This window comes from Paenibacillus thiaminolyticus (assembly GCF_007066085.1).
Classification (GTDB): Bacteria; Bacillota; Bacilli; order Paenibacillales; family Paenibacillaceae; genus Paenibacillus_B; species Paenibacillus_B thiaminolyticus.
Map to the genome: position 1 here is coordinate 1,557,131 of NZ_CP041405.1, position 57,123 is coordinate 1,614,253.

The following is a 57,123-nucleotide window of genomic DNA, read 5'->3' on the forward strand; positions in this document are numbered from 1 at the left end:
CATGATGAACAACAACCACAGCCCGATCTGAACGACAATCAGCCAGCCCGACAGCCCTTGATAGGAGGACCCCAGCGGCTGAAGCGGGCGCGGCGGTTCGCCGGGAGACCCGGCGGGAGGATTTGCGTTCATTCCATTCCTTCCTTTCGTTCTTGAATAGAGGTTGGACCGGCAATTCAGCCTTGTCTAGTCCAATCCGTATTGCTTCATTTTATAGTAGAGCGCGCCGCGGGATATCCGCAGCATTCGGGCCGCCTTGGCCTTGTTCCCGTTCGTTCGCTCAAGCGTCTCGGCGATGCGGGCGCGCTCCCATTCCCCGGAATGGACGCTGAGGGGAAGATCCGGCTCGGTTAATTCATTCAAGGTGGTCAAGCGGGCATATTCCGGCAGCTGGGCGGACGTCACCGCGCCGGATCCGGCCGCGGCCGGCGCGGCGTATTCCATCGCGTTCCTCAGCTGCGACAGATTGCCCGGCCAATCGCAGGCAAATACCGCCGCCAGCGCGTCAGGCGCGAGCTCCGGAGCGGTGATGCCTGCTTTGGCGGCCGCCTGGTGCAGGAAGACCCGGCACAGCTCCGGCAGGTCCTGCTTCCGCTCGCGCAGCGGCGGAACCGTATAGAGCTGGAAGGCGTACCGCAAGGAAGGCAGCAGGCGGTCCGGCTCCTCTGCGGCGGCTTCGGGGCCGACAGAGCCGCAGATTCGGCACTGCAGCGGGACGGATGCCGTGCCGCCCAGCCGCTCGAAGCGGGACAGGCGCAGCATGGCCGCCAGCTTCTCCTGCATCGACGGAGGAAGCGCGTCGATATCTCTCAGATAGAGCGTGCCGTCGGCAGCCAGATCCAGCTTCCCTGGCCGCTCTTCTCCTCCCTGATAGCCGAATAATTCGGCTTCCAGCATCCCTTCCGGAACGGTGCTGCAGCTGACCATCACGAACCGCCCGGAACGGCCGGCGCTCCGATGAAGCCATTCGGCCATCGAAGTGCGGCCGACTCCCCCCTCGCCTGCGAGCAGTAGCGGCTGTCCGATGGAAAATGCGGTCTGCAGCCGCTGAAGCAAGGCGGAAGGGAAGACGGCCGGCAGCAGCGGCTGGCCTGCCGGATGATGATACATCTCCGCGCTCAATTTCACATAGGACGATACATCCCGCTCGATAGACAAGGCGCCGATCGGCTTCCCCGCCTGATCCGTGATCGGGGCCGCGCTGATCATGACATGCATCCCCGGCCGCGGCTCATGATAGACCTGGTGGACCGCGCTGCCGCTGTCCATCACCTGAAAGAGCATAATCGATTCTCTCTGAAAAAAATCTCCTATTTTACGACCGATTATATCGGCGCCGTTGATTCCGTAGGTCTCTTCCGCCACCCGATTCCAGTACAGTACCGTTCCCTCGTTGTCAATGACGGTAACGGCGTCATTCATCGCGCCGAGCAGGACGCTCAGCACGGCTTCCATTACTCCTGACTGACTCATCGTTCATCTCCATGCAATCAATTTTATTAGATTATGGCAAAACCTCAATCAGATTGCAATGAAAAAGCATTCATTCCCAAGCTTCCGTTCGGCCTAATTTCCAATCCATTCAAAAGAATGTGTTTACATTTCCAATCTTTTGTGATTATATTTAATCATAAATAGAATATGTGTCTGTTTTTTGAACACTTTTTTCGTCAGAAGAAGGGAAGAGTCGCGGATGGAAAGCTTAATGAGAAATGGTCTATTATTTCTGTCGAAGAATCGCATGGCCAACCGCGCCGCGAAGAAGTACGGACTGCGCTTCGGCGCCCGCCGCTTCGTCGCCGGAGAGCAGATTGCAGATGCCGTCGCAGCCGTCCGGGAACTGAATGAAGCCGGCATCGTGGCGACCTTGGATCATCTGGGCGAATTCATTCTTACCGAGGAAGAGGCCCAGGAATCAACCCAGTTCTGCATACGCACGCTGCAGGAGATAGAGAAGAGCGGCGTCCGCTCGAATCTCTCACTAAAGATGACCCAGCTCGGACTGGATCTGTCCCGCGAGCTGTGCATGCGCAACATGAGGGCCATCCTGGACACTGCCGCCGCCTGCGGCAATTTCGTCCGCATCGACATGGAGGATTATGCGCACAACGAAGCCTCCCTCGATATTTACAGCGAGCTGCGTGAGGAATACGGCGATACGGTCGGCCTCGTCATTCAAGCCTATCTGTACAAGAGCGCTGACGATATTGACAACCTGCACCGGTTCCGGCCAAATCTGCGGCTCGTGAAGGGCGCCTACAAGGAATCGCCCGACGTCGCTTACCCGAGTAAGGAAGACGTGGACCGCAACTTCATTCACATCATCGAACAACACCTCAGAAATGGCGACTATGCCGCCATTGCCACCCATGACGATAAAATCATCAAGCATGTCAAGCAATTCGTAACCGAGCACAATATCCCGCGCAGCCAGTTCGAATTCCAGATGCTCTACGGCATTCGCACCCAGGCGCAGCGCGATCTGGCCAGAGAAGGCTATACGATGCGAATCTATGTCCCGTTCGGCAATGATTGGTACGGTTACTTCATGCGCCGCCTGGCAGAACGGCCGGCGAACGTCGGATTTGTGCTGAAATCTCTTTTCAAGTCGTAGGAGTTATATCATTTCATATTCATATATTAGGAGGCGTTATTATGACGATGGTGGATTACCGCAATGAGCCGTTTACCGATTTCAAGCAGGAGCATAACCGCCAAGCGATGCTCACCGCGCTGGAGCGCGTCCGCGCCCAATTGGGGCGCACCTGCCCGCTCAAGATCAACGGTCAGGAGATCGCAACCGACAGACGCTCCGCTTCCATAAATCCCGGGCAACTGAAGCAGGTCATCGGTTATGTCGCCCAGGCCGATGCCAATCTGGCCCATCAAGCGATTGCCGCTGCGGATGCCGCCTTCCGGGATTGGCAGCATGTCGATCCCGAAGTCCGGGCGGGGTACCTGTTCAAGGCGGCGGCCATTATCCGCCGGCGCAAATTCGAATTCTCCGCCTGGCTCGTCTATGAAGTCGGGAAGAACTGGGCCGAAGCGGATGCCGATGTCGCCGAAGCAATTGACTTCCTTGAATTCTATGGCCGGGAAATGATCCGGCTCGCGGGACCGCAGCCGTTGACTCCACTGCCTGGCGAAGACAACCGGCTGACGTATATTCCGCTCGGCGTCGGCGTCGTCATCCCGCCATGGAACTTCCCGTTCGCCATCATGGCCGGCATGACCTGCGCCGCCCTCGTCGCCGGGAACACGGTCGTGCTCAAGCCGGCATCGACTTCGCCGATCATCGCCGCGCGATTCGTCGAGCTGATGGAAGAAGCCGGACTGCCGGCCGGTGTCCTCAACTTCGTACCCGGCTCGGGCAGCGAGATCGGCGACCTGCTCGTCGATCATCCGCGCACCCGCTTCGTCTCGTTCACGGGCTCCCGTGATGTCGGCCTGCGGATTAACGAGCGGATCGCGCGTCCGGCGGCAGGACAGATCTGGATGAAGCGTCTCATCGCCGAGATGGGCGGCAAGGACGGCATCGTCGTGGACAACAGCGCCGATCCGGCCGAGGCGGCAGATGCGATTGTCGCGTCCGCCTTCGGGTTCCAGGGGCAGAAATGCTCCGCAGGCTCCCGCGCCATCATTCATCAGGATATCTATGAAGAAGTGCTCGGCCATATCATCGAGAAGACGAAGCAGTTGACTGTCGGCCTGCCGGAAGAGAACTATCCCATCGGACCGGTAATCGATGAGAACGCCTACAACAAAATTCGGGAGTATATGGCGATCGGCTTGTCGGAAGGACGCCTCGTGGCCGGAGGAGAAATCGCCGAGGGCGACGGCTATTACTTGCAGCCGACCGTATTCGCGGATGTAATGCCGGAAGCCCGCATCATGCTCGAGGAAATATTCGGCCCGGTGCTTGCCGTGTGCAAGGCGGATGATTTCAAGCAGGCGATCGATATTTTCAACAATACCGAATACGGGCTGACCGGCTCGGTATTCAGCCGGAACCGCGAGCATCTGGAGTATGCTCGCCGCCATATGCACTGCGGCAATCTGTACTTCAACCGCAAATGCACCGGCGCGCTCGTCGGGGTGCACCCGTTCGGAGGCTTCAATATGTCGGGCACCGACTCCAAGGCGGGCGGACGAGATTATTTACTCTTGTTCACGCAAGCGAAGCTCGTATCGGAGAAATGGTAAAATGAACAACGGCTTTTCCGCCTCTGCGGAAAAGCCGTTGCTTTGCGTTGGCATAGGCAGTTGGTATATAGCCAATTGGAAAATAATTCAATGGAAGTGGAGCATCCGTACGGCCATTATCCGTCAGTTCCCTTGCTGATCCGGGTTCCCGCCTTGCCTTCCAAGGCGAGATCGGCATTGCGAAGCGACGCGATAATGGCCGTTCCCCCGCTTTCGGCAAAATCGAGGGCGGCATTCATTTTGGGTTCCATGCTGCCTTTGCCGAATTGTCCCGCGGACAAATAGCGGCTCGCGTCCTCGATAGAAACCGCGCCAAGGGCTTGCTGCTCCGGTTCGCCGAAGTTAATGTACACCTGTTCCACATCGGTTAGCATAATGAACGTATCCGCGCCGATCTCCTTGGCGAGCAGGCTGCCGGTACGATCCTTATCAATTACCGCATCCACGCCTTTCAGCGTCCCGTCCGCTGCCCGTACAACCGGTATGCCTCCCCCGCCCGCCGCGATAACGATGTGGTTCGCATCAAGCAATTGCCGCATAACCTGACTTCCGATAATGCTGCGCGGAGAAGGAGAGGGAACGACACGGCGCCAGCCGCGGTTGGAATCCTCCTTCACGCTCCATCCCTTCTCTGCAGCGAGCCGTTCGGCTTCTTCCTTATTGTAGAACGAACCGATAGGCTTACTAGGCCGCCCGAAGGCATCGTCGTTCGGGGACACCTCCACGGATGTCACAAGACAAATGACCTGCCGCTCGATCCCCTGCCTCGTTAATTCGTTCAGTAACGATTGTTGGATCATATAGCCGATAAAGCCCTGGCTCTCGGCGCTGCATACATGCAGCGGCAGCATAGGGACTGAATCCTTGGCCATTTCGTTCTGCAGCAAAATATGCCCTACTTGCGGACCGTTGCCGTGAGTAAGTATAACGCGATAACCTTTGTTGACGATATTCGAAATGATAGTGCAGCACATCCGGATATTTTGCAGTTGGGTCTCGTAAGTCGCGGTTTGATTAGCCTGCAAAATCGCATTGCCGCCGAGCGCAATCAGCACGGTCTTCATCAAGGCGATACCTCCTTTTCTAGTTCGACAATCATGCAGTATATGCCCAGAGCGGTATCGATCCCCGACGTGCGGCCCGTGCCGGTTAGCGACCACACGGCTCTGGCCACATCGGTTGGCATCTGGCAGCAGAGTGCATTCAGCACCTCCAGAATGCGGCTTCCGAATTGTCCGCTCACAGCGTAATGAAGATACTCCAGGCTAACATCGGTCGTCAGATCTTGATGCTGCGCCAAGCGCTCATCCAGCTTGGACAGAACGAGCGCAGATACTTGGCCGGTATACACCCCGGCGCCTGCAGCCCCAATCAGAAAGTCGTCGCCTGCCGGCGTCAGCCCCGAACCGTAACCGATTAGGGACCGGACGGCCTGCCACTGGAGAGACGGATCGCAGCAGCCAAGGGATGTCCGGCAGGCAATCAATGCCCGCCCCAATTCAGTCTGATCGGTTTCTTTGCGCAAAATGTCCATGACCTGAGCGGCGCTCATGCCAAATCCCGTGATCCCGGAATACATGCGAAGCAAGGCAGTGAACCGCCGGAAATTGGCGGACAGTATTCCGGAGTTGGCCGGAGAGCCCCTCAGCATGCTGCAGAACACCGAGGCGTTGTCCAGACGCACTGCGGCATTCCGTTCGCCTAGCCATAATGCGCCTGGGCGGAACTCCACAACCATCCTGTCGCCGGGACGAATCCGGCAAGCGATTCGCTCGAAGGATTCGCGGTCAACATGAACGGCAAAGGGCAAATAACCATTCTGAGCGGTACCTATAAATAAAAGCCGCCGTCCTATTCGAATGTTCATTCCGTTCCGAAAGCTGCTATGTACCGTTCCGCAGCCGCTCTCCCGGACAAGCCCAGGGATATTCGAACTATATGCCTCCCCTTGGACGACGAGCATAGGTCAGTCTGTAATGTCCATAGCTTCGGCCAGAGCGATCAGCGCCTTCTCGAAGCAGGCGAGCGGCGCGTTGACCGTGCCAGCCCCAACCTGACCGATCCCTGCTTCCTTATGGGCGATGCCCGTATTTATGACCGGCGTGATCCCCGTCTCAATCACTTTGCGGATGTCGATGCCCAGGCAGATCCCTTGGAAATTCCATGTTGGGACAGTGAGATTACTGTTCCGGTCGAAGCAGATTTCCGCCATTTCGTTGCTGATTGCCAATGCATCATCGAATCCGCCCGCGCCGACGAAGCGGGTGACCCCCGGTGCGGCAATCATAGCCATGGCGCCGACCCCGAACGTCTCCGTGATGGCGCTATCCCCGATATCCGGGTTGGCATCCTCTTGCGAATAGCCGGTAAAGAACAATCCTTGCGGCGTATTGACCGGGGCGGTAAACCATTGATCGCCCAGTCCGCTCACCCGAATGCCGAAATCTTTGCCGTTGCGGGTCATGGCGGTGACAATCGTGCCGGCTTGAATGGTGCGCGCGCCATCCATAACGGCCTTGCAGGACGCCATCATCACATTGAGAAAGAATTGGTCGGTATCCGCCAAAAATTTGATAATGGTTCTTTTATCCGTCTCGGGCACATCGGTCGCCAATAAGAGCGGCGCCAGTTCTTTGAGCAGCAGAAGCGAAGCAGCAATGTTGCGCTGATGAAATTCGTCGCCCATCGTAATCGCCTTGGCGACGAGCACATTCAGATTGATGCCTCCGTCTGAAGCTTTCAAAGCTTGTGACATGCCGGGACCGAGGACATCGCGAATCCAGCGGAGACGGCTGATCACCTCTTCACTATAGGCGCCGAAGCGCAGCACCTTGCCGATCCCTTCGTTCAGGTTGCAGTAGGCGCGGTTGCCTTCCGTGCGATTCTCTACCACGAGGACAGGCATATTGGCCGATGTAATTCCGCCCATCGGGCCGACAGCGTTGACGTGGTGACAAGGGACGAATCGGATTTCCCCGCCTTCCAGCATTTTCTTGGCTTCATCTTCTGTCGCTGCCCAACCTTCGAATAGCAGCGCCCCGATGCAGGAACCCTTCATCGGTCCGGTCATATCCGGCCAATCAATGGGCGGACCGGCATGTAGCAGCGTACGGCCGTTCAATTCCTCGATAACGTCTTTGGCGGGAACAACGTCGATCAGGAACGGCTGTGCGCTGGCTATTTTCTCGACTACCGCCCGGTTGGCTTCGTCAATCGTATTGTACATAGTACGTTCTCCTTACTTATCGTTATTTTAATTTAGACAAAATATTGGCTAGCTTTTTATTGCCTCCCGCAACCGGACGCCAGTCGAATTGAACAACTTTCCCTTCATACCGATGGATCGTGTCCGCAAAGCTTGCCAGACCGAGATTGATCACGCGCGGCTTGCCGGATAACAGCTTGGCCGTCGCTTCCGGCACCTCAGGCGCGTTGGCCGAACCATGCGGAGTGACCGCAGGCGCACCGGAATAGGCGGGGGGCACCGATTTGCCGACGAGATGCAGCGCCTTCTTGACAGCCTGTACGTTGCTATCCCCGACCATTATGCCGGCCTCTTCAAGCTTTCGTCTCTGCTCCCCATAATTTTGCGGATCTTGATCCGTCCCGCAGACGGAGCACACGAAGTATACGGTTCTGCCTTCCCCGGAGGCGTGAGTGAGTGCGTTCCGAATGGAAGGAATCAGTTCCCCGGCCATATCTTCATGGGAACCGTAACCTAATACGACGTCGAACAAAATAACCGCCGTTTCAGGATCTTTTGCCATCTTGTCGATCAATTCCTTGCGAGTAGACGGATCGATCATGGGATGCGGACGGCCTTTCGTGTAGATATCGTCACCCAAGTCAATAATCTCATGTCCTTGATCTTTGAAAATATAGCCGTCCTCATGCTTCAGTGAAGCCGGTATGCCGAACGCCTCCCGTACGAGCATGGCGGCTTCTGTCGCCAGCGTGCCTCCAGAATACAAGCCTTTAATATAGGACTGTCCGGACTGTAATGCATGGCCCCCTTCCGCGCCGGTCCCTTGTGTGCCGGGGGATGCGGTCGTGCTCCCATAGGCGAGCTGAACGGCCATTACCGCCGTGTCCTCCAAAGTGTAAGCATAATGAACGTTGCCTTCCGGCTCCAACGGCTTCTCTCCCGTGAAGATGGCAACGGACGGCTTGGACAGAGAATGCAGGAACGCCGTCACTTTTTTCTTGACCTCAGGGGCAGGAGGCTTCGAAATCACGACGATCAACTCGGTAGCCGCATCAGCCTCCAACGCAGCAATGCCGTCCAACATCGTCAAGGCGCCGATCGACTCGCTCAGGTCGCGGCCGCCCGTGCCGATGGCATGGCTAACCCCGCCGCCCAAGCGGTCGATAATGGTGGATACCTCCTGAATGCCCGTTCCGGATGCGCCGACGATACCGATGTTCCCCTTGCTGATTACATTCGCGAAGGCGATCGGAACTCCGGCCAATATCCCTGTCCCGCAGTCGGGTCCCATTACGAGCAACCCTTTCTCTTTCGCTTTCCGTTTCAGTGCCAGCTCATCCGCCTCGGACACGTTGTCGCTAAAAATAAAAACGTGTAGCCCTTTGTCCAACGCTTTATGCGCCTCGTCCGCGACATATTCGCCCGGAATAGACAAAAGCGCGAGATTGGCATCAGACAGCAATTGCATGGCCCGGTCCCACGTGCGGACTTTGTCATAATTGTTTTTAGCGCCTGCCAGCGCTTGATTTTTCAGAAAAGAATCGATTTCCTTCAACACTTCCGTCACTTTCTCCGTCTGCTCTGTATCGATTACGATACAGATATCATTGGGCTTGGCCCGCTCCAGCTCCGGTGTATACAAGCCGGTATTCCGGAATATATCCAGGTTGGCGGGGGTGCCCATCATGACCGAGATCCGGTTGATGCCTTCCATGGCAGATAGCTTGTTCGTAAGGAGCATTAAGCTGACGGAATCCTGATACACGTTTTCTTTAATAATGGTTTTAAGCACGACAATCTCCCTTTCCTGATCTTGACCCGGATCGTTAGGCCGTTCTCGTTCTTGGTTTTTCTTTGGTAAAAATCATCGCAGCCAGACCGATAAACAGCAGAACCATGGCCAGGAAAAAACCGGACCGCATGCTGCCGGTGGTATCCACCAAATACCCCGTAATGTAAGGAGCGAGAATGGAGGAGCTCATTCCGATAAAATTGTAGAGACCGAACGCGGTGCTGTACGCTTCCTTAGGTGCGTTGTCCGCTACAAAGGCAACGAGCACGGGGTCCAGCGCCAGCTTCCCGGTTAGACCGTAGACGATTAAGGCGAACATCATCGCTGCGTCGCTTTGTGTGTACACAACCAGATAGATGGACAGGGCAGCAATTGGCACCAAAATATAAACCAGGGGTTTCCGTCTTCCGAACTTGTCTGATAAATACCCGAAGAAAAGAGCTCCGGGAATAGACGCCCATGGAACGAGCGAAGAGATGAAGCCGACATCGCTGCCCTGATAGCCTCGCTCGGTCTGCAAATACTGCGGGAGCCAGGTGAGAATCGCGAAAAATCCGTAGAGCGAGCAGAATACCATGATGAACGTGAGCGAAAGGTTGCGGTTCTTGAACAACGAAAACATGGATGTTTTTCGCGTCTCGCCCTTGTTCGTGTCCGCTCCCCGAGCTTCCACATTAAACTTCCGAGGCTTCTCCTTAATCACGAACCAAATCAAGAGGGCGGTGATGATCGTCGGAATGGCCATAATGTAGAACGGGATTCTCCAGTTCAAACCCTTCTCCAGCGTTAACGTGCTGGCTGTAATATAGCCAAGCGAAATGCCGATTGCCTGCCCGCTGTTAATGACCGCCGTTCCAATCGTACGCACTTTTTCGGGAATCGCTTCGGACGACAACGCGTATTGCGGACCGTAATACGTCCCTTCGCCCACCCCGGTGATGATTCGGGCAAGGAGAAGCATGAAGAAGGTACTGGCGATCCCGGTAAAAGCGGTAGCGAGGCCGAACAGAATATACCCGGGGACAAGAACGTTCTTGCGTCCCAGCCGGTCGCCAAGCGTTCCCGCCGGAATCTGCAGAATCGCGTAGGCGAGAAAAAACACACTGTTGATCAAACCGAGTTGCGCGTTATTGATACCGAATTCCTGCGCCAAAATCGGCATAACCGGATTGAGAATGGTACGGTCGGCATACATAAATACCCAGCCGAGCGTAAATACGAGAATAACCTTCCAATAGTAAGGCATTCCAGCCTTTGGAGCCGACTTGAACGGTTTCTCCAATGTTTCTTCCATTTGGCAGTTCCCTCATTTCGTGGAGTCAGTAACGATATCATTTGCAGATACGGGAACGTTATTCTTCCATTGCAGCTCTTTACGGGACTCTCAATCCGAATATTTGAACGAAGCCGGCGCTATGCTCAGTGCTATGAGATGAATTAATCAATGAATATAAAAACAGCCCGGAACCGACGGCAATAACAATTGCCGCAAGTTCCGGGCTATATTTGGATGTTGTGCTGCAAGCTGGAGCGAAGAGACGAATGTGCTACGCTTCTTCCGGCAGCATCCGCGATGCCGCTTCCAGCAGCTCCTCGAACAGGTCGTCATCTTCCTCCAGCCTGTCGTCCAACGCCAAGATCTCTTCCTCGCTGCCGGAATCGCCGGCGAAGCTTAGACTGTAATCCCATTCCTTGCCCTTCTTGCTGAACAAGGTCACCTCATAGGCGGACTGGAATCCTTCCAGTTGGAACGTCACATGCCCCAGGTAGGATCCGTCCGCATCCTTCCTCATATCTGCCCGCACAATCGTTACGTTCATATCTCTCTCCCCTTTGTCGTATCTTTCTCTTCGCGCTCCCGCACGCTGACTGCGCCGCTGGCGTGCCCGATGATCAGCTTGTCCGCCATACCGAGGAACAACCCGTGATCGACGACGCCGGTAATCCGCTTCAGCCGAAGCTGCAGCTCTTCCGGCTGCTCGATGCGTCCGAATGCGCAATCCGCGATGAAGTTGCCGTTGTCCGTCACGAACGGGCGCCCTTCCTTCTCACGAAGAACGGGACGGCAGCCGAGCCGGCCGATCTGGCTCATCGTCAGCTCCGCTCCGAACGGGACGATCTCGACCGGAAGCGGGAAGCAGCCGAGCCTATCGACGCACTTGCTGTCGTCCACGATGAGAATCAGCTTCCGGCTCGCGGCCGCAACCAGCTTCTCGCGCAGCAGCGCGCCGCCCCCTCCCTTGATCGCATTCAATCGGCCATCGACTTCGTCCGCCCCGTCAATGGTCACGTCAAGGCCGATCAGCCTGTCCAGCAGCGGAATGCCGCATTCCCGCGCCAACCGTTCCGTCGCCTCCGAGGTGGCTACCGCTTGGATGCGCAGCCCTTCCGACACCCGGGCGCCGATCGCGCGAATCGCCCAGTAGGCCGTGCTGCCGGTGCCGAGTCCCACGCTCATCCCCTCCCGGATGAACTTCACCGCCTCTTCGGCAGCCGATCGCTTCGCTTCCATGGCTTTCCGCTCCTTCCTGTCCGCTGCGCCCTTGCCGCGCTTGCGGCCGGCACAGCCCGCTGCAGATTGTACTCTCTTCATTATAGAACGAATTCATCCTCGAATGCTATTCCACGGCCGCCGCGCTCGGCAGACGGGGAGAGAAGGATGGAGAACAAGTTTCCCTTTTTACCCCAGATAGAATGAATCATCATACATTTTTCCCCATTTTATCCATTAATGAATCAATTCTATTCCTTCCGCCCATCTTTTCGCGAAGAAAACGGGATCTCTACGTAAATACTCCGTTCCAGAAGGCTTGCTTTGAAGTATGAGGTATCATATTCTTGAATAGGATAGTGGTAGAGCAGAAATATTCATAGCATACATTAAAGGAGCCATACGTTGGATGCAGATGTTGAGAGATTTTTTCAAAGGACCGGGCGCGAGAAGGATAGTAACCCTTCTCTTTCTTATTGTCCTGCTATTATCGGTGAGAAGCATTCTTAATCTTATTTTGCTCACTTTCATTTTAACCTTCCTGATCGACCGGCTTCACACCTTTATCTATTCGCGTCTTCGGAAGTATGTCCGCATCGATTTCCGCGTGACCGTTATTCTTCTCTATGCGGCGCTGTTATCTATTCTCGGGGCGGGAACCTATAACTTTTTGCCCAAGGTGATCGCCCAGATCAACCAATTGGTCAAAATAATTATCAAGTTCTATAATGAATCGGTTATCTACAATGACTCGGTTGTTTACGACAATCCATTGATGCGGTACATTATGGAGTCGCTGCAGAAGATCGATTTGGCCAGCTACCTGGATCAGGGCTTCGGTTTCCTCGTCAAGTCGATTACCGACATCAGCCAATGGGGCACCCATCTCGTTATCGCGCTCGTGCTGAGTTTATTCTTCAATCTGGACAAAAAGCGAGTTCATGCGTTCACCAACAAATTCAGAGATAGCAAGGTCGGTCCGTTCTATAACGAATTGGAGTACTTCGGCAGAAAGTTCCTCTTCTCCTTCGGGAAAGTCATTGAAGCGCAATTCCTGATCGCGCTCGTCAATAGCATTCTGTCCACGCTGGCCTTGTGGGCTATGGGCTTCCCGTCATTGTTCGGATTGGCTATTATGATCTTCGTGCTCGGTCTCATCCCGGTTATGGGCGTTATCATCTCGCTGATTCCGCTCTCCGCGATCGCCTTCAGCGTCGGCGGGCTGAGCAAGGTGGTCATGGTCATCATCATGATCATCGTCGTTCATGCCATTGAATCGTATATTTTGAATCCGAAGCTCATGTCCTCGAAGGTGCATCTGCCGATATTCTATACCTTTGCTATCCTTATCGTATCCGAGCATTTCATGGGTGTATGGGGGCTGCTTCTCGGCATTCCGATCTTCATGTTCCTGCTGGATCTGCTGGAGGTCAACGTGTTCTCCAAGCAGCCGAAGGGGAAGGCGGAGCAGGATCAGGAGAAGACGAAGGCATGAATAACCGGTCCCCGGTCAGACACGCTCTGTCCGGGGATCAGGACGGTAAGTCGAATCTGGTAAATATCCATGCGCTATTTTAAATCCCAATAAATACAAGTAGAATTGTAAAAATTACTGTTCCAGCTTTAATTTGTAAACCTCCAATTTCTTTTGGGTCACTAGGCATGTGAAATGCAGATATATCATCAGATTTACTCCTTTTATTAGATAAACTCTCTTATAATTACTTCGCTCCCATGTTACTAAGTCCTGTTTAAATTTACATATGTGGGCAAGCGATCGCGAAAAAAACTGTTATCTGTGAAAAATCCCCTGGCCGCTTAAATCGTCAGGGGATTTATCCATACAGACTATGGAACGCCTCATGTCAGGCCACCGCCAGCTTGCTCCGGCACGCATCCCGGTCTCTGAACCGGCTTAATACGGACGCCTCCGCAGACAACCGGCCTACCGGAATGTATAGCCGCGATTCCGCATACGAATTGCCCCTGCGCCGGAACTCATAGACGACATTCCGGCCGCTCGGCAGGACGGCTTCCGGCAAGGTCAGCCCTTCCTGCTTCCCGTCCAACTCCTTTTGCTTTCCTCCCAGCCTCGCGCCATCCGCTTCGAATACCCAATAAATTCCTCCCTGGTACGAATGGAACGTGAGTTGCTTCGCTTGTTCCAGGCAGCGCATTGAATGCGCATAAGGTATACCTGCAAAAAAGAGGCCGTTCATCCCGAGGCCAATGCTGTACCTATGCGCATCCGGCGGAAGCAGACCGGAACCGTGCAGGAAGGGCAAGGTCCGGCATACCCGCCGCATCTCTTCCAGCGTCTCGCAGTATTCCCCTACCAGCATAAATGAAGGCAATCGGACGATACGACTAAACAGCATATAAATCCCCCTTCAGATTCAACATAGCCGGGCCAGCCATTTAAGAAAGCGCGGCGGCTAAATTAGTGATAAAGACCTACAAATTCAAGGAGTTAACAATCCTTTTTTTACTATATCGGAATATTTGATCAATACTTTAAGATTATTTATAAAATTCCAATTATAGGTATTATAAGCCATTTAGCAAAATGACACTCCACTACTGAAGAATCAACTCGGAACAGAATTGGTCATCTTCACCGTTCGCCTTGAGCGGGCAGGGTTTTGCCGAAGCGGGATAATTTTTGCAGAATGAGGGATAATTTTCTGTATATGACCGTAATCAAGAAATGGTTGTGACAAGGAGCTGTATGAACATGAAGCAACTCATCCGTATCGGGCTCGCCCTCGCGCTGCTGGTTCAGATTCACGCCTGGCCGGCGGCCGCAGACGGACCTGCCTTTCATTTTGGATTCAAGAAAAGCGTGAACGGCCAACTGCCGTCCATTAACGAGGAAGGGTTCAAGGATATCGTCGATAAGCACGGGGCGGTCTTCCTTGGGGATACGAGCAAAAAAGTGCTGTATCTCACCTTCGACAATGGCTATGAGAACGGGTATACCCCACGCATTCTGGATACGCTGAAGGAAAAGAAAGTGCCGGCCGCTTTCTTCGTAACGGGTCATTATGTGAAGAGCCAGCCGGAGCTGCTGAAGCGGATGGTCAATGAAGGGCATATCATCGGGAACCATTCCTGGAGCCACCCGGATATGACGACGGTGTCCAACGAACAAATCCGGGAGGAATTAGATAAAGTAAAGTCTGAAGTTACCCGCGTCACCGGCCAAAAGGAAATGGCGTACTTGCGGCCTCCGCGCGGCATTTTCAGTGACCGGACGCTGAAGGTGACCCGCGACATGGGCTACACGAACGTCTTCTGGTCGCTTGCTTACATGGACTGGGATGTGAACGCTCAGAGAGGGGCGCGCCACGCCTATGACAAAGTAACGAGCCAGCTTCACCCGGGAGCGGTCATTCTGCTGCACTCGATCTCGAAGGACAATGCGGAGGCGCTTGGTTCGATCATCGATGCGGCCAAGCAGCAGGGCTACGAATTCCTCGGGCTGGATCGGCTTCAGCGCCAGCCGGCCCCAGCCCCGGCACCGGCACCGGCACCAGGGCCACAGCCAAAGCCGGGAACATAGGAACGGACCAACGAAGGCCGATGCGCTGCCGGTTTCACGGGGCAGGCATCGGTTTTTCTATGCGGCAAGCCGTCTGCGACGCAGGGTCCGGCACGCCGCGCCTTCTCCTTCCAGCGCTCGCATTCTTGATTGGCGGCCTCGTCCAATTTTTGATAAGGTAAGGGTGTAGTTCATGATTGCTCTTATCCTTACAACAGGGAAGGAATGGTGACGATGATTAGAGTAGCGATGGTCAGCTTCTGGCACGTGCATGCCAATGATTATGCCAGCCAGGCGGAAGAGCATCCGGATACGGAGATTGTGGCCGTGTGGGACGAGATTCCCAAACGTGGCCGGAAGGAAGCAGAGGCGCGCGGTATCCCGTTCTATGAATCGCTGGACGAGCTGCTGAAGCAAGACGGCATCGACGCCGTCATCGTGGACACGCCGACCAATCTGCATCGCGATGTGATGGTGAAGGCGGCAGCCGCAGGCAAGCATATTTTCACGGAAAAGGTCGTGGCGGCGACACTCCATGAAGCCAATGAAATCGTGGACGCAGCGAAGAAGGCCGGCATCGTCCTGACCGTCTCGCTCCCGCGGCTGAATGACGGCTACACCGAGGCGATTCAACAAGTGCTGACAGAGGGGCTGCTCGGGAAGCTGACGCTCGTTCGAGTCCGCCTGTCCCATAACGGAGCGCTTGCCGGCTGGCTGCCGGAGCATTTTTTCGATGCCGAGCAATGTCAAGGCGGAGCGCTGATTGATCTGGGCTGCCATCCGATGTATTTGACGCGGCTGCTCCTGGGCGAGCCGGAGCGGGTCAGCGCCCACTATGGCTATGTCACCGGCAAGGACGTCGAAGATAATGCCGTCGCCGTGCTTCAATATGATAACGGCGCCCTCGGGCTCGTGGAAGCAGGCTTCGTGAACAGCTGCTCCCCGTTCACTATCGAGCTGCAAGGCACCGATGGAACGCTGCTGTACGGCACGCCGGAGAGCCGGCTGCTCGTGCGCAGCAGCCGCTTGGAAGCACAGGGCGGCAGCGGCTGGGTCGAACGCGGCATACCAGCCAACCGGCCAAGCGCCTTCCATCAATGGGTGAGCCATATTCAGCAAGGGACGACCGCCGATGCCAACATACATATGGCCCTCGAGCTGACGCGGTTGATGGAAGCAGCCAATCTGTCGGTCCGGCATAGCCGGCCGATCCGTCTGGACGAGCTTCAGCCCTAATCCGGCATTGTCATTTATCTATAATCATCTTATTCACCCACGAGGAGGAGAGACGCATGTTGGTCGTTACGAATACGATACGCATTAAGGCAGGTCACGGCAAGCAGGTCGCCGCACGGTTCGCAGAGGCGAAGGGCGTACAGCAAATGCCCGGGTTCATCCGTCTGGAAGTATGGCTGGGCGAAGGCAAGGAAGGCGAAGAAGAACTGAAGGTGTGCACCGTATGGGAGAATGAAGAGGCGTTCCGCGGCTGGACCTCCAGCGACGCCTTCCGCGAATCTCACCGCGGCGGCAGCGAAGCGAAGGAGTATATGCTGGGCGCTTCGTTGAATAAATATGAGATGGTCGTCAGCCATAACGCCTGACGGCGATGTATAATCTGCAATGACGACAGGGCAGCGCGCTTCCGGGCGCCTGCCCTGTTGTGCTTCCCGCCGCTCCGCCGGAGGGCGTCCATCCGCATATATGAGGCTGCTGCCGGATACACATAAGTAGCCGCATATCAGCGAGGAGGTGGACGGATGTCCGTCAAGAAGAGATATGCCCTCTATGCTTCGGCGCTGCTCGCGTCCCTGCTGCTCGCCGCCGTCGGCTACGCTTGGAAAAGCGCCGCCGTATTCGAGCCGGTGACCCGCGCGGAGCTGGGGACTGTCCAGGCGCAGATCGGGCTGGCGGCGAACCCGGCGGCGGTCCTGCAGCGGAATGAGCTGCGGGTTACGCTTCAGGCTGCGGATGGAGCGCCTGTCCGCGATGCCCGGATCGCGGTTGAACTCGTCATGCCCGATATGCTCTGCGGCACGTTCCAAGTGAAGCTGGAGCAGACAGGGCCGGGCCTCTACACGGGCGAAGCGGTTCCGCTCATGCCGGGAACCTGGCAGGCCGAAGCATCGTTCGAGCTGGATGGCGGGACGTTCACGGCCGTACACCGGTTCGAGGCGGTGCGCTAGGCTCAGCCCTTGCCGCGGCGGCTCGGCCATCGTCCGTTCGGTTCCGGATCGCCGAGCCTCCTCCCGCTTACCACAGCCACGGATGGAGCGCCGGAATCCAGCCGTTCGCGGACAGCCCGCGCATAATGCACAGGACGCCGATCACGGCGGCCACGATCTGCCCAGCCTTCACGAGCCGGGCGCGAATAGAGCGCTTGATCGCGGCTGCGAACAAGCCTACGGCCAGCAGGGACGGGAAGGTCGCGAGGCCGAAGACGGCCATAATCATTCCGCCTCCGGGGGCGCTGCCGCTGGCCGCCGCATTGATCTGCATCGCGTAGGTCAAGCCGCACGGGATGAAGCCGAACAGCAGCCCGCTCGCCAGTACGGCCCGGAGATCCCCGCTTCCCCGCAGCCGCTCCATCCAGCGGCGGACGAGCGGAATCCGGGCCGGGCTTAACCGCTCCAAGGGCAGCGCCACGCGGCGGTACGCCCACAGCAGGATGAGCAGGCCGCCCAGCATACTAGCCAAGCCCCGCAACCCCGCCCAGCTTCCCGTCAATTCGAGGAAGCTTCCGGCGGCTCCCATCGCCGCTCCCATCGCGGTGTAGGTCAACACCCGCCCCGCATTATAGGCGAGCACCGCCGCCAAGGCCGATCCCTTCGCATTCCAGGCGAAGTTCATCACGATGCCGCCGCACATTCCGATGCAGTGCGGAGCGCTCAGCAAGCCCGTGACGGCAACGAGCCAGAGGCTCTCTCCGCTCACGAGACCGCCCTCTTGCGCCGGCCCAAGCGCTGCAGACGCAAGGCGTTGCCGACGACGGAGACCGAGCTGAGCGCCATCGCCGTTCCGGCCATCCACGGCTCGAGCCAGCCCATGACCGCAAAAGGAATGGCGATGACGTTGTAAATAAGAGCAAAGGACAGGTTTTGGCGAATATTGGCCATCGTCCGGCGGCTAATATGGATCGCCTCCGGGATGGCGCGCAGGTCGCCGTGCAATAGATGGATATCCGCGGCTTCACCGGCAATATCGCTCCCCTGCCCCATCGCAATGCCGATGTCGGCGGCGGCCAGCGCGGGCGCGTCATTGATGCCGTCTCCCACCATCGTCACCGTCTGCCCTTTCCCCTGCAGCCGGTTCATCCATTCGACCTTCTCCTGCGGCAGCACTCCGGCGGTGATATGCCCGATCCCGGCCTCTCTCGCTATCGCCTCGGCCGTCATGCGCTGATCGCCGGTCACCATCATCACCTCCAGGCCAAGCCGCTTCATCTGCCGCACCGCCTCGGCCGAGGTCGGGCGCAGCGAATCGCGGATAGCGAGCAAGCCGGCAAGCCGGTTATCGACCGCTATGCCGATGACCGTCTTCCCTTCCCGCTCCAGCTCCGCGATGACGCCTGCATCCGCGCCATCGGCCTGGATCCCCTGCAGCTTCAGCCTGGCGTATGCGCCGAGGAACAGACGCTTCCCTTCAACCTCCGCCCGAATGCCGCAGCCGGGAATCCTGGAGAAGCGCTTCGCCTCGGGCACGATCAGCTGCTGCCGTTCGGCCGCCGCCACGATTGCGCGCGAGATCGGATGCTCCGAGGGCTGCTCGGCAGCGGCCGCCCAACGAAGCAGACTCCGTGCCGAATGTCCCCCCAGCGGAAGGATATCGGTCAGCTCCGGCCTCCCCTCAGTCAATGTGCCCGTCTTGTCCAGCAGCACGACATCCGTCTGATGGAGCTGTTCCATGAAGCGGCCTTCCTTGAACAGAATCCCCCGCTGGGCCGCCCGTCCGGAGCCGACCAGAATCGAGATCGGAGTCGCCAGCCCGATGGCGCACGGACAGGCAATGACAAGCACCGAGACCGCGCACCCGAGCGCATGGCCGAAGTCGCCGGGCTGCAACAGCGCATACCAGGCGGCGAACGTGAGAACGGCAATGGCGACGATCACCGGGACGAAGTAGCTCGCGATCGTGTCCGCGAGGCGCTGAATCGGCGGCTTCGAATATTGGGCGTCATCCATCAGGCGGATTAACTGCGCCACCGTGGAATCGGAACCAATCCGCTGCGCTTCCACGGTAAGGGTCCCGTTCAAGTTCATCGTCCCGCTCATCACCTGTGCCCCGGCGCTCTTGTCGGCTGGCATTCCCTCCCCGGTCATCATCGACTCGTCGACCGCCGAATGCCCGCGCACGATGACCCCGTCCACCGGAATCCGCTCCCCGGGGCGAATGACGACCTGATCGCCGACCCGCATCTCCTCTATCGGAATCCGTGTCTCCCGCTGCATCCGAATGACATGGACATAGTCCGCCTGCATCTCCTGGAGGCCGCGCATCGCGTGCATCGTGCGTTGGCGGGCCATCCCTTCGAGCAGCTTGCCTAACAGCACGGCCGTAATGATCATGGAGCCGGTCTCGAAATAGAGCGGGATATGCTGTCCTTCGGCAGCAGGAGACTGGAGCGCCTTCATGGCCAAGTAATGGCTGTAGAAATAGGCCGAGGAGGTGCCGAGCGCCACCAGCACATCCATGTTCGCTCCCCGGTTCCGCAGCGCGTGGAACGCGCCGAAGTAGAACGGCATGCCGATGATGAATTGCACCGGCGTAGCCAAAGCCAACTGGAACCAGGGCTGGAAGAACAGTTCCGGAATCCATACCGATGAGGTGAGCGAGTAGTGGGAGAACATCGTCCAGAGCAGGGGCAGCGTGAGCAGAGCCGAAGCGGTGAAGCGGAGCCACAGCCCCTTCACGTCCGTGCCAAGATAGGAGCCTGCATCCGTATCCTTCCGAATGCCGAAGCCAAGCTGCACGACTCGGTCCTCGACCTGCCGCAGCTGCAGCCGGGCCGGATCCAGCTGGACCGAAGCCCGTCCGACAGCGAAATTGACGGATACTCCGCCGGTCCCCTCCATTCGCCGCAATGCCTTTTCGATTCGAACCGCACAGGCGGCGCAGTTCATGCCCGTAATCTGCAGCGTATGCCGACTCCATGTGCCGGAGGAAGGATTCGCCAACGAGTTCACCCCATTCCCTATGTACAGTACATTGTCCCATTACTAGAACCTATGCAGGTCCTGGCCAAAATAGGATGGCCCGAAGGTGCTATCGGCGAACTTCTGCCATACGGAATCCGTCCGGTCACACCGGAAAAGGCGGCGGCGAATCACTTCATGGGGCGCCAAGAGGGGAGCTTGAGCCAGACCATGCCACAGAAGCCGGTCAGTCTGACCGGCTTCCGTGAGTGACATGAGGTTAATGGATGTCCTAGGCAAGCAATCGGAATGCATGCGCGATCGGCGCCGGGCCAACCGCCTCCGCTTCCGGCAGCTGGATGGCAATGCCCTCCGCCGTGCAGGTAAATTCAAGTGCGCCGTCCGTGCCGATCAATTCGACAGCCGATACCGGCTCGGTATACGGCAGGAATACTTCCGGCTCGACCGCCGCCTTCTCGTTCGGATACAAGTAGAATCCGTACGCGGTGTCCCCTTTGCGGGTAAATGCGGTCCGGCCCGTGAAATACGGAGCGCAAATGCGCGTGCCGTATACGGCTTCCCCGTTCACCTTCAGCCAGGCGCCAAGCTCCCTCATCGAGCGGATCGCTCCTTCCGGAAGCCGGCCGTCCGGCTGCGGACCAACGTTCAACGCCAGATTGCCGCCTTTGGCCACGACCTCCAGCAAGATGTGCGCCAGTTGCCGCCCTGTTTTGTATTTGTCCTCATACCGGAAGGAGAACGACGTGCCGAGCGTAATGCAGCTCTCCCACGGCACTGTCATCGGTCCGGACGGGATCGTCTGCTCCGGCGTAATAATATTTTCATAAGGCCCCCCGATCGTCCGGTCAGCGGACAGCAGCCACGGCTGGTGCTGGCGGGCGCGTTCGACCACCTCGCCGAGTCGGATATCCTGCCCTCTCGCCCCTTCATAGACCCAGCCTGCATCCAGCCACAGCACATCGATGCGGCCGTAGCGGGTCAGCAGCTCCATAATCTGATCGTGCGTGAACTTCACGAATTGCTCCCACAGCCAAGGATATTCCTGCGGATGGTAAGAAGGCCCTCGCGATGTCGCCGTCCCGCGCTCCATTCCCGGCGCCCAATAATATGGAGAGTGCCAGTCGGCCTTCGAGAAATAGGCCGCCACGGCCATTCCTTTTTCCCGGAAGGCGTCGAACAGATGCTTGCAAATATCCGCCTTCGGGTGCCGGTGGAATGGCGTGTCCGGTCCCGTAATCCGGTAGTCCGTCGTATGGGTGTCCCACATGCAGAAGCCGTCATGATGCTTCGTCGTGAAGAGAAGATATTTGAATCCGTTATCCGCAGCCAGCTCCGCCCACAGTTCCGGCTGGAACCGGATCGGGTTGAAGGTTTTGTTCAAATCGAAATATTGGCGCTTCAGCTCTTCACTATCCACATCCCAATCGATGCCGTCGCGCGACCAGTCCGCATCGGCGTCACTGAGCGCCCATGATTCCACGATCCCCAATTGGGAATAAGGGCCCCAGTGCATCATGAAGCCAAGCTTCTGATCCTTGAACCACTCCAGACGCTCCAGCAGCAGCGGATCGGTCGGCTTCACCCACTCCTCTTCCGCGCTGAAGTTGTGCACGCCCTGCTGCACAACTTGCTCTTCGTGTTCTTCATTCAGCGTATCTTGCGGCTGTCCAGCCTGTTCACTCATTTGTCTTGACCTCCCGCACATCGTATCTGCTTTTTGGATTGCCATATCTGCCTCTCATATATATTACAAACGCTTACAAAGTTCAATTGGTCAAATTCGCAGCGCTTGACCATTTTCGCTAACCGGGGCTTTCCGCCCTTATGTGGCGCGGATTTCGATGTTGTCCTGCCTGCTTGTGACGTTCATAATCGACATATTGCCGTCCCGCGAAGCGAAGCAGGAAGAAAGCCGAAATCGATTGACTTCCAACCGAACGGAAGGTAATATATGGATCGATGGCGCAAAATGTGAAATTGTTCACATTTATTCTTATATTCAAAGGAGGGGGATGTATGGGTGCCCAAAAAAAGAAGGTCGCCGTCATCGGCGGCGGTCCTGCAGGAATGGAGGCGGCGCTAACCACTGCGCGGTATGATTGCGAAGTGACCCTAATAACCGACAGCCATCCGGGAGATTGGAAAATGGCCGGAACCGCCGCATGGCTTCAGGCCATCGCCAGTCTGTCGCCATATGCCGGGATCGAAGCCTTGTCTCCCCGTCGCATCAATGAAGCCGCACAGGACGTGATAAGGCAATGCGCGGCTTCCGGGGCGGAGCAGCTGCGCGCGGCTGGCGTGTCCGTTCAGCATGGGCGGGCCCGCTTCCAGTCGGCGCAAGTCTTGACGGTTGCGCAGGAGCAGGGGGAATCCGTGGACATCCATGCCGATCTCATCTTTATCGCCAACGGAGCCCGGCCGCACTTCCCGGAAGGGATGAGGCCCGACGGCAGGCAAATCTACTCCTTTACGACCCTTACGGACATGGAGCGTCTTCCCGCGTCTGTCATCGTCATCGGAGACGGTCCGATCGGCTGCGAAGCGGTCAATCTGTTCTCCCGCTTCGGCGTTCCGGTCGACTGGCTCGTCGAAGCCAACGGGCCGCGCTGCTTTTTCGATCCGGATATCGATGCTTGGCTCACTGGCCTATTCCAACGGCGGCAGGTGAACATTCGCCCCGGGGAACGCGTCAAGGCCATTCATAAGCAGGACCGCCGGGTGACAGCCATCCGGGAGGACGGAGCGAAGCAGGAAGCGGATGCAGCCTTCGTCACCTTGGGGTTCCGGCCGAATGTGGATCAGTTGAATATCGAGGCCGCCGGATTGGCGCTCAATGGGTACGGTTCAGTGGACTGCAACCCGTTCGGGCAGACCGCGATCCCGTCCATCTATATTGCAGGGGATGCGCAGCGGACGATGGCGGGCGTCTATTCCATCGCCATGGCGAGAGCGGCGGCGCTTCATGCCGTCGGACGTGCGCCGGAACCGGTCGATGTCCGGACCATCCCGTTCGCCTTCAATGATACGCCCGAGGTTGCTACGGTCGGGCTGACGGATGCGGATGCCCCCGGCATTCATTCCCGGGTAGTGAACTATAACGCGGAACGGAACGGCACAGCGATTCTGCAGGGGGAGACGGAGGGCTTCCTCAAGCTGCTGTGGAATGACGAGGGCCGGATCGTCGGGGGAACGGCGGTCGGCTTGCAGGCCAAGCACATAATCTCCACCGTCGCCATGATGATCCGGTTCAAGCTGGGCATCGGCGACTGCCAATTGTTGATGGGAGCGCATCCGAGCGTCAGTGAACTCCTCGTCCACACCCTTCATGCCATTCATGATCAGCACGCTGGAGGGGCATCGTGAACCAGGAGGAAGCTCAGCTTCACCAGAGGGATCGGCCATGATCCCTCTGCTATCCCTCTCGCTCAGCCTGCCGCCATGCCGCATGCAATTCGGCAACGGAAGTGTAGCGGTCGGCCCGGTTCGGCGCAACGGCACGGCAGGCCGCTTCGTAACGGGCTGGCCCCGCCTCCCACTTCTCATCGGAACGATCGAGCTCCCCGCCCAGCAGCGCGAATGCCATCGCCCCCATATTGAATACATTGGTCCGTTCATCAATGGCCGCTCCGAGCTCGAACTCCTCCGGCGACATAAAGCGTGAGGAACCCCACATCCTCCCCATCGTATTCGTATACGGCTTCCTGGCGTACATATCGATATCGCAGATCGTCATCGCATGACGTTGAAAATCATAGAGCAAACTGCCGTCATAAAAATCGATCGCGATATACCCGCAAGCCTCTGCGTGGCCATGGAACGCCAACACCGCCTCCATCGCTGCCAGTCTGCGCTCTATCGGCAGCTGCCGGAACCGGTAGAAAGGGGATTCCGGGTGGGTGTATTTGGCGGGCGGCGGGAACGATTCATGGGGATGGAGACTCTCCCCTTCCACCCAATCGAATATGGCCGTATAACCGTCTCCCGCGCGAAAATGCTCCTGCAGCGCGATTAGATGCGGATGCCGCAATTGTTCATACAGCGGCATCGCCTGCTCCAGCCGGGCGATCGCATCCCGGTGATCTCCCGCATAGCGGACAGGGCGCGCGCCGGCATACTTCACGAAGCTCCGGATCCCGTCCCGTTCGACCCCGAAGGACAGATTCCCCGAATCTTGCTGGTCGAACACGCAGAATACGTGCCCCAACTCCCGCAGCCAGGAAAAATCATGCTCCTGCTTCACCTGAAAAGAAACGTCATCCATTCGTATCGTTACTGCTTGTTGTCCTTGTTCCGTCACTGTATTCCTCCCCGGTATGTATCAGCTTGGCCATCATATATTCATCCACGAATTGATCGTCCACCCGCAAGGAGCGGCTTAATGTGCCTTCGATCCGAAAGCCACGCTTCGTATATAATTGGATGGCCCGTTCATTATGCGTCATGACCGTGAGCTGGAGCCGATGCTTGCCGGCCGCGGCCGCCCAGTTCTCTACTTCTTCCATCAGCCGGCTGCCCAAGCCTTGGCCCGCATAATGCTCCAGTATGCCGATAACGACAGACACCGCATGTCTGGACCGCTTCAGGCTGGAGCCGATGCCGGCCGCGAACCCGGCGATGCCTCCCTGATCGGTGACGGCCAACAGCATAATCGAATCGTCCGAGTCGTACAAGCTTGCGAACCGCCGGGCTTGTTCTTCCAGGGTGAGGCCGCGCTCCCCAGGCCCATAAAGCATGAACTTCGTCTCCTGATCCAGACGGGCGCAAAAATCAATAAAAGCCTGAGCATCCTTCGCCTCCGCTTTGCGGATGAACATAGTTTTCCCTCCTTGGGCGTATTGTTTCTTCTGAACCCTTTTCATAGAGATGGAATAACTGAGATGCACTTGTAGGGAATGGGGTTGTCCGTATTACATGGAAAATTGAAAAGATAAGAAGCTATAATAACATATAATAGACTAAGATTACCATTTTGGAAAATACCTTCATTGAGTAACGGGGACAGGTTGTTGGATGATCCCAAATAAATAGGATTGGAGCATATATGATCATTTCCGAACAAGATTTTGAAGCGAAGGGAATCACTTATACGATTCGATCGGCCAGCGCAACGGATGCAGAAGAACTGTCCGCCTTACGGGTGCAAATTGATGGAGAGACGGAGTTTTTAGACCGAGAACCAGGAGAAGCATTCATTGATGTGCCCGGTTTTGAACACTTGATAAGAGCCGATTCCGAAAAGAAAAGAAATATATTTTTAGTGTCGGTCGTGCAGGATCGGATCGTCGGGTTTTCGCGATGCGAGGGAAGCCAATTAAGAAGATTCTATCACAAAGTAGAATTCGGCGTATGCGTCCAAAAAGAGTTTTGGGGATGTGGCATCGGGAAAAATCTGCTAAAACAATCGATGGCTTGGGCCGACTCCAATGGCATTACTAAGATCACGTTGAATGTGTTAGAAACCAATGAGAAAGCGATCGCCCTTTATAAGATGCTGGGCTTTGAAATCGAAGGGACATTAAGAAACGACAAGATTCTGTCCGACGGTAAATACTATAACACCATTGTTATGGGAAGATGTATAGACTGAGTTTAGGAATCTTGGACGCGATCGAACGGTAGTAAAAGGTAAAGTTGCGGTACCCTATCCGTATTTGTGCACAAAAAGTCACCTCAATGAAAGCGGTATGCGCTCCTGTTGACGTTCCTCGCGTATCAGCTTCTTGATCATCTCCAGTTGCGGCTCGCGTCCCTGCGCCAGATCTTCGAATGTGGTCGGAACGTAGATGTCCGGCTGCAACGCATCTTCATAGTGATTTTTTACCGTCGTGTAAGGCCGTTCAATCCACTTATAGGAAATCGATAATCTTAGTTTTGATTCGGGAATCCAGACTCTGCATCTCTTCTGTGCCAAAAATTTTCCACTAACGTTGTCCCACCAGGATTGAAACGCAAGTCAATGGCCACATGATTCACTTGTTCCCTTTTGACATCGATGAAAAAGTCCCGAATCACAGACCTCGTTGTGTCGTCTAACGCAGCAAAGCTATCGATATACAAAACCGCCAGATCATCCTCTTTGGAAATAGCATAATCCAATCGATCTCTGGTCAGATAAGGGCTTGCAAATTTCAGTATTTTCTTCATTTGCAGCTTCCCCTCGATGACCTCATTCCCCCGCTCCACGACGAGTTGAACTTTGTTTTCATTTGCCAATCCAAAATATTGAAGCTATCTCCCTTGTGCCCTATATGACTTCCAACCAGCCGGCGATTCCGACTCCTTGCTTTACTTGCCCCGCATATTATTGAACCGTCACATGGCCTCTGTACATATTGCCTGCCGGGGTTCTTGCATTCTGTATGGCGGTGGCCGCCGCGCTGCCGTAGGCCCCGATGACATAGACGGAAGGATCGGTCAGATAGAGCGTATTATGGGAAAATTCGTTGTTCAGGCCCCAGCCCGATACGACCTGGTGAACTTGAAAAGCATCGGCGATGTTGCTATTGCCGTTCTGGTAGCCGATATTGTTGCGGATAACGGCGTTGTTGCCTTTCACGTCGATGAAGCTGTCGGCATAGTTCGCCCCGCTGATGCCTTCGCCGTAGAAGGTGCAGTTCTCTACCAACGTGCCAATCGTTCTCTCCTTAATGTCAACATGCTCCGCGGCGACGTTAGGGCCGAAGACGACATTCCGAATCGTATTGTAATGCGTATTCTGATTGTAGCCGGCCCCTTCTGCCGAGCCGACATAGACGCCCTCGCCGTAGCCGGGTCCCGTAGTGCCCGTGTCGTGAATGCGGGAGTTCTCAATGGTGTTGTACGACGATCCGTCCCGGAAATGGACGGCTTCCATTCCCGTCTCGTAGACCTCTACATCGGTGATCAGGGTATGATTCGAATCATCCAAAATGATTCCTTTCTGTCCATTGGTGAATTTGAGATTGCTGATCATCCAATAATCTCCGCGAATGCGCAGACTGTAGCCGGAACCGACAGCATAACCGGACAGAATCGCCGGGTTCGCCGGATCCTCGCTCTCCATCCGGATCGGCTGGCTTGCGGTCCCGTTCACATCAGAGGAGAAGCTCCCTGTATAGGTGCCAGGAGCAAGCACGATCCGCTGGCCGGGAGCAACCTTCTTCAAGGCGCTCTGCAGGCAGGAAGTGGTGCCGCAGGCGATCACCTCATCGGCGGCCTCCCCGGCCGGCACGCTGCGCGATTCGGCATGGGCGATTCCCATCGTGGCGAACACGCTAATGAAGAGCAGGATGGCCCATCCGGCACTTCTTCCGCTTCTCCGCTTGCTGCCGCATCCGCTGCTAGTTGTCGTCATCCCTGAACATCCTCCTTTTTTCAAACGATCCTAGTTTCACTATAAAGAGTTTAATCGCTTTAATTATATAATGTTTGATTCGCGCAATTCATTCCCGCCGATACGATTTTGTAAGGACCGTCAGCTCATCTATCATCATGGCGGAATCAACGGCTTCACCGCTTCCTTCCTGCGCCTGCCGCAGCCGCGGATTGCCGTTATCGTGTTGAGCAACGTCGCCTGGCCCGTCACATCCGAGCTTGCCCACGAGCTCGCCGCGATGTTCATGCCGCATTATCCTCTTCGACAGACAGCCCAAAAAAACCAGATGGACAGGTCTGGTCTTTTTGGGCTTCCGCTTCTGGCCCCACTTGTGCTCCCGCCGCGAACCAATTACGGAACCGATACATAGCATACGGTATACGGACATCTCTCCACAGGGACAGGATTCTTATTGTTGCCAATGAGCTTGCGGTCTCGCTACGCCTTCGATCGGGCGGGCAGTAACGACAATTTGCTGTGGCGGAGACGGTACTCTCGTGTTATTCACGACCTCTATCGTTCTGCCTGGCTTGGAATTGAGCCGATTCACCGAATTGCAGAAACACATCAGCGGTCACCTCCATTTCTCTTACCTCAGTCTATTATATGCAGCTGGAAGAGAGAAGGACTGGACAGGCTGGTATCATGCATTCATGAAGGAGGAACTGGCATGGATGAGTTGACCTGGATTCAGCTGGTCATTCTGGCGCTGGCATCGTTCCGCCTGACCCATCTTATCGTCTATGACGATATTACTTGGCCGCTGCGGGCGCCCTTTATGACCGTCACCTACGTGCCCCAAGACGATGGGACCGTCATCCGCCAAGTCGATATCCGGGGCACGGGCTTCCGGCACTGGATGGGAACGCTGCTCAGCTGTCATTGGTGCACCGGCATATGGTGCGCGGCTGTCCTCACCGCCTTGTACTGGTACGTGCCGGCATCGTTCCCCCTGCTGCTGATGTTGGCCGTCGCCGGAATCGCCGCCCTTATCGAGCAGTTCGTGCTTAATCGATTGTAAATGGGCAGCAGACCAGCCCGCAGGGCGCTCCAACCGGTCACATGGACCGGTTTTGCGTGCATGCCAACAAGCCGGATCGAGCTGTCTTCAAGCTCAATCCGGCTCCTGTAACGCTTTGGAATCCAGGCAACAACCTGATCATTCCGCATCAACAAGGGTATACTGCGGGCTCGTAAGCTTAATCTTCCCATTTAAGCCCGAAGTCACGTATACTTTGTTATCCTCCATAATGAACATGCCTTCGACATCAGGCGTCTGCTCCAAAAAGGCCAGCCCCTCCTGCAACCCCTTCACAATCGCTGCCGTAGAAAGCGCATCGCCTGCTGTGGCGGTTCCGCCGATAATGGTCACGCTCTTGATCCCGTTCTGTGTCGGTGCTCCCGTTGCCGGATCCAATATATGATGATACCGGATCCCGTTGTCTATGAAGTAGCGTTCATAGACGCCGGATGTGCCGATCGTCTCATCTCGAAGCTGAACAATGGCAATTTGCTCCCCTCGCTCCCGGTCCGGGTCTTGCAGCCCGATGCGCCACACATCTCCTCCAGGCTTGCTGCCAAGCGCCATAATCGTGCTGCCGCCCAGATCGATAAGCGCGCTTCCTGCCTTCTCCTGACGCAGGTAATCAGACACCAGATCTCCGGCGTACCCTTTGCCAATCGCTCCAAGATCGATGGACATGCCTGCCTGTGCCAGCTTGATCGTCCTATTTTTCGCATCCAATTCAATGTCCCTATAGTTAACTAACGATTTGGCCTGCTCAATGAGATCGTCAGCAGGGGGATGCGCCCCGCCAGCTCCGATCCGCCATAGCTTGACCAGCGCTCCGATACTCGGATCGAAGGTCCCCTCCGTAGCTTGGGCGTACTCTACGGCCTTTTTCACCAGATCGAAGGTCTCTTGCGAGACGTTGACCGCTTCTTTGCCTGCGGCTGCATTCACCCGCGAGATTTCACTCTCGGGATTGCTCATATTGATTTGCTGATCGATTCGATCCAGCAGCTTCTCGATGTCCTCAAGATGCTTCTCCGCCGCTTCATCACCATACAACTTCAATTGAATGACCGTATCGAATTTAAGAAAGGTCTTGGTCACAGGCGGTTCTGTCTTACTTGAGTGAGAGCCGTTGGCCCATAGAAAATATCCAATTCCGCACATTACGAACAGCAGAATTGCCGCCCCTATAATCTTCACCTTTGTACTGTTCGTCATATCGCTGAAAACCTCCTCACGAAGTCTGGCCATGAAAATCATGAAAAATTATCATCGATGAGGCATAGAGATGTATGTGATCTATATCATACCATGAGCCGCAATTGCCTAGATCCACAGTCGTACAATGCAATTCCATTGTATGTTTTGCTTCATATACTTTTGTAATTCCAAGAAACTTCGACTACAATTTCAGGTATATATATGCATTGTCACATTATACCAACCTAGCAGAAGAGCAAGGAGGTCATGGAATGAATCCGATTGCAATCGTCCGCTATCAGCCGGAGTATGCGGCTGGAGTAGCAGAGATGTGGAACCGCAGCCAGGAGGGCTGGGGCGGTGGAGATACGATTCGTACGGCGGAACGGGTGCGAACGGAAGAAGAAGGCTCGGACGCGCTGGAAGTCTATCTTGCCCTGGATCAGGATGCCGTCGTAGGGTACTGCAACCTGTTCGAATACCGCGAGGATACCGGAGCCCTCTATATCGGGCTGCTGAACGTGAGGCCGGATTATCACGGCCGGCGAATCGGCAAGATGCTTGTCCGCGAAGCGTTGGATGCGACGGTGCGGTTGGGCTGGCCGCGCCTCGATCTGTATACATGGGCCAGCAACACAAAGGCCGTTCCGCTGTATAAGCGATGCGGTTTTTTCTGGGAGGATCGGGAAGATACGACCCACCTGATGAACTTCATGCCTGCCGTATTGAATACGGAAGCGCTCTCCGCCTATTTCGATGACATTGACTGGTACGAGAACTCGACCCGGGAGATCGAGATTAAGCCCGATGGGCGCAAGGATAACGGCTTTGATTATTTCACATATACATGGGAAAAGAACGGTGCCTCGCTGCGCGTCGAATTCGAACGCACCGGAAGAGGCATCCGGCTCATCGAGACCGACGATTATCTCATCAGCGCCCAAGCGGAGCAGGCGAAGCCGGTTTTCGGCCGCGCTTATACGATAGAGTACCGGATCGTGAACAAGTCGGGCCGCCCGCTCCATCTCGATCTTCGGGGCCAGAACGAGCGCAATATTCAATTTGACTGGGAACATCAGGCCGAAGTGAAAGGCGAAGCGACGATCCGGGCGGACTTCTTCGTCGGCCCTGTCGAAGAGGAGCAAAGCATATGGCGGACATGCCCCCGCGTCACGACTCGGATGCGCATTAACGGGAAGGAAGCCCTGTTCCACATTGGCGTCATTCCCCGCTTCCCTGCCCAGCTTGCATGGAAGACGCCGGGCCGCAGCGCCTACCCGGCCATAGGCGGCACCTTCCATGTGGACATTGAGAACAACTTTGCGGAAGCGGCTGTCTTTCGCTTTACGCTGCCTGACAGCCCGGTGCTGGCCTTGGGATGCCATGATTTCGAGGTCTCCCTGGAAGCGAAGGAACGGACGTCCATCGCCGTCCCGTATCAGGTGCGACAGTATGGCTTCTATTCGCAGCAGGTCGAAGCCGAGGCTCGGCTGGCCGATGGAAGCGCCATCCCGTTCACGCGAACGATCGGAGCTGGCTTCAGCGGTCCCGGCGCCGCCTTCGCCGGCGAGACGGAGAAGTATTGGCAGCTGTTCAACGGACATTTCTCCATCAGATTCAACAAGGAATGGAACGGCTTCAGGCTTCTCTGTCCCGGGATGACAACCTGCGCCGAATTGGGCTTCCCGAAGCTGGGGAAGCCGTTCTCCACGGAATTCTCGAAGAAGAAGCCGGTATCGATCCATCCGATCCGGGAGGAGGGCGCCGTCGGACTGTCGCTGCGCTACCAATCGGCATCGTTTCCGGCGGTATTCTTGAGCGTGCACCTTCTTCTGTATGGGGAAGGGACCGTCGCCTATTGGCATGAAGCCGAGAATACCGGCGCCCAGCCAGTCGCCGAGCTGTATGTGAGCCAACAGGCGCGCTTCGGACTGCCAGGCGCCGTCCTGCCTTACAACGGTAAATATATCGCGCTGAACGAGATCACGGGCAGCGAATACAGCTACTGGGAAAGCCGCAACATCACGGAACCGTGGATATTCATCCAGCACGGCAGCGTCCCGCTCGGCGTCTGCTGGCCGAAGACACATCGTGTGCATATCGAGAGCTGGTGCATCAGCCTCGAAGCTTCGCTCGGAAGTCTGGGGCCGGGAGAGAAGTCCGCGACAGAGCCCCTCCATCTGACGATAGGCGGATATACAGACTGGACCCGATTCCGCGCCTTCGCGATGCAGGAGCCCGACACCCGTTCCGATCTCCGGCTTACCGATCCGATCGAGCTGATCCTGAACGGGTATAATCCCGTCCTCCAGTCAAATCTGAACGTGATGCTCCAGGATCACCGGTTGGTGCAGAGGGAGGGAACGATCTCGGTTCAACTGCGCCGGGAACCGCACGCAGCCGCCCGGCAGTTGGACATCGATGACTCCGGGATTACGGAATGCCCCCTTCCGGCGCCGCAGCAGAGCATAGAGGTGGTCGATGCGGTGGTTCATCTGCCGACGGCGGACGTGAAGCGAAGCTCCATCGTGCTGGTCCCGTCAGACGAGCCGATTCGATTCCAGCGGCAGGAGGGAGAGGGACAAGGCGGACCGACCTATTCGGCAGACAATGGCGTGCTGCGAGTGGCGGCGTCCCCTTCCTTCTACCCTGGTCTTCACTCCCTGCAAGCAGGCGGCGAGGAATGGCTGTCCAGCGGCTATCCGCTGCACGGGCCGAGATCATGGTGGAATCCGTATATCGGGGGTCTGAAGTACGATATCGGCGGCTTGAGCACGCTCTCGGTCCTGAAGGAGGGCGGAACGGCGGAATTCGTTGCCCGGCGGGACCGCTTCGGGAATGAATGGCAGGGCTTGAAGCTTACGCTGGACATCCGCCAGCATGACACCTATAAGGGCTTGAAGCTGAACCAATATTTTCTGATGATGTCCCGCGTGCCCGTGCTGTGCGCATTTTCCGAAATCGAGCAGGAGACGGGCCTCACTCTCACTCCTCTAGTCTGGGACACATCGATGTTCATCCAGCCCGGCGACTCGCTGGATGGCTTGCGGGTATCCGTGAAGGACCGTGACGGGTCCGATCGCATAGTCCGGCCAGGCAAGGGGGAACTCGAACTTCCGGAAGCGCGGCATCTCGTCTTCGGATCGGATAACCGGGAGCAGCAGCTTCATGTCATGATGGATGCGAGCGAGCGCCATCCGCTCGTCTATGCCAACAATGAGATATGTCAGGTGGAATACAATCGCGAACGGCACATCCCGAACGGAGCCTGCGTCCGAACAGAGCCGCTGTTCCTGCTATTCTCCCCAGATCGCATCGAATTCGAAGCCTTGGCTTCATTACAACAGATCCGGTTCCCGGACGAGAGAGAGCGCCGGGTCTCGGACAAGAGAGGAAGTGCTGCGAATGAAGATCATTGATGCCCATATGCATCTGTCCCATATCCAGGAGTTCAAATCGACCGCCGCAGAAAAATCATTCGTGGATTATAGCCTGGACGGGATTCTGAAGGAATACCGCGACAACCATGTCGTGCTCGGCATCGGCATGGGACTGACCGAGACGAAGCAGGGAGGCTTCCCGGATGAGGAAGCGGTGACCCCGATGGGGCTCGACCTGGTGGAGGCGCTGCCGCCCCAACTCGTCTATTGCCTGGGCATTAATCCTTACCGCCTTGGCACGCAAGAGCTTGAAGCGCTGGAACGAGATCTGCAGAAGCCGGAAGCCGTCGGCCTCAAAATCTATCTCGGCTATTATCCCTTCTATGCCTACGACAGCGTCTATCAGCCGGTCTATGAGCTGGCCGCCGCCTATCGCGTCCCGGTCGTGTTCCATACGGGCGATACGTACTCGGAGCGCGGGCTGCTCAAGTATTCGCATCCGTTGACGATCGATGAGGTGGCCGTCACCCATCGGAACGTCAACTTCATGATGGCGCACTTCGGCGATCCTTGGGTGCTAGACGGAGCGGAAGTCGTCTACAAGAACCGGAACGTATTCGCCGATCTGTCCGGTCTCATGGTCGGCGATACCGACAATTGCAACCGGCTCAAGGACTCGCCGCTGTTCTTCGCCCATCTGCGCCATGCCGTAACCTATTGTGATCATTACGACAAGCTGCTGTTCGGCACCGATTGGCCGCTCGCTCCCGTAGAGGCCTACATCCGCTTCGTCCGGGAGCTAATCCCGGCGGAGCATCATGAGGATGTGTTCTACCGGACGGCGCTGAGCGTATTTCCGAAGATCAGGCCGTTCTTGGAAAATGGAGGCCAAGCACCAGGCTAGCCTTGGACTAATACAAGGGGGGTCGTGTGCCGATGCCGATACCGATACTGATACACCCTATACGGCTTCGGGGTACAGCTTTGAGGGTACGACTTCGGGGATACGGTTTCGGGGGTACAGCTTTGGGGGTACGACTTCGGGGATACGGTTTCGGGGGTACAGCTTTGGGGGTACGGTTTCAGCCGGAATGAGGGAACTGCTAAATAATACTGCATAGGTGCAGCAATTTCCGCCGTTTGAGCTGATATTTGATGGAATTCCTGCACAGATGCATCATTCTTCCTCAATTTCCCTTGTTTTAAACAAATAAGGCTGAAATTCCTGCATTTTCGCAGGAACTCCATTTCGCCATCGACTTGGGTACGCTAAAACTGCAGTTTTACAGTATTATTGGACATGCCGTGAGTTAAGCTCCCGCTAAACCAAATGAAACCGATGCCCTAATCACCAGATGCCACAAGAGCCAAGGCACAGATACCCACATGAGCCAAACAACGAACGAAGACTGCCCCTGGGGCAGTCTTCGGCTCATTCTCGCCCTATAAGCTATGTCATCTCTCTTGCTCTCATCTCCGCTCGTAAGCTATGTCATTTCTCTTACTCATCTCTGCTCATAAGCTATGTCATCTCTCTTGCTCTCATCTCTGCTCGTAAGCTATGTCATTTCTCTTACTCATCTCTGCTCATAAGCTATGTCATCTCTCTTGCTCTCATCTCTGCTCATAAGCTATGTCATCTCTCTTGCTCATCTCTGCTCCGGAGAGCGGAGTTTCCTGGCGTACTCCTCCGGCGACACGCCGACGAATGCCTTGAAATCCTTGATGAAATGGGCCTGATCGTGATAGCCCAGATCCGCCGCCAGGGCCGCCCAATCCGGCAGGGCGCCGGCGGCCGCCTGCCCCGCCGCCTCGTGAATGCGGCTGCGCTGGATGACCCACTTCGGCGATACGCCGACATAGTGGAGGAACAAACGCTGCAGCGAACGCGTATGAAGCGCGAACCGATCCGCCAGCTCCTGGACGCGGGTAATGTCCCGGCCATCCACGACGGTCTCGACAATCCGGTTGACCAGCTTCACGTTATCCTCCGCTTCAGGCAGCCGTTCACGGAGGAACCCGTCTATGACTCGGCTCATCGCCTCACCATCCTCTAACGCGAACAACGCTTGCTCCAGCGGGCCGCTGTCCATCCCGAACACTTCGCGGAAGGGCAGCGTGTGCCCGGCGAGGCGTGACATCGGCTCGCGGTACAGGGGATAAAATCCCCCCGGCTGGAAGAGCACCCCGGCCACCCGTCCCTGTCCTTCCAGCACCCGCTGGGATCTTCCGCTCACAATGCCGTACACGGCCGTGTTGTCCCGCTCGAACACCAGATTGACCCCGGGATGCTGAAGCACCTCCTGCACATAGGGAGACTGGCCTCGCAAATCCCAGGCAATCATCCAATAATGCTTGATGAAAGGGCGAAGGTCAGGCGCTGGAAGATGGCGGCTAATGCGGAATTTCTGTTCGCCGGCTGCGCCATATAGCATGCCTCTGATGTCCGGCTCGCGGTTCGGCTTCGTATCCATCGTTCACGCTCCCGTTGCAAGATAAGACGCGGTATTCGCGCATCGCATTGCATTTGTCGTTTTTTTACAATACACACCGATAATCTCCTGCTATATTACCCATGTTAACAAGGGATTGAGTATGTCGCAAATGAAATGGTTACGACTTCGCGCCGTGGGACGGGGCGATGACGGTAAGCGAAGTGGCTCAGCATCTCGGCGCTTCCGCCGATATGTTCATCAGGACAGCCAAGACGGGAGAGGGACAGATCGGCATACCGCAGACCGTCGATTGCCCGTCGATGAAGGAAGTGCGCCGCATCGTGCAAGAGTGGACTGCGAAGACGACAGAGACATTCAAGACCGTGACCGACGAAGATCTGGAGACGCTCTACCATTCGCCATTCCCGAATCTGGATGGGCCGCGCAGCAAGCTCGTCCGGCTCGTCATCGATCACGAGATTCATCACAAAGGACAGCTCTTCGTGTACACCCGCATACTCGGGGTGCAAGAACTGCCATTTCCACTGTAAAAACGAAAGGAAGGATATCGGGGACAGAGGGACCAGCCGCTCTGCATGTTGCCCAATATCCTTCCTGCGTGATTAGCCTAACGATTCTTCCGCTTCCATCCACTCGCGGTACAGCCCATCCAGCTCCTGCCGCAGCCGGGCCTGCTCACTCAGCAGGTTGGGCCATTCCGCATCCTCTGCCGGGCTCGCGGACAGCCGGGCCATCTCCTCCTCCAGCAGGCGAAGCCGTTCCTCGGCTGCCGCAATCTCTTCCTCCCATCGCCTTGCCGGCTCGGAAGACGTAATGCCTGCCTTCGGTTCGGCCGGCTTCCGCTCATCCTTAGGCTCAGCCTTAGGCTCATTCTTCGGCCTCGCAGGCTCTGCCGGAATCGCCGCCGCAGCGGAGCGCTGCAGCAGCGCCTGCAGCTTCTCCCGGCATTCTTCATAATTGCCGAGATGAACGGTCAGTTCCGCCTGTTCCAGCATCCATAGCTTCTGCACGACACGATTCATGAAATAGCGGTCATGCGAGATGACGAGCAGCGTGCCGGGGAACGAATCCAAGGCTTCCTCCAGCGCCTCCCGCGAATCGATGTCCAAATGGTTGGTCGGCTCGTCGAGAAGCAGCAGATTCGGCTTCCGGTACATCAGCAGCGCCAGGCGCAGCCGGCTCCATTCGCCGCCGGACAGCTGGGATACCCGCTTGAACACGTCGGAGCCGTAGAACAGGAAGCGGGCCAGTTCGCCCCGCGCCTCCCCTTCCTCCATCGCCAAGGCGTCGCAAAAATAGCGCAGCACGGTGGAATCTTCCGCCGGCGGGGATTCCTCCTGGGCCAGATAGCCGATATCCACGCGGGAACCGAGCCGAATCTCGCCCCTGTCGTGAGGAATCTCGCCGATAATCATCTTCATCAGCGTGCTCTTGCCCGCGCCGTTGCCGCCCATCAGGGCGACGCGCTCGCCGTACAGCAGCAGCGCGCTCGTCCCGCGCAGCAGTTCCCGATCGCCGAACGCTTTGGAGACGCGATCCAGCACAATCACCTGCTTGCCGGAGCGGTCCTCCTGCTTCAGCGTCAGGTCCATCGCGCGCCGTTCCAGAATCGGGCGCTTAATCTTGACCATCCGGTCCAGCGCCTTCTGCATCGAGGCGGCCCGGCGGTGGAAGCCGGGATTCGGCGGATTGGCGCGGTTGCCCCATTCGATCAGCTGCTTGATCGTTTCCTGCATCTTTTTGATCTTCTTCTGCTGCTCCTGATAATCGGCAAATTGCTGGAGCAGACGCTCCTCTTTTTCCTTCTGGTAGCCGGAATAATTCGTATAGTAGACAATGGCTTCTCCGTCTTCGATCTCGATAATCTTGCCGACGACCCGATCAAGGAAATACCGGTCATGCGACACGACCACGACGACGCCGGGATACGATTCGAGGAACGCCTCCAGCCATTCGATCGCCGCCATATCCAGATGGTTCGTCGGCTCGTCAAGCAGCAGGATGTCCGGCCGCTTCAGCAGCAGGGCCGCCAGCCCGACCTTCGTCTTCTCTCCGCCCGAGAGCGAGGCGAACGGCCGCCCGAACTGCTCGGCGGCAATGCCCATGCCTGCGGCTACCCGCCGAATCGAAGCCTCCATCTCATAACCCCCCGCTTGCTCGAACCGTTCCATAAGCTGTCCGTACTGGTTCAGCAGAAGCTGCATGGCCCGTTCATCCGCGCAGACGGCAGGATCGGACATCTTCGTCTCCATCTCCTTCATCTCACGTTCCCAGCACCGCACCTGTTCATAGCCTTCGGCCAGCACATCATAGACGGTCGCACCGGCTCCAGCCGACGGCACCTGGGCGAGCAGGCCGACCGTCGCGCCTCTGCGGATGAACAGCTCTCCCTCATCGGGGGCAGATGCTCTGTCCAGCAGCTGCAATATCGTCGTCTTGCCTGTGCCGTTCCGTCCGATCAGGCCAACCTTCTCCGCCTCCCCAATCTCGAACGACACATCAGAGAGCACCAGATCGGCCCCATAATATTTCTTCACATGCCACAAATTGATTACCATGGTCAACGTCCTCCTCCGGGCGCACTTCCTCCCCGGACCGGAACAAAAAAAGACTGCAGGGAAACATCCCCGCAGCCTTATGCCAGATCATACCCGTTCAGGTCAAGGCAGGAGAGTCTTCACGCCAATTCGTCACATTCGTATTCGCAAAAATGGACACACCTATCCCGTTGACCACTTCATCATGGGTGATGCCAAATAATGCCATAGGCAATTGGCTAATGCGGATCGTTGCGACGTTGCGGTTCATCTCCTACCTCACCTCCTCTTCAGGCTCTGCATGAGAGCATAATTATTCTATATTATACCCGAAAGCTACGATGGAGTAAAGTACTTCCTGCCTGGCGCACACTCATCACCGGGTCCCGCCAAGCCTCCATCCGCTAGCATCACCGTGTCCTCTCCAAGGCGGATACGGCAATCTCCATCCCCGCTTCCGGCGTAAACCCAATCCGGTACTCCCGCTCCGCATCCGCGATCGTAACCGCCGCGAAGCCGGCCGGCCCCTTCTCCTGCGGCAGCAGACGAATCATCCCGCGGGCGAGCTCCCATTCATAGGCGGATGCTCCGATGGAGGCAGGCTCCGGCAGCCGGTACGCCTGACGGTATTGCCTCACCTGGACAAGCGGATCGGCAGCAGCCACATCCACTCCGCATAAACTCAGCGGGCTGTCCCATGTCCGGGACCGTTCATATTCAATCAGCCACGGCATATCATGGCGGATGAAGGCCGTGCCGAATGGGATGAACGAGCCGTCCTCTAACGGAGCTTGCTGCCGCCAAGGTCCTACGTATGCGACGCCGCGCTTCTTCGCTTCCTCGACGAAGGCAGCCATGCCGCCGGTGATGTCCAGCGCTACGCCGAAGATGCCTTCCCGGCTCTCCGCGAACTCCGCGAAGGCGCGTCCCAGCTGCGTCGTCCGCAGCTTGTCCGAATCCGCAGCCGCAATCACTTCAAGGAACCCGGCACCGAAATAGGCGACCTGCGCCCGCGCGCCGGGAAATGCCTCCACCGGGGCGGTAAACCGGGCTCCAGTCGTCCCGCTTATCTGTTCGACTGCCGCGTCCACATCGCGAACCGCCACAGTCACATGATCAAGCCTCAACATAGGCTATGTCCCCCTCTGTCCAACAGGGTCGTGCGTCCGGACGGAGGCCCAATGCGCCAGCATGCCGCAGATGTCCTGTTCCGCCTTCTCCAGAAGCTGCTTCTGGCGGCGGATGTCGCGAAGCTTGCTCTCATAATAAGCAATCGCTTCCTCTGCGCATGCCGGATCCCCATAGCCGGGAAAGCCGGCGCATTGCTGCAACAAGCGGGCCAACTCCTCCGCACGAACCCCCATATGCAAATAGAACTGAATCTGCCGTACACGTTCAACGTCTTCCTCCGCGTACACCCGATATCCGCTGTCGGTACGCGATGGAGCAAGCAATCCCTTCTCCTCGTAATAACGCAAGGAACGGATGCTGGCTCCCGTCAGACGTGACAGGTCACTGATGCGCATCTAGATTAACTCCTTCCACCGGCCGGTAACCTAATCGTAAAGTATAACATGGTGTGAGAGTCAAGACCGCGCTGGCATTCCATTTGCCGCTTCAGACCGAGTAACAGTTCTGCCAATCCCGCCGCCGGTATGTCCATCATCCGACCGGAGCATCCTCCGCGGGAGCATCGCCGGGGCTCGAATTCGGTTCGGACGCTACCCCTTGTCCCGATAGGAGATGACGAATCCATACCACCAATAGATGGAAAAAAGGCCGCTAATCAGTACGTAGATCGCCCATAACGCGCCTTCCCTCAAGCTTTTCCAGAAATAATGCAGCTCCGTCATGCCTTCGCTTCGACCCATGGCATTCAGGAAAAATACCGTAAATCCCGTCACCAAAATGACGATATGCACCACCGATATGCCGATCCGTCGGCGGATAATCAGGCTGAACGCACTGGCCGCCAGACTAATCCCGAACACCGAATAAAAGAGTAGCCAAACCCAACTTGGATTGGTCGCCCACATAGACTTTTTCTCCCTATTTATAATATGTATTTATTCCAGGCTACGGCGCATACAGCAGCGTAGCCCCGAAAAGAGATAGCAGCACAGCAAGCAAGAACACCGCATAGGCAGGCTTGCTCAGATGCGCAGTATGCTTGTCATAATAACCGTTCCTGCGAAAAGGGCTAATCCACAGCTCTCCGATCAGATTCAACACGACGGCCAGCAGGCTTCGGACAGACCTCATCCTCGGCACCTCCCTCCACCAAATAGCTCTTCATATTTGCATTCTATTCCGACAGGGGGTATCGGTATGCCCCATCGAGCGCGTCAACAATAGCGCGACCCGCTCATAGATCGCGTCCAGTTCCTCCACGCTCACCAGATAGGCCCGATGCTCGAAGGTCACATGGAACGCAGGATTGCGGCTTGCCAACGCTTCCAAATACGCATAGGCGGCTCCGTAGCGGCTGTCGCCATCCTGCTCAGGCAGGACCGGCAAATGATTCTGGAAATTCTCCTCCTCATAACGCACATTGCTGTAATGAACGAGATAGACATAGGGCGCTAGTGCGTCGAGCCACGCATACGGGTCGAACCCGGGAAGCACCCGCCCCGATATATCGAGCCGCGCCGTATCGACCACGAGTGCAATCTCCGGGTATTCCCGGAACATATCGATGAACTCCTCGGTGTAATCCCCTGCAAAATCATGCTCCAGCACGATGCGCTGGTTATGCTTGCGCTGCAGCTCGCAGCATGCTTCGAATAACCGGACCGATATCTCTCTGAATTCGCGGCGGCTCAACTGGTCATGACCGTAACGTTGATCCGAAGCGGGCATTCGAGGATACGGCCGCTTCCATTGCGCCGGGAACAGCGGCAAGAATGGATAGTGGAATAAAATATAGTCTGCCCCATATCGGGAAGCCAGTTCAACCTCCGCCTCCATTCGTACCAGCGCTTCCGCCCGCTCTGCCGGACAGACCGCATTCAGCTTGGGCAATTGGTAGCCAAGGGAATCGAGGATGGGCCCATGTACGCCATATTGGAGCTGATGGCGGACGCAGAAATCCTGCACCGCTTGCAGTTCCTGTTCATCACGCAGCATGCAGACCTCCATGCCGTTAATCGGCCCGCGCGCCAGCTCATGCCACCGCCCGGCCGTAAAGGGGCCCCACATTCCCGCTTGCAGTCGTCTCATTCTCATCTCTCCTCGACTATCGCCGTAGTGATGCAACATACAAAATATTTAGGGAGAAACTGCTTTTTCAACATTATACCAGAAAAATCCTGTCATGCTTCTACAAATATAGACATAAACGGAGTTTTTTCCCGAGAATCGAAACGAAAGAAAAAAGCCGCCCCGAAAGATACGGGACGGCTGTGGACAGTCGCCGATTACAGCAAGTCACAGATGGGCCGCTCTTCCAAAAACGGAGTCACCATATTGGCGCAAAAAGACGGCAGCCGCTCCCGCATCCAGGGATGAACGGCAGTGTTCATCATATGAAAGGAATAGTAGCCGAAAATATTCAGCAGCATGAAGCCTTCGAGCAGCTTCATCGAATCGCCGCAGGTCGAAGGGAATTCCGCCCCATAGCCTTCCATGAAATCCGTCCGCCGCTCGGATGGGACGCTTAGCGCGCCGCCCGCCGCATCATACAGAAAATAACCGTGGCCGTACAGGCAATAGTCAATCAAGGTAAAGCCCCGATCCGTCACAATGACATTGGCCCGGTTGATGTCAGCATGGATGAGACCCCATGTGCCAGGTTCCGGCTCGTAGCGGCGAAGCCGCTCATTAATGAGCTGGAAGGCTTCACTCATCAGTCCGAAATCGCCCGGCGCAAATATGCCGTGATCCCGTCCGTAGGTCAGTCGCTCCAGCATCGCCTCGTTCTCCGCAATTCCGGCGTAAGCGGGTCTGCTGATGGCCCGTTCCGGCTTGTACCCGCTCGTAAACCGGTGCAGCATGCCGACCTGCCGTCCGTAGCGAAGAGCGGCTTCTCGCGATGCGAAGTCATCCGGTTGCGAGTCCCGTCCTTCCAGCCAGTGCAGCAGCGTGCAGTGTATGAAGTCTTCCCCGTCCGAGATCCGGGAGACGAATTCGCCTTCGCGATTGCGGACAGGCTTCTGCACATTCAAGGCGGTATTCTCGCCCAACGCCTGCAACAGCTCCATCTCCCCGGTCAAGCCCGCCTTGGAATGCTGCAGGCCGTGAAGCTCGGCATGAACCGGCTTATGAACCCGCAGCAGATAGGATGAGCCGGACTGATCGGTAATCTTATAGGTCAAATTTTCATTATGGCGAATAAACGCAATGATTGGCGATTGTATCTCATAATGCGACAACGCATCGGCCGCAATGGCTTGATGGCCCACTTTCTCGTCTCTCCCTTGTGCGCATGCAAGAGGTCTAGGGCATGAATCATGCTCGCTACTTCTGCCTGCTTGTCAGTTCAATCTTCTCTTCCTGTCCATTCCAGCCGATCGTGATCGACAGCGGCTCTTCGATCTTCCGCTGCCCGATAACCTGCCACTTATGTCCGAAGATGTATTTGGCGTTCTTCACACCGGGTTCGGTCCCTGCCGCCCCATTCATCTCCCCGCCTGCAAATACATAGCGGAAGTCCTCGATCGTGTCCTCTGTCCCGGCATAGCGAATGGCCAGCTCCAGATCGACGTTTTGGATGAATTTCACCTTCCAGTGGGCCCCCTCGCCCTTGAAGGCCGTCTCCTTCGCGCATCCGGACATACTCAGGATCAGGATGATCAGCAGTCCGATTCACAGAAAACATGTTTTTGGCATGGCAATAACATCCCATTCAAAAAAGTTCAAAAAACTATCCTAATCTAACTTGATTATTGTACTATATATTTCCTGTTCCGTCAGCTTGACCCGATCGATGTTCGTTGCCGCCACAGCGTTCTTCGTTCTTCAACCGGGAAAAGGGATGCCGCATGCCTTTGCTCTCATCGGCCCGCTTCTTCGCTATTCGTCTTGCTTGGTCTCTGCGTGTCCAACGGGCGCCCGGGGAACTCATACTTCGCCATCATCTCGCCCCAAGGCGCGATGCCGGTCTCCACGAAGCCTGCCGAGGCATACAGCCGCCGGGCCGCTTCATTATTCGGATCATAGCCGAGCAGACAATGCTCCTTCCGGTCCGGCTGCGCTCCGATCTCATCCAGCACAAGCTGCAATGCCCGCTTGCCATATCCTTGCCCCTGGAAGGACGCATCCACCATGAAGCGGTAGATCCAGTAGTTCCCGTCATCCGGATCGATGCCATACATGGCGAATCCGATCATGCGCTCGTCCAGGCAGATGCCCTTGCATTGAAAGCCGTCCAAAAATTGCGCTTCGGCGATGGAATACAGGTTCGATGCGATGAAGCCCTCCTGTCCCGTACCGACTTTCAATGCAATGCATTCCTCCCAGTTGCCGGCGGTGATAGGCTGCAGATCAATATTCATGGAAAGTCCCCTTTCGGCTATCCATTCCTTCTGTCCAATTCGCCTCGCTCCACCGGTTGATCCGGTCCCGGCAGCTCGTATTGGTAGAAGCACAGGTTCAGCCATTGATTGAATTTATATCCCGCGTTCCGGATCGTCCCGGCATACGTAAAGCCGAGCTTTTCATGCAAGGAAATACTGCCCCGGTTCGATTCGTCAATGCCGGCGACGAGCGTCTTGTATCCGCTATCGGCTGCGACACGGATAATTTCCCGCAGCAGCTGGGACCCGATCCCGAAGTGACGGCATTCATTATGCACGTAGACAGAGTGCTCGATCGTGTATTGATAAGCCGGCCAGGCCCGGAACGGACCGAAGGCAGCGAAGCCCATTACCCGGTTCTCTGCCTCATAGACCAGAACAGGAAGGTTGTCCTGGCGCTTCTGCCGGAACCACTCCGTTCGCTGCTCGAGCGATTGCGGCTCGTACGAGTAGACCGCCGTAGAATGGATAATCGCATCGTTGTAAATTTCCAAAATGGCAGGCAAGTCCTGTTCAGTCGCTTCTCTAATCATGCTCTGTTCACCTCTGCGTTCGTATCGGCGGGCGGCGCAGCGCGTCGCCCCGTCTGGCTATGCCGTAATTATACCAGCTCTTCGCTTCACGGTAAGCTGGAAATGAAAAAAGAGACGCATCTGCGCCTCTCTCTATCGATGTCACGAATTATTCAACCATCCTCTTGGAGTCGCTCCAGGATTGGCCTCACACCTTCGCCGCCTGTGTCCGCGGAAGCGGAGGTTGGCCAGCGTCAGCCGCTTCGGCCCGCTTCAGGAATTGCCGCCCCTTCCAGCGGAACAGCACGAGAATGCCGCGAATGTATTCATCCGCGATCATGCAGGCGTAGATGCCGGCGAGCCCCCAGCCCCAATGAATGCCCAGCAGGTAGGACAAGCCCGTGGCAACCAGCCACATCGAGAATATGGCCGTCAGCATGACGAAGCGGGTGTCGCCTACCGCATTGAGGGCGTTGCCCATCGCCATGTTCAGCATCTTGCCGGGCTGCAAGAGCAGATTGAGCCCGAGCAGCGAGACGCCAAGCGCCACAATCTCCGGATCGGCCGTGAACAGCCCCAGCAGCGCCCGGCCCGCGAACAGCAGCACGAGCGCATTGACCGTGACGAGCGGCAATCCGTACAGGAGGGCGCGATAGGCCCCTTGGTAAGCCTCCTCCGTCCGTCCCGCCCCGAACAGATGGGCGACCTGAATCTGCAGCGCCATCGCGATCGATGATCCGAGCAGGAAGCAGAACGATTCCAGCGTATTCATGTACGTCCGCGCCGCCAGTTCCTGCGGCCCCAGCATCGCGATGAAGGCGAAGATAACAAGCTGGGAGAATACCCAGCAGGACATGTTGACGCCAAGCGGCCAGCCGATATGCAGGATCTCCTTGAAGCGGGCCCCGTCGAAGCCGAGCATCTCCCGCAGGCGGATGCGATGTCCGAACGAATGGACGAACACATAAGCCAGGACCGCCGTCGCCAACAGCCGGCTGATGACGGTCGACAGGGCGACTCCGGCCAGCCCCCACTGCGGGAAGCCGAAGGCTCCGAAGATGAAGCCGTAGTTCATGGCGACATGGATGACGTTCATCCCGATCGCGATGATCATCGGCCCCTTCGTATTGCCAGTGTTCCGGATCACCGTGCTGAGGGTCGACGTGAGCGCCGTTAGCACCATGCCGCCGCCGACAATCGAAATATAAGTGTCCGCCAACGGCAGCAGGCTGTCCGGCAGCTGCAGCACCGCCGCGATCGCGCGCGGCTTCGCGTAGAGCACGAAGCTGAGCGCCAGCCCGATCAGCGCGCTTGCCGACACCGCCAAGATCGCCACGGAACGCGCCTCCTCTTCCCTCCGCGATCCGAGCTTCTGCGCGATCAAAATGCCGGCTCCGCTCGCCACCGTCATGAAAAGGGTCGTGAGCGCCTGGAACAGCTGGTTCGAGAAGCCGACAACCGCGACCGCATCATCCGAGATGCGGCTCACCATCAGCGTATCCGCCGCCCCCAACAAAAACTGCAGAAACAATTCTATAAAAATCGGCCATGCCAGCACTCCCAATGCATACCGATTCCGTTCTCTTTTCACAAATGAAACCTCCGTTATCTCCTGATGTTGGCTGCATATCCTCTTGTAATGATGGATAGAACGTAATCATTATAGATGGTATACTCATCTTGGTGTGTCACAATATCAACTTGAACTATCAAGATGCCAACCTGTTCAATTCGAAAAAAGGAGGCTCTTCCAATGAAAGCGCTGCAGTTCACATTACCGCCATTGCCCTATTACATTTACAGTGGTTCCGGCATCATGGAGGCCGGTCAGAAGCATGCCAGCCGCCGGAATATTGAAGTATTCGACATGCTGTTCGTGACCGGAGGCTGTCTCTATATGTATGAGGAGGAGCGGGAATATGCGGTACGTCCGGATCATGTCCTCCTATTGCGGCCGGATCAGACGCACGGGGCGACGCAGGAATGCATGGAGGCGACAACGTACTTCTGGCTGCATTTCCAGACGGAAGGAACATGGGAGGCTACTGAGGAGGTGCCGCATTCCCACGCCTGCGACGGTGGCGAAGCGGCTGTGGCCTCCCCGTTGCCTTTTGCCCCGCGGCCGTTCCTCGTGGCCTTGCCGCAGTTCGGCAAGCCGCTGCAGCCGGACCGGGTGCGGGAAGTCCTGCTTCAGCTTCAGGATCTGCGGGAGGGGATTCCCGAGCCGAATACCCCCTGGAAGGAACAGATGCTGTTCCAGCACCTGTTCCACCTCCTGTCGGTCTCGGCGGACCAGAACGGCCAGTCCCCCGCCGCCGCATGCGCGGAGCGGGCAGCCGCTTACTTGCGGCGCCATTACCGGGACGATATCAAGGCTCAATCCCTCGGTGACAGCCTGAATTTCCATCCGGTCTATATCGCCCGCTGCATGCAGAAGCAGTTCGGCTGCTCCCCGATCGAATATTTGACCCGCTACCGCATCGACCAGGCGAAGCTGCTGCTGCACCAGACAGATCTGCCGATCTCCCGCATCGCCGAGGAGGTCGGCTTCCGCCAAGCGGCTTACTTCGCCGCCTGCTTCTCCCGGTATGAAGGCATGTCGCCGCGTCGGTACCGGCAGCAGTTTTTCTGCCATTAAGGAGTTGGCGCCTGCACGGGGCTGCGCCTTCCTGCGCCGGATCAGCCGGGCAGGACGAGCTCAGCCCCCGCTCGGCGCAGCCGGACGGCCTGTCTGTCGGGCAGGCCGCCGCTGCAGCGCGTCAAGCCAGCCGCAAGCCGTCCGGCTCCGCTTGCTCGATCGGGTCTGTGCCGCTCAGGCCCGCTTCAATGCCCGCATTCATGCATACTATGGCATACCGGGCACCTTTCTCCCTGGCATGCATTCTCCAGCAGCACGGCCTGCTCGATCAGCTTCTTCAGATCCCGGACGGCCATCGGCCTCGTGTACTGCTCGTCGTCATCCAGCAGGCAGGCAATCTCCAGCAGTCCTGTCTTGAGCTGGCTGCAGTGCACCAAGTGATGAATGTTCATCTCTCTTCCCACCTTCTTCATCCATTGTACGCTTTCCGCTTCTGCCGTCTTGATCAAGCTGTCTGTGACACATTTCGCTATTCATGAATAGCATTCAACAAATCGTTCTCCGCCGCGCTTTTCATTCCGCCCCTCCTTCCCCTGCGGGAACGCAACCTTCCCGGGCGCAGCCCTTCTAGCCCCTCTATCCCAACCATCCCTTCAAGCCCTTCAATCGCTTTAATCCCTTTAGACCCCTTTAGTGCCATATTTAGCCCTTTCAAATGCCGTGTCTTCAGGATTCTGCGCGTGTCAGTCTCGGCTCATACAGAACCATCTGTCCGGTGACCGAGAGGGTAAGGGACTTTGCTCCACACGCATGGTATCCAGGGATAGCGCCGCTTGCTATTACTATACCTCAATGGTATGCTGTTTGCAACTCATGAATCGCGAAAAATTACGGGAAAGGAGGTTATGCCAAATGAACATCGGAAAGATATTGAAGGAACTGCGGGGCAAGCGCTCTTTGCGGGAGATTGAGCGTGAATCCGGAGTCAGCCATACCTATTTGAGCAGTCTGGAAAAAGGACGCGACCCGCGCACGGGCAAGGAACGCAAGCCGACGCCCGATACGCTGAAGAAGCTGGCTCAGGTCTATTCCGTTCCGTACGAGTGGCTGATGAGCGCCGCCGGATATATGGATCTGGAGGAAGGCCCTGCGGATTCCGAGTACGAGAACGGGGAGCTGCCTCATCCGGCGATGCAGACGGACAGTGCGGGCTGGAATTACCGCGCCGGCGGGAACAAGCTTGCGCCTCGCGGCGTCAAGGAGAAAAAGCCGTTCTACGAATTGACGGAGGTGTTGAACGGCAGCGCCCCTGTCCATTATTATGGCCAGCCGATGAGCCGGGAGGAGCGGGAGCGCGCTTTGGCCATGCTGGAAGTGCTGTTCCCAGGCCGGCGGCCCGCATCGAATGCGCCGAAGGAGAAGCGCTGACATGCGGCGCTTGTCCGGAAGCAGCTGCGGCCCCTCCCGCATTCGTCCGGGAAGGGCCGCTTTTTTTAATGAATATTCGCTTTGCTGAAATTGCCGCCGAGCACATCCGATACGGTCTCGATGGCGATGAAGGCCTTCGGATCGATATCCTGCACAATCGCCTTCAGCTTCGCCACTTCCAGACGCGTAAGCACGCAATAGATCATTTGCGTATCCTCGCGCATGTAGCCGCCTTTGGCGTAGATGAATGTCGTGTTGCGGCCAAGCCGGTCGATAATGGCCTGCGATATTTCATCATACTCCGACGATATGATCGTAACCGACTTGGATTCGTTCAGGCCTTCGACGACGATATCGATCATCTTGAAGGCAATATAGTACGTGAAAATGGAGTACATGGCCGAATCCCATCCGAACACGAAGCCGGCAACGATGAAAATAAATACGTTGAAGATCATGATTAACTGGCCGACGGGAACGTTGATTCTTTTGGATATCAGGATCGAGACAATCTCCGTCCCATCCAGCGATCCGCCGAAGCGGATGACGAGACCGACGCCCGCCCCGAGCATAATGCCGCCGAACATAACGGCGAGCAGCTTCTCGTTCGTGAACGCTTCCGCATGATGGAGCATAGCGGTCGTCAGCGACATAACGGCAATGCCGTACAGGGTGGAAAAGGCGAATGTCTTGCCGATCTGCTTATACCCAAGCATCAGGAACGGCACGTTGAGAAGGAACAGGAACAGTCCGAGCTTCAGCGAAGTCGTCTTGGACAAAATAATCGATATCCCCGCTATTCCCCCGTCAATAATGTCGTTAGGCACTAGAAATATTTCCAGCGCTACGCCCATCAAGACAGCGCCTATCGTAATAAATACAACACGTTTGATAAGATCCAGCATATTTGTTTTCTTATGAGTGCGAACCATAAATCTCCTCCAAACTATAAAAGTAATCGGTATATCATCCCCATCCAGAGAATGGCCATTCCAGGATGGGTATACGCGCAATGCCAATGTGCGGGCCTGCTGCCTTGCCCTGCGGAACCGGCAGCCGCCTTTTATTCCCCGCCTTTATACACGAGCGACTTCGCTGCCAGCTTCTCGCTCAGTTGGACCAGCTGCTCCAGCTCATCCTCTTCCAGCAAGGACAAGTAGGCCGTCAGCGTCCGCCTCGACCTGTCCTGCGCCTGCCGCAGCAGATGGAGGCCGGCTGCAGTAATCGAGATGAGCACGACCCGCCTATCGGACTTATCAGGGTAGCGGTCGACCAGCCCGCTGTCGAGCAGCCGATCGATCATCACGGTAACCGCGCTGGAGGTCACGCCTAATTGTTCGGCGAGCATGGACACCTTGCCCGGTCCCCGCCGCTCAATGACGTTCAGCAGCGAGTACTGCGCGATCGTCAACCCCAATTCCTTCACGTTCGTCATGTCATGCCATAGCGTACGTGCCAAGACCGTCATCGCCTGTTCATAACGATCCACCCACAATGACATGCGCTCCATCCTTCCACTCCTTCCGGCGGCACTGAGATATTAAAAGATTCATTAATTAAAGTGTCAATTAATTAAATGATTTAATCATTATATAAGCAAAAAAAAGCCCGAGTCAAGTAGGTATATTTGCCTAATTACAACAAATAAATTGAATAATTTTACAAAAAACGACGCAAATTTTAGAGTTCTATCTAAAGAATATCGAAATTTGTCGATAAATATGATAGCCTCATTTGCTCATGCATGATCCCTTGCCAGCAAATGATGTTTAACCATTTTCCAAAAGCAGGGGGGGGAAACTCACACACTGGGCCAAAACATAGGTTTATAATCACAAACAAGCATCGAAATCTAATTTGGATGGCAAAGGGCGGAGTTCAACATGAAAACGAGATTTCATTTTCGGTTCCGGCATTTAAAAACAGCGATTAAAATCTATATCTTGGTTGGGATTGGCGTGTTGTTATTAGGGATCAGCACACTTCTCTCTTATAGCTCCATTCGTGAAATCAATAATAGTACCGAGGTCATTTTTAACCACAATCTGAAATCTATAACCTGGCTAAAACAAATTCAGGTGAATAATCGCTCAACGGATACCGCTATCTTCGAGCTCATGGCCAATAACGATGCGGAGGGCAATAAGCGTCTGAAAGATGCCATTGATAATTTTCAAAAAGATAACAAACAATTACTCGAAAACTATGCTGCTATCCTAAATCATGAAGCGGAAAAAACATTATACGACGAGTACAGTAAATTATTGCCGGCTTATCAGCAGCATATTACCAACGTGATCGGGCTGGCCGTGCAAAATAAAAACGCGGAAGCTTTCACTTATTATAATGATAAGGCGAGAGAGACCCGCGCGGAGCTTCAAAACCTGCTCACGGAACTGGTTGAATGGAATCAGAATCTGGCGCAGGAGGAAGCGGCTGCGGCGACAAAATTAGGGAAAAACGCCATAATGAACAGCTTGTTGATTGGCGGACTAGCCCTGCTTGTGAGCATCGCAATGGGACTGTTCATCATCAAAGCTATTGTCGCTCCGCTCAAGGAGATGCAGCTGTTGATGAATAAAGCGCAGCAAGGCGATCTTACGGTCCGTGGTACATATGATTCGAAGGACGAGGTTGGAAAGGTCATGGAAGATTTCAATCACATGATTGACGGCCTCTCCACGATTATGAGAACAGTAGATAAGCAGGCTCAGGTTCTATACGAAAGCTCGAGTCTCGTAGCCGATAACGCCAAGGAGACCGCCAGCGCAACCGAACAAATCGCCGCTTCCATGGAGCAAGTCGCCGCCGGATCCAAAAACCAGCAGGCAGCGTCCAAGGAAAACGCAATCGCGCTCGAGGAAATGGCCAAAGGCATCGAAGTGATTGTGGATCGAGCAACCAGCGTAACAGAATTGTCCAGTTACTCATCCGGACAGGCGGAGCAGGGCAATGCGATATTGAATGAGGCGGTCAGCCAAATGAAGGCCATTCATGATTCGGTAAAGATGACGGGGGCCGCCATTGGACAGCTCAATGAATCCTCGGAGCAAATCGGGAAGATCATCGATGTCATCACCAATATCGCCAGCCAGACCAATCTTCTTGCCTTGAACGCATCCATCGAAGCGGCAAGGGCGGGAGAGAGCGGCAGAGGGTTCAACGTAGTAGCGATGGAAGTGCGCAAATTAGCGGAGCAGTCGGAGGATTCCGCGAAGCAAATCGCAAGCTTAATCGAGGAAATTCAGGGCAGCATGCAGCAGACGACAAAATCAATGCAGCTTGTGCAGAAGGATGTCTTATCTGGTATGGAAATCGTGGACAAGGCCGGACAGGCGTTCGAGACCATTTTGGATACGGTCCAAAAAGTCACCTTCGAAATGCAGGAAACATCCGCTTCTACCGAAGAAATGTCGGCAGGAACGGAAGAAATCTCGGCCTCGGTTGAGGAAATGGCCTCGATCGCAGAAGAAGCATCCCAGACGGTGCAAACGGTCGTATCGGCATCCGAAACACAGCTTGCTTCCGTCCAGACGATTTCCGCTTCCACGGAGCAGTTGAGGGTGCTGTCCCAGGAATTGCAAGCTATCGTGAAGCAATTCAAATTATAAAAGCATTCCTTGTCCATGAAAGAAACCAGCTAATACCTTGCCAATAGGCACTTCAGAATCAGGTTCTCTTGGATACTGTATTTACAGCATGTCAACTAAGCCTCCATGCATTGGAGGCTTATGGTTATACTTATCTAGAAAGTGAAGGATTGCCCTTTTGTAACATGGCGTAGACGTGAGGCTATCACGGGCTGCTTTATGGGGCTTTCCTTCGCTTTATTCTTGTCTAATCTTAAACCACATGATCCACACATTACCGCCAAATAGGCAGCTTTTCTCAGCAGCTTGGAATCACGTTTTTGTCATTTTATTTCCACTAGCTGTGAACTTTCCAGATCGAAAAACACTTTGAACTAGCCCTGCCTTCGCAACGATTTGTTTAGGATGACTAAACTGAGAAGCGTCTCCAATCTTTTCCACCATAACGGCGGCTACTTTGTGCTCACACATGCTATGGATCCGAATCCGATTAATTCATCGGTTTTTACTTTCCGTAGTCCTGCTCTTCTAGCTCGGTGTACTTGCAAAGGATTGACGAGGATGATTTCATATGTTTCACGTGTACGAGGTATTTCCCCAGTGGGCTGTCACATTCTCCCGGCTACCGCCATGATAAATTGACCAAAAACAAGGCCAACCAGAAAACTCTGGATGACCTAATAATGGGGTGTCCGAAAAGTAGTATATAGCTACAGTGAGACAGCCTTCCTGATTCTCAACGCTCGACTTGCCGAAAAACTGCAAATATGCAGCTTTCATTTATGCCATGTACTCCGCTGCAGTGAATCCTGCAAAACTGCATCAATTTCAGACTATTCAATGGAAAAAAGACAAAAGTCGATGAAAATAATGTACTTTTGCAGGAGCTTCATCAAATAGTGGCTTAAATCGCCGACCCCGGTCATTTTGCAATGCCTATCAATCCCTGTCAATCCCCGTCAATGCCTAGCAATCCCTGTCAATGCCTATGAGACTCTGAGATATCCTCTTTGTTGTGTGGGGCATATCGCTGCCCTTGCCGCGCTAGAACGAATATGAAGCATATCTCCACGCATTGTCCAGCGCATTCCAAATATCATCGGTCTCGGCCCCTGCATACCAGTATGCGAAGCCGGCGATATCGCGGTTCGCGGCCATCGCATACTTCGCGGCAAGAGAACGGCTGTCCTCCGCCCAGACGAGATGCCGAACGCCGCTTGCCGTGAAGTCCGCCACATACTGAGCCGTCTTGCCGTCCCATTTTGTCTTGCGTGATCGAAGCAGCTCTCCTTGTTCGATCAAGGTCAAGTCGCGGGAAGATAGCTTCTCCCCCTGCACGCTCCACTCTCTCGTATAGAAGGGAAGCCCGGCTATCACCTTGTCCGAAGGAACCGACTGCAGCAGCTTATCCAATGCACGCTGCACCCAAGGCAGCGATGAGACGGAACCGGCCGTCGGGGCGCCATCCCAATGCTCGTCATATCCCATCAGCACCATGTAATCCGCCGCCTCTCCCAAGGCCGCATAATCGAAGGCCTCAGTCCAATCGGTCCCCAGATCCGGAGACACGTCAACAGACAGCACCGCCTCCAGCCGATGCAGCTCGTCAGCCAGCTCGATGACGAAGGCGGTGAGCGCTTCCCGGTCCTTCGGATACACATTTTCAAAATCGAGATTCAAGCCGTCGAGCCCATACTGCTTGACATAGCCCGTAAGCTTCGATATGACGGCGTTCTTCCGTGCCGGATCGGTGAGCACTTGATGCGTCAGCTCCGCATTGAACCCGTTGCCCACCATCGCCCAGACCTGCTTGCCATTCTGCTTCGCCCAATTGATGAGCGTCCTATCGGTATGATCAGAGACCGTCTGGGAAGAATCAAGAAAATACCATCGTGGCGACAATGTATTAACAGACGAGGAAGCAACTTGGGCTATGTACTGCTGCGTCGTCAATCCATACTGCCACCCCAGCTCAATGCGCTGCGGCGGAGCCGCATCCAACGCGTTCGCCCAATCCGGCTGCTGAAGGGCGCGATGCAGTACGGCGGCCGTTTCTTGGCGGGTCATTGGATCGTTCGGGCGGAACTTGCCTCCATCTCCGTTCATCAGATTCTGCTGCTGCATCATGCTGACATACGGAACCGCCCATTCCGCGATAAGGGACGCGTCCTCGTACGACGGCCAACCGGCAGCCGACTCCTTCGGTTGCTTGAACGTCCGCATCATGATAGCCGCCGCTTCTTGCCGGGTTACCGGCCGCTGCGGCTCATAGGAACGCGCTCCCGTTCCATCCACCAGTTGGAGCAGCAATCCCGCCTGCACCGCACCGTAGTACCACGCCTTGCGCGGCACGTCATCGAATGCGGGAATATCGCTGGCCACGGGCTGCACCTTGAGCAGACGGTTCACCATCGAGATGAACTCGGCGCGGGTCACCGGTTTCTCCGGTTCAAAGGTCCTGTTGCCGAAGCCGGTTACAATGCCTTGGTTATAGAGAGCGACAATATCGTCCTGGCCATAGAGGCCCTCGATGTCATCGAAGGGCAGCGGGGCGCTCTTCGATTCTCCCCATGCCAAGCTTCCTGTAATGAACATGGCGGCCGCAGCCGCCACAACAACGAATTTGCGTCGAAAATTCAAATCGGATCTCCTTTCTTTGCTAGAGATGATAGATTATGCTCATCCTCATCCTAGCAAAAAAGAGAAAATCCGTAGATGCTAAAATATTGGTATTATGAAGAAGTAAGTAATTGATTGCGCAGCAGCGACATCTGCCGATCCATCTGGAAGGATGACTGCGCCAGCGCCTTTAATTGTTTTTTCGCTTCATCGGGGATGTCTCCCCCTTGGTACTTGTAGTTGAGCTTATGCTCCGTCGCCGCCCAGAAATCCATGGATGACGTCCGCAGCTGAATCTCCGCCGGAATCCACAATACGCCTTCCGACAGAATCACCTGAGTCTGAACGACCAAATGCAAGCTCATATACCCGCTTGGCTTCGGGTTTTGGATATAGTCTTTGATCTGAATAACGCGAATGTCCTCCCGTTGTTCAATATGCTCCTTCATCATGTAGACGTCATCGATGAACGTCGTCACGATGCGAAGGCCGGCGATATCCCGAATCTCCTCCTGCACGATCTGCTGGTTGAACGGGATGTTTTTGCGTTCCATCTTTTTAAGCAGAGACAGCGGATCCTTAATTCTCCCCTTGATATGCTCGATAGGGGAATATCCATGCCTTGTCTTCCATTCCAAATCAATGATCTGGAAATCGCTTTTCAGCTCATTCAGCGCCATTTGATATTGACGGAAAAACCCGCCCCAATGCTTTTGCAGTGCTTCCAGTATTTCAAAGCGTCCAATCATCATATTCATGCTGGTTCCTCCATTGCTGTTAGCCCTATATATTTCAGCTTACGCTACACGGATTCGATTTTCAAATCGCCCGTTCGGCAGGACCTTGTGAACGAAAAAAACCGCCCTGGGAGGCGGCTGAAAGGTCACCGGCTGCAAACGCGAGATGAGGTCAAATGATGGTGAAATTAACTCCATATAAGGATAAAGCTAACTTTCGCGCCACGTGCTGGGATGACTGATTCTCTCCCAACGTGCTGTATAACGGCCAAGCGTCCATCTCCCGCACCGCCTGTGCCCAGCCGGCAACAACGGCACCGGCATATCCCTTTCCACGATAGTTATCCAAAGTCTCCAGCCCCGCTTCATGCGCCCCGGATGCGATGCGAACGCTGCGGCAGATCGAGACCGCCCTGTTATCGCGCACGAGCGCTATGCAGGGCTGTGCATAGTCTATTTCCGAGGTCAGCCATTCGAAACCGCCGTGCAGCAATTCGGTGCTATTTGTTCGCGTGATGCGGACGATCTCCCTTGTCGGCACGATGTCAGGAACAAGATAACAAGGCCCCATCGTGAAGCGTTCGCCGTGAAGAAGGTTCATATACGCCTCACAATGTCGCGGCTTCGTGCGAAAGTCCCGGATGATCGGTTCGTCGGCGCATAATTCCTTCAGCTGCGCGACAAGCTTCTCCGGGACATCATGCCGAATCCGGCAGAGAGCCGAACCCTCGATGGTCCGTCCCAGGAAAAACCGGGGCGCAGGGGGCTGGCCGGGCCAGGGCTCGTTAATCGTGAGAAGCCGCATGTTCCGGTCATGCGTAAACATCGCCTCCGCATGCAATTCCATCAACTTATGGGCGGCAGGCTTGATATTGTGCGGATAATTCAAGCTTACATCCCTCCGATCCTCCAAAATAAACGGGTTCCGTACGTTCGTCCGCTTCTATCATACCAAAAAATATCCAAACATTGCACGGCAATGGTTGCTCTTGCAGCCCGAAACATAAAAAACAAGCGGGTGCTTCACCCGCTTCCGATGTGGCCTTCCGTTCCATGTTCATCCCCTGAGCAATTAAGCGATTTCCCGCTTGCCGAACGCGCCAGCTCGCTGACGCGGCGGCCTCCCTCCCCCTGCATCCATTCCAGAAAAGGCATTTGCCGCTGGAACTGCCGCTTCCATTTCGCTGCCGGATCGGTCGCATAAGCCGCCTGGCAGAGGAAGAACAAGCTTACCCGAGAAAGCGCAGCAGGAAGAGCGCGAATCTCTTCGTCGGTCAGTTCCCCATAGCCTGATAAAAAGGCGGCATCGAACGTCTCCGCATATTGCGGGAGCAGCAAATAGATAACCCATAGCGCATAGGCCACGTCGAACAATCGGACGCCATGCTGCACGAAATCGAAGTCCATCACGCAATTGACATCGTTAACCAGATACCGCTGATTCCAAAAATGCCAATCGCCATGAACAATGGAATGAGGCAGCATCGGTTCGGCTTCATCATATTGCTGTACAATCCGCTCCAGAAAATAGGACGCGCGGGACAACTCCTCGGCCGGGATGGCCGGCAGCGATCGAAGGTGACGGAACGTCTCGGCAAAATAATCGGTCGAACGATAAAATGACCATTCCGGAACTGGCCCCGGCTTCATATCCCGCAGCAGACGGTGGAACTTCCGCAGCATGCCTGCACTCGCCCGCACTTGCTGTTCCCGGCATTGGAAGCTTCTCCCCCGTACAAATGGGGTCACTTGAATTCGCTGGCCCTCATCATACATGATGCTGGCTCCCTGCTCATCCTGTAACGGCCGCAGCACGGGAATT

Annotated in this window: 55 protein-coding genes and 1 pseudogene (2 of these 56 only partly in view); 16 read left to right on the top strand and 40 right to left on the bottom strand. The window is 55.9% G+C overall.

Going from position 1 to position 57,123, the window contains the following annotated elements; translation table 11 throughout:
* Both FLT43_RS06940 and FLT43_RS06945 read right to left on the bottom strand, forming a co-directional pair.
* Window positions 1–132, bottom strand: the beginning of a protein-coding gene (locus FLT43_RS06940; protein WP_087442397.1) for a DUF2569 domain-containing protein. The gene continues 396 nt to the left of window position 1, outside the view; only the first 132 of its 528 coding nucleotides appear in the window; the start codon lies at window positions 130–132; its stop codon lies off the left edge, out of view.
* A gap of 54 nt (window positions 133–186) precedes the next feature.
* The gene (locus FLT43_RS06945) at window positions 187–1,473 is read right to left on the bottom strand and encodes a sigma 54-interacting transcriptional regulator (protein WP_244194181.1); all 1,287 of its coding nucleotides are present in this window, start codon (window positions 1,471–1,473) and stop codon (window positions 187–189) included.
* A 220-nt stretch (window positions 1,474–1,693) separates the two neighbouring features.
* Between FLT43_RS06945 and FLT43_RS06950 the strand changes: the two genes are divergently transcribed.
* A complete protein-coding gene (locus tag FLT43_RS06950; protein ID WP_087442395.1) occupies window positions 1,694–2,614 on the top strand; it encodes a proline dehydrogenase family protein in 921 nt (306 codons plus the stop codon).
* 41 nt (window positions 2,615–2,655) lie between these two features.
* A complete protein-coding gene (pruA, locus tag FLT43_RS06955; protein WP_087442394.1) occupies window positions 2,656–4,203 on the top strand; it encodes an L-glutamate gamma-semialdehyde dehydrogenase in 1,548 nt (515 codons plus the stop codon).
* Between the two features lie 116 nt (window positions 4,204–4,319).
* On the opposite strand, the gene arcC is transcribed toward pruA, so the two are convergent.
* The 7 genes from arcC to rpiA form a co-directional block, all read right to left on the bottom strand.
* Entirely contained in the window at window positions 4,320–5,270 is a 951-nt protein-coding gene (arcC, locus tag FLT43_RS06960) for a carbamate kinase (RefSeq protein ID WP_087442393.1), read from the bottom strand.
* Complete coding sequence (locus FLT43_RS06965) at window positions 5,267–6,070, bottom strand: oxamate carbamoyltransferase subunit AllH family protein (protein ID WP_164776264.1); 804 nt, start codon at window positions 6,068–6,070, stop codon at window positions 5,267–5,269. The genes arcC and FLT43_RS06965 overlap by 4 nt, the downstream gene beginning before the upstream one ends.
* A 99-nt stretch (window positions 6,071–6,169) precedes the next feature.
* The gene (locus tag FLT43_RS06970) at window positions 6,170–7,429 is read right to left on the bottom strand and encodes a YlbE family protein (RefSeq protein ID WP_087442391.1); all 1,260 of its coding nucleotides are present in this window, start codon (window positions 7,427–7,429) and stop codon (window positions 6,170–6,172) included.
* A 22-nt stretch (window positions 7,430–7,451) separates the two neighbouring features.
* Window positions 7,452–9,200, bottom strand: coding sequence for an acyl-CoA synthetase FdrA (gene fdrA / locus FLT43_RS06975; RefSeq protein ID WP_087442390.1), 1,749 nt, complete (start codon window positions 9,198–9,200; stop codon window positions 7,452–7,454).
* Window positions 9,201–9,234: 34 nt separating this feature from the next.
* Window positions 9,235–10,494, bottom strand: a complete 1,260-nt coding sequence (locus tag FLT43_RS06980) for an MFS transporter (RefSeq protein WP_087442389.1) — start codon at window positions 10,492–10,494, stop codon at window positions 9,235–9,237.
* A 253-nt stretch (window positions 10,495–10,747) separates the two neighbouring features.
* Entirely contained in the window at window positions 10,748–11,020 is a 273-nt protein-coding gene (locus FLT43_RS06985; RefSeq protein WP_087442388.1) for a hypothetical protein, read from the bottom strand.
* On the bottom strand, window positions 11,017–11,712 hold the full coding sequence (rpiA, locus tag FLT43_RS06990; RefSeq protein ID WP_087442659.1) for a ribose-5-phosphate isomerase RpiA: 696 nt from the start codon (window positions 11,710–11,712) through the stop codon (window positions 11,017–11,019). Before rpiA ends, FLT43_RS06985 begins: the two co-directional genes overlap by 4 nt.
* Before the next feature lie 388 nt (window positions 11,713–12,100).
* Between rpiA and FLT43_RS06995 the strand changes: the two genes are divergently transcribed.
* Window positions 12,101–13,186, top strand: a complete 1,086-nt coding sequence (locus FLT43_RS06995; protein WP_087442387.1) for an AI-2E family transporter — start codon at window positions 12,101–12,103, stop codon at window positions 13,184–13,186.
* A 370-nt stretch (window positions 13,187–13,556) separates the two neighbouring features.
* Here the strand turns inward: FLT43_RS06995 and FLT43_RS07000 are convergent, their stop codons facing one another.
* Window positions 13,557–14,069, bottom strand: coding sequence for a hypothetical protein (locus FLT43_RS07000; protein ID WP_087442386.1), 513 nt, complete (start codon window positions 14,067–14,069; stop codon window positions 13,557–13,559).
* A 356-nt stretch (window positions 14,070–14,425) separates the two neighbouring features.
* On the opposite strand from FLT43_RS07000, the gene pdaA reads away from it, so the two are divergent.
* The 4 genes from pdaA to FLT43_RS07020 all read left to right on the top strand — a co-directional run bounded on the left by pdaA (window position 14,426) and on the right by FLT43_RS07020 (window position 17,415).
* Window positions 14,426–15,253 (top strand): delta-lactam-biosynthetic de-N-acetylase, encoded by an 828-nt coding sequence (gene pdaA, locus FLT43_RS07005; RefSeq protein ID WP_115057857.1) that lies wholly within the window; start codon window positions 14,426–14,428, stop codon window positions 15,251–15,253.
* A gap of 213 nt (window positions 15,254–15,466) precedes the next feature.
* Window positions 15,467–16,468: a Gfo/Idh/MocA family protein gene (locus FLT43_RS07010; protein WP_087442385.1), complete on the top strand. Its 1,002-nt coding sequence runs from the start codon at window positions 15,467–15,469 to the stop codon at window positions 16,466–16,468.
* A gap of 56 nt (window positions 16,469–16,524) precedes the next feature.
* Window positions 16,525–16,833 carry an antibiotic biosynthesis monooxygenase gene (locus FLT43_RS07015; protein ID WP_087442384.1) on the top strand — a complete coding sequence of 103 codons (309 nt, stop codon included), beginning with the start codon at window positions 16,525–16,527 and terminating at the stop codon, window positions 16,831–16,833.
* A gap of 156 nt (window positions 16,834–16,989) precedes the next feature.
* The gene (locus FLT43_RS07020) at window positions 16,990–17,415 is read left to right on the top strand and encodes a FixH family protein (protein WP_087442383.1); all 426 of its coding nucleotides are present in this window, start codon (window positions 16,990–16,992) and stop codon (window positions 17,413–17,415) included.
* 67 nt (window positions 17,416–17,482) lie between these two features.
* On the opposite strand, the gene FLT43_RS07025 is transcribed toward FLT43_RS07020, so the two are convergent.
* From FLT43_RS07025 to FLT43_RS07035, 3 genes are all read right to left on the bottom strand, one after another.
* Window positions 17,483–18,163: a sulfite exporter TauE/SafE family protein gene (locus FLT43_RS07025; RefSeq protein ID WP_087442382.1), complete on the bottom strand. Its 681-nt coding sequence runs from the start codon at window positions 18,161–18,163 to the stop codon at window positions 17,483–17,485.
* Window positions 18,160–20,412 carry a heavy metal translocating P-type ATPase gene (locus FLT43_RS07030; RefSeq protein ID WP_309473836.1) on the bottom strand — a complete coding sequence of 751 codons (2,253 nt, stop codon included), beginning with the start codon at window positions 20,410–20,412 and terminating at the stop codon, window positions 18,160–18,162. The genes FLT43_RS07025 and FLT43_RS07030 overlap by 4 nt, the downstream gene beginning before the upstream one ends.
* A 241-nt stretch (window positions 20,413–20,653) precedes the next feature.
* Window positions 20,654–22,066 carry an alpha-L-fucosidase gene (locus tag FLT43_RS07035; protein WP_087442380.1) on the bottom strand — a complete coding sequence of 471 codons (1,413 nt, stop codon included), beginning with the start codon at window positions 22,064–22,066 and terminating at the stop codon, window positions 20,654–20,656.
* Window positions 22,067–22,398: 332 nt separating this feature from the next.
* Here FLT43_RS07035 and FLT43_RS07040 point away from each other — a divergent pair, with 332 nt between their 5' ends.
* A complete protein-coding gene (locus FLT43_RS07040) occupies window positions 22,399–23,745 on the top strand; it encodes an FAD-dependent oxidoreductase (RefSeq protein ID WP_164776266.1) in 1,347 nt (448 codons plus the stop codon).
* A 49-nt stretch (window positions 23,746–23,794) separates the two neighbouring features.
* Here FLT43_RS07040 and FLT43_RS07045 read toward each other — a convergent pair whose 3' ends face one another.
* On the bottom strand, window positions 23,795–24,643 hold the full coding sequence (locus tag FLT43_RS07045; protein ID WP_087442378.1) for a serine/threonine-protein kinase: 849 nt from the start codon (window positions 24,641–24,643) through the stop codon (window positions 23,795–23,797).
* Window positions 24,636–25,196 (bottom strand): GNAT family N-acetyltransferase, encoded by a 561-nt coding sequence (locus FLT43_RS07050; RefSeq protein WP_164776268.1) that lies wholly within the window; start codon window positions 25,194–25,196, stop codon window positions 24,636–24,638. Before FLT43_RS07050 ends, FLT43_RS07045 begins: the two co-directional genes overlap by 8 nt.
* A 227-nt stretch (window positions 25,197–25,423) precedes the next feature.
* Here FLT43_RS07050 and FLT43_RS07055 point away from each other — a divergent pair, with 227 nt between their 5' ends.
* Window positions 25,424–25,969, top strand: a complete 546-nt coding sequence (locus tag FLT43_RS07055; protein ID WP_087442376.1) for a GNAT family N-acetyltransferase — start codon at window positions 25,424–25,426, stop codon at window positions 25,967–25,969.
* Between the two features lie 278 nt (window positions 25,970–26,247).
* On the opposite strand, the gene FLT43_RS07060 is transcribed toward FLT43_RS07055, so the two are convergent.
* From FLT43_RS07060 to FLT43_RS30470, 3 genes are all read right to left on the bottom strand, one after another.
* Complete coding sequence (locus FLT43_RS07060; RefSeq protein WP_127510902.1) at window positions 26,248–26,526, bottom strand: S41 family peptidase; 279 nt, start codon at window positions 26,524–26,526, stop codon at window positions 26,248–26,250.
* Window positions 26,527–26,683: 157 nt separating this feature from the next.
* Entirely contained in the window at window positions 26,684–27,715 is a 1,032-nt protein-coding gene (locus FLT43_RS07065; RefSeq protein ID WP_087442374.1) for a right-handed parallel beta-helix repeat-containing protein, read from the bottom strand.
* A gap of 135 nt (window positions 27,716–27,850) precedes the next feature.
* Window positions 27,851–27,982, bottom strand: a complete 132-nt coding sequence (locus FLT43_RS30470; RefSeq protein ID WP_255321569.1) for a hypothetical protein — start codon at window positions 27,980–27,982, stop codon at window positions 27,851–27,853.
* Window positions 27,983–28,406: 424 nt separating this feature from the next.
* Here FLT43_RS30470 and FLT43_RS07070 point away from each other — a divergent pair, with 424 nt between their 5' ends.
* Window positions 28,407–28,757 carry a DUF1360 domain-containing protein gene (locus tag FLT43_RS07070; protein ID WP_087442372.1) on the top strand — a complete coding sequence of 117 codons (351 nt, stop codon included), beginning with the start codon at window positions 28,407–28,409 and terminating at the stop codon, window positions 28,755–28,757.
* Window positions 28,758–28,895: 138 nt separating this feature from the next.
* Here the strand turns inward: FLT43_RS07070 and FLT43_RS07075 are convergent, their stop codons facing one another.
* Window positions 28,896–29,969 (bottom strand): FAD:protein FMN transferase, encoded by a 1,074-nt coding sequence (locus FLT43_RS07075; RefSeq protein WP_087442371.1) that lies wholly within the window; start codon window positions 29,967–29,969, stop codon window positions 28,896–28,898.
* A gap of 254 nt (window positions 29,970–30,223) precedes the next feature.
* Here FLT43_RS07075 and FLT43_RS07080 point away from each other — a divergent pair, with 254 nt between their 5' ends.
* Both FLT43_RS07080 and FLT43_RS07085 read left to right on the top strand, forming a co-directional pair.
* Window positions 30,224–33,370, top strand: a complete 3,147-nt coding sequence (locus FLT43_RS07080; RefSeq protein WP_087442370.1) for a GNAT family N-acetyltransferase — start codon at window positions 30,224–30,226, stop codon at window positions 33,368–33,370.
* On the top strand, window positions 33,357–34,235 hold the full coding sequence (locus tag FLT43_RS07085; protein WP_087442369.1) for an amidohydrolase family protein: 879 nt from the start codon (window positions 33,357–33,359) through the stop codon (window positions 34,233–34,235). The genes FLT43_RS07080 and FLT43_RS07085 overlap by 14 nt, the downstream gene beginning before the upstream one ends.
* Before the next feature lie 745 nt (window positions 34,236–34,980).
* Here the strand turns inward: FLT43_RS07085 and FLT43_RS07090 are convergent.
* On the bottom strand, window positions 34,981–35,805 hold the full coding sequence (locus FLT43_RS07090; RefSeq protein ID WP_087442368.1) for a helix-turn-helix domain-containing protein: 825 nt from the start codon (window positions 35,803–35,805) through the stop codon (window positions 34,981–34,983).
* 152 nt (window positions 35,806–35,957) lie between these two features.
* On the opposite strand from FLT43_RS07090, the pseudogene FLT43_RS07095 reads away from it, so the two are divergent.
* Window positions 35,958–36,317 (top strand): annotated as a pseudogene (locus tag FLT43_RS07095) (DinB family protein); the annotation flags it as partial.
* A 72-nt stretch (window positions 36,318–36,389) separates the two neighbouring features.
* Here FLT43_RS07095 and abc-f read toward each other — a convergent pair.
* From abc-f to FLT43_RS07145, 12 genes are all read right to left on the bottom strand, one after another.
* Complete coding sequence (gene abc-f / locus FLT43_RS07100; protein WP_087442366.1) at window positions 36,390–38,345, bottom strand: ribosomal protection-like ABC-F family protein; 1,956 nt, start codon at window positions 38,343–38,345, stop codon at window positions 36,390–36,392.
* A 97-nt stretch (window positions 38,346–38,442) separates the two neighbouring features.
* The gene (locus FLT43_RS29260; RefSeq protein WP_164776579.1) at window positions 38,443–38,595 is read right to left on the bottom strand and encodes an RAxF-45 family protein; all 153 of its coding nucleotides are present in this window, start codon (window positions 38,593–38,595) and stop codon (window positions 38,443–38,445) included.
* Window positions 38,596–38,734: 139 nt separating this feature from the next.
* Window positions 38,735–39,454 carry a VOC family protein gene (locus tag FLT43_RS30015; protein ID WP_244194180.1) on the bottom strand — a complete coding sequence of 240 codons (720 nt, stop codon included), beginning with the start codon at window positions 39,452–39,454 and terminating at the stop codon, window positions 38,735–38,737.
* A 3-nt stretch (window positions 39,455–39,457) separates the two neighbouring features.
* Window positions 39,458–39,850 (bottom strand): MerR family transcriptional regulator, encoded by a 393-nt coding sequence (locus tag FLT43_RS30020; protein WP_244194179.1) that lies wholly within the window; start codon window positions 39,848–39,850, stop codon window positions 39,458–39,460.
* Window positions 39,851–40,045: 195 nt separating this feature from the next.
* Complete coding sequence (locus FLT43_RS07110; protein WP_087442365.1) at window positions 40,046–40,360, bottom strand: hypothetical protein; 315 nt, start codon at window positions 40,358–40,360, stop codon at window positions 40,046–40,048.
* A 40-nt stretch (window positions 40,361–40,400) separates the two neighbouring features.
* Window positions 40,401–40,586: a hypothetical protein gene (locus tag FLT43_RS07115; protein WP_087442364.1), complete on the bottom strand. Its 186-nt coding sequence runs from the start codon at window positions 40,584–40,586 to the stop codon at window positions 40,401–40,403.
* Between the two features lie 30 nt (window positions 40,587–40,616).
* Window positions 40,617–41,543 carry a sugar phosphate isomerase/epimerase family protein gene (locus FLT43_RS07120; protein WP_174818216.1) on the bottom strand — a complete coding sequence of 309 codons (927 nt, stop codon included), beginning with the start codon at window positions 41,541–41,543 and terminating at the stop codon, window positions 40,617–40,619.
* A gap of 197 nt (window positions 41,544–41,740) precedes the next feature.
* Complete coding sequence (locus tag FLT43_RS07125) at window positions 41,741–42,724, bottom strand: phosphotransferase enzyme family protein (protein WP_087442362.1); 984 nt, start codon at window positions 42,722–42,724, stop codon at window positions 41,741–41,743.
* Between the two features lie 55 nt (window positions 42,725–42,779).
* The gene (locus FLT43_RS07130; protein WP_087442361.1) at window positions 42,780–43,043 is read right to left on the bottom strand and encodes a hypothetical protein; all 264 of its coding nucleotides are present in this window, start codon (window positions 43,041–43,043) and stop codon (window positions 42,780–42,782) included.
* A 272-nt stretch (window positions 43,044–43,315) separates the two neighbouring features.
* Complete coding sequence (locus tag FLT43_RS07135; RefSeq protein ID WP_087442360.1) at window positions 43,316–43,816, bottom strand: GNAT family N-acetyltransferase; 501 nt, start codon at window positions 43,814–43,816, stop codon at window positions 43,316–43,318.
* Window positions 43,817–43,833: 17 nt separating this feature from the next.
* A complete protein-coding gene (locus FLT43_RS07140; RefSeq protein ID WP_087442359.1) occupies window positions 43,834–44,370 on the bottom strand; it encodes a GNAT family N-acetyltransferase in 537 nt (178 codons plus the stop codon).
* A gap of 187 nt (window positions 44,371–44,557) precedes the next feature.
* Window positions 44,558–45,940, bottom strand: a complete 1,383-nt coding sequence (locus tag FLT43_RS07145) for an MATE family efflux transporter (RefSeq protein ID WP_087442358.1) — start codon at window positions 45,938–45,940, stop codon at window positions 44,558–44,560.
* Between the two features lie 162 nt (window positions 45,941–46,102).
* Between FLT43_RS07145 and FLT43_RS07150 the strand changes: the two genes are divergently transcribed.
* Window positions 46,103–46,987, top strand: coding sequence for a helix-turn-helix transcriptional regulator (locus FLT43_RS07150; RefSeq protein WP_087442357.1), 885 nt, complete (start codon window positions 46,103–46,105; stop codon window positions 46,985–46,987).
* A 185-nt stretch (window positions 46,988–47,172) separates the two neighbouring features.
* Here the strand turns inward: FLT43_RS07150 and FLT43_RS07155 are convergent, their stop codons facing one another.
* Window positions 47,173–47,379: an exonuclease gene (locus tag FLT43_RS07155; protein WP_087442657.1), complete on the bottom strand. Its 207-nt coding sequence runs from the start codon at window positions 47,377–47,379 to the stop codon at window positions 47,173–47,175.
* A 460-nt stretch (window positions 47,380–47,839) separates the two neighbouring features.
* On the opposite strand from FLT43_RS07155, the gene FLT43_RS07160 reads away from it, so the two are divergent.
* A complete protein-coding gene (locus tag FLT43_RS07160) occupies window positions 47,840–48,355 on the top strand; it encodes a helix-turn-helix domain-containing protein (protein ID WP_087442356.1) in 516 nt (171 codons plus the stop codon).
* Window positions 48,356–48,420: 65 nt separating this feature from the next.
* On the opposite strand, the gene FLT43_RS07165 is transcribed toward FLT43_RS07160, so the two are convergent.
* Both FLT43_RS07165 and FLT43_RS07170 read right to left on the bottom strand, forming a co-directional pair.
* Window positions 48,421–49,287 (bottom strand): YitT family protein, encoded by an 867-nt coding sequence (locus FLT43_RS07165; RefSeq protein ID WP_087442355.1) that lies wholly within the window; start codon window positions 49,285–49,287, stop codon window positions 48,421–48,423.
* A 131-nt stretch (window positions 49,288–49,418) separates the two neighbouring features.
* Window positions 49,419–49,865, bottom strand: a complete 447-nt coding sequence (locus FLT43_RS07170) for a MarR family transcriptional regulator (RefSeq protein ID WP_087442354.1) — start codon at window positions 49,863–49,865, stop codon at window positions 49,419–49,421.
* Between the two features lie 373 nt (window positions 49,866–50,238).
* On the opposite strand from FLT43_RS07170, the gene FLT43_RS07175 reads away from it, so the two are divergent.
* A complete protein-coding gene (locus tag FLT43_RS07175) occupies window positions 50,239–51,966 on the top strand; it encodes a methyl-accepting chemotaxis protein (protein WP_087442353.1) in 1,728 nt (575 codons plus the stop codon).
* 291 nt (window positions 51,967–52,257) lie between these two features.
* Here FLT43_RS07175 and FLT43_RS30795 read toward each other — a convergent pair whose 3' ends face one another.
* From FLT43_RS30795 to FLT43_RS07200, 5 genes are all read right to left on the bottom strand, one after another.
* Window positions 52,258–52,416 (bottom strand): transposase, encoded by a 159-nt coding sequence (locus FLT43_RS30795; protein WP_087442352.1) that lies wholly within the window; start codon window positions 52,414–52,416, stop codon window positions 52,258–52,260.
* Window positions 52,417–52,989: 573 nt separating this feature from the next.
* On the bottom strand, window positions 52,990–54,585 hold the full coding sequence (locus FLT43_RS07185; RefSeq protein WP_164776583.1) for an S-layer homology domain-containing protein: 1,596 nt from the start codon (window positions 54,583–54,585) through the stop codon (window positions 52,990–52,992).
* 92 nt (window positions 54,586–54,677) lie between these two features.
* The gene (locus tag FLT43_RS07190) at window positions 54,678–55,322 is read right to left on the bottom strand and encodes a GTP pyrophosphokinase (protein WP_087442351.1); all 645 of its coding nucleotides are present in this window, start codon (window positions 55,320–55,322) and stop codon (window positions 54,678–54,680) included.
* Between the two features lie 151 nt (window positions 55,323–55,473).
* Window positions 55,474–56,190, bottom strand: a complete 717-nt coding sequence (gene aac(2')-IIb / locus FLT43_RS07195) for a kasugamycin N-acetyltransferase AAC(2')-IIb (protein WP_244194178.1) — start codon at window positions 56,188–56,190, stop codon at window positions 55,474–55,476.
* A gap of 134 nt (window positions 56,191–56,324) precedes the next feature.
* Window positions 56,325–57,123, bottom strand: partial view of a phosphotransferase enzyme family protein gene (locus FLT43_RS07200; protein ID WP_087442350.1) — the 3' portion only. 242 nt of this gene lie beyond the right edge of the window; the window shows 799 of its 1,041 coding nt (coding positions 243–1,041); its start codon lies off the right edge, out of view; its stop codon occupies window positions 56,325–56,327.

What these genes read in the sequence shown, in the direction of transcription:
- FLT43_RS30795 (WP_087442352.1), bottom strand. Translation starts at nt 52,416, where the DNA reads ATGTGTGAGCACAAAGTAGCCGCCGTTATGGTGGAAAAGATTGGAGAC.
- FLT43_RS06945 (WP_244194181.1), bottom strand. Translation starts at nt 1,473, where the DNA reads ATGAGTCAGTCAGGAGTAATGGAAGCCGTGCTGAGCGTCCTGCTCGGC.
- FLT43_RS30015 (WP_244194180.1), bottom strand. Translation starts at nt 39,454, where the DNA reads ATGTTGAGGCTTGATCATGTGACTGTGGCGGTTCGCGATGTGGACGCG.
- FLT43_RS07160 (WP_087442356.1), top strand. Translation starts at nt 47,840, where the DNA reads ATGAACATCGGAAAGATATTGAAGGAACTGCGGGGCAAGCGCTCTTTG.
- FLT43_RS07060 (WP_127510902.1), bottom strand. Translation starts at nt 26,526, where the DNA reads ATGAAGAAAATACTGAAATTTGCAAGCCCTTATCTGACCAGAGATCGA.
- FLT43_RS07020 (WP_087442383.1), top strand. Translation starts at nt 16,990, where the DNA reads ATGTCCGTCAAGAAGAGATATGCCCTCTATGCTTCGGCGCTGCTCGCG.
- FLT43_RS07085 (WP_087442369.1), top strand. Translation starts at nt 33,357, where the DNA reads ATGAAGATCATTGATGCCCATATGCATCTGTCCCATATCCAGGAGTTC.
- FLT43_RS06995 (WP_087442387.1), top strand. Translation starts at nt 12,101, where the DNA reads ATGCAGATGTTGAGAGATTTTTTCAAAGGACCGGGCGCGAGAAGGATA.
- FLT43_RS07040 (WP_164776266.1), top strand. Translation starts at nt 22,399, where the DNA reads ATGGGTGCCCAAAAAAAGAAGGTCGCCGTCATCGGCGGCGGTCCTGCA.
- FLT43_RS07140 (WP_087442359.1), bottom strand. Translation starts at nt 44,370, where the DNA reads ATGATTAGAGAAGCGACTGAACAGGACTTGCCTGCCATTTTGGAAATT.
- FLT43_RS07080 (WP_087442370.1), top strand. Translation starts at nt 30,224, where the DNA reads ATGAATCCGATTGCAATCGTCCGCTATCAGCCGGAGTATGCGGCTGGA.
- FLT43_RS07015 (WP_087442384.1), top strand. Translation starts at nt 16,525, where the DNA reads ATGTTGGTCGTTACGAATACGATACGCATTAAGGCAGGTCACGGCAAG.
- FLT43_RS06985 (WP_087442388.1), bottom strand. Translation starts at nt 11,020, where the DNA reads ATGAACGTAACGATTGTGCGGGCAGATATGAGGAAGGATGCGGACGGA.
- FLT43_RS07190 (WP_087442351.1), bottom strand. Translation starts at nt 55,322, where the DNA reads ATGAATATGATGATTGGACGCTTTGAAATACTGGAAGCACTGCAAAAG.
- FLT43_RS30020 (WP_244194179.1), bottom strand. Translation starts at nt 39,850, where the DNA reads ATGCGCATCAGTGACCTGTCACGTCTGACGGGAGCCAGCATCCGTTCC.
- pdaA (WP_115057857.1), top strand. Translation starts at nt 14,426, where the DNA reads ATGAAGCAACTCATCCGTATCGGGCTCGCCCTCGCGCTGCTGGTTCAG.
- FLT43_RS07075 (WP_087442371.1), bottom strand. Translation starts at nt 29,969, where the DNA reads ATGACGAACAGTACAAAGGTGAAGATTATAGGGGCGGCAATTCTGCTG.
- FLT43_RS07010 (WP_087442385.1), top strand. Translation starts at nt 15,467, where the DNA reads ATGATTAGAGTAGCGATGGTCAGCTTCTGGCACGTGCATGCCAATGAT.
- FLT43_RS07115 (WP_087442364.1), bottom strand. Translation starts at nt 40,586, where the DNA reads ATGAGGTCTGTCCGAAGCCTGCTGGCCGTCGTGTTGAATCTGATCGGA.
- rpiA (WP_087442659.1), bottom strand. Translation starts at nt 11,712, where the DNA reads ATGGAAGCGAAGCGATCGGCTGCCGAAGAGGCGGTGAAGTTCATCCGG.
- FLT43_RS06950 (WP_087442395.1), top strand. Translation starts at nt 1,694, where the DNA reads ATGGAAAGCTTAATGAGAAATGGTCTATTATTTCTGTCGAAGAATCGC.
- FLT43_RS07070 (WP_087442372.1), top strand. Translation starts at nt 28,407, where the DNA reads ATGGATGAGTTGACCTGGATTCAGCTGGTCATTCTGGCGCTGGCATCG.
- FLT43_RS07170 (WP_087442354.1), bottom strand. Translation starts at nt 49,865, where the DNA reads ATGGAGCGCATGTCATTGTGGGTGGATCGTTATGAACAGGCGATGACG.
- FLT43_RS29260 (WP_164776579.1), bottom strand. Translation starts at nt 38,595, where the DNA reads ATGAACCGCAACGTCGCAACGATCCGCATTAGCCAATTGCCTATGGCA.
- FLT43_RS07120 (WP_174818216.1), bottom strand. Translation starts at nt 41,543, where the DNA reads ATGAGACGACTGCAAGCGGGAATGTGGGGCCCCTTTACGGCCGGGCGG.
- abc-f (WP_087442366.1), bottom strand. Translation starts at nt 38,345, where the DNA reads ATGGTAATCAATTTGTGGCATGTGAAGAAATATTATGGGGCCGATCTG.
- FLT43_RS07165 (WP_087442355.1), bottom strand. Translation starts at nt 49,287, where the DNA reads ATGGTTCGCACTCATAAGAAAACAAATATGCTGGATCTTATCAAACGT.
- FLT43_RS07150 (WP_087442357.1), top strand. Translation starts at nt 46,103, where the DNA reads ATGAAAGCGCTGCAGTTCACATTACCGCCATTGCCCTATTACATTTAC.
- FLT43_RS06965 (WP_164776264.1), bottom strand. Translation starts at nt 6,070, where the DNA reads ATGAACATTCGAATAGGACGGCGGCTTTTATTTATAGGTACCGCTCAG.
- FLT43_RS30470 (WP_255321569.1), bottom strand. Translation starts at nt 27,982, where the DNA reads ATGAACATCGCGGCGAGCTCGTGGGCAAGCTCGGATGTGACGGGCCAG.
- FLT43_RS07000 (WP_087442386.1), bottom strand. Translation starts at nt 14,069, where the DNA reads ATGCTGTTTAGTCGTATCGTCCGATTGCCTTCATTTATGCTGGTAGGG.
- FLT43_RS07035 (WP_087442380.1), bottom strand. Translation starts at nt 22,066, where the DNA reads ATGAGTGAACAGGCTGGACAGCCGCAAGATACGCTGAATGAAGAACAC.
- FLT43_RS07050 (WP_164776268.1), bottom strand. Translation starts at nt 25,196, where the DNA reads ATGTTCATCCGCAAAGCGGAGGCGAAGGATGCTCAGGCTTTTATTGAT.
- FLT43_RS07175 (WP_087442353.1), top strand. Translation starts at nt 50,239, where the DNA reads ATGAAAACGAGATTTCATTTTCGGTTCCGGCATTTAAAAACAGCGATT.
- FLT43_RS06980 (WP_087442389.1), bottom strand. Translation starts at nt 10,494, where the DNA reads ATGGAAGAAACATTGGAGAAACCGTTCAAGTCGGCTCCAAAGGCTGGA.
- FLT43_RS07135 (WP_087442360.1), bottom strand. Translation starts at nt 43,816, where the DNA reads ATGAATATTGATCTGCAGCCTATCACCGCCGGCAACTGGGAGGAATGC.
- FLT43_RS07110 (WP_087442365.1), bottom strand. Translation starts at nt 40,360, where the DNA reads ATGTGGGCGACCAATCCAAGTTGGGTTTGGCTACTCTTTTATTCGGTG.
- pruA (WP_087442394.1), top strand. Translation starts at nt 2,656, where the DNA reads ATGACGATGGTGGATTACCGCAATGAGCCGTTTACCGATTTCAAGCAG.
- FLT43_RS07055 (WP_087442376.1), top strand. Translation starts at nt 25,424, where the DNA reads ATGATCATTTCCGAACAAGATTTTGAAGCGAAGGGAATCACTTATACG.
- FLT43_RS07045 (WP_087442378.1), bottom strand. Translation starts at nt 24,643, where the DNA reads ATGGATGACGTTTCTTTTCAGGTGAAGCAGGAGCATGATTTTTCCTGG.
- FLT43_RS06970 (WP_087442391.1), bottom strand. Translation starts at nt 7,429, where the DNA reads ATGTACAATACGATTGACGAAGCCAACCGGGCGGTAGTCGAGAAAATA.
- FLT43_RS07065 (WP_087442374.1), bottom strand. Translation starts at nt 27,715, where the DNA reads ATGACGACAACTAGCAGCGGATGCGGCAGCAAGCGGAGAAGCGGAAGA.
- FLT43_RS07155 (WP_087442657.1), bottom strand. Translation starts at nt 47,379, where the DNA reads ATGAACATTCATCACTTGGTGCACTGCAGCCAGCTCAAGACAGGACTG.
- FLT43_RS07090 (WP_087442368.1), bottom strand. Translation starts at nt 35,805, where the DNA reads ATGGATACGAAGCCGAACCGCGAGCCGGACATCAGAGGCATGCTATAT.